This window comes from Streptococcus mitis SK564 (assembly GCF_000148525.1).
GTDB classification, from domain to species: domain Bacteria; phylum Bacillota; class Bacilli; order Lactobacillales; family Streptococcaceae; genus Streptococcus; species Streptococcus mitis_H.
Genome location: NZ_AEDU01000008.1, coordinates 1 through 57,671, shown reverse-complemented (window position 1 = coordinate 57,671; position 57,671 = coordinate 1). Strand labels below are relative to the sequence as shown.

The following is a 57,671-nucleotide window of genomic DNA, read 5'->3' as shown; positions in this document are numbered from 1 at the left end:
AAAAATGGCTCCAGTCTGAAACACGCTAGATGGGAGTTGTTGGAAAGCAGTCATCTAGTTTTTCTTTTCTGCTTTGGCTTTTTTCTCTTTGTCATCAGGGAAAGTGACTTGTTTCAAATCAGGGAGTTTAGCAAACTCTTCAAACATCTTGTCCAAGTCGTCTCGTTTTGTAAATTTTACAGCCATAGGTGTACCTCGATTCTAAATTCTACCTCTATTATACTATTATTTTGAGGAAAAGTGAAAAGTTAAAATTGAGTATCTAACGAATAATAGAGCTTTATAAATCCTGATTAAGTCTGGTAGATTGAGAAAGTTTGACAAAAAAAGTAGATGGTGCTAGAATAACATTAACGAAAGACATTTGAGGGTAGAAAGGTTCCCGCCGCACCTTGAAAAAGGTATCTGAGATGCTGGGTACACCGACCAGCCAAATGTCCGTTATTTCAAAGGAGGGGCTTAAATGCTCCTTTTTTATTTAAAAATTTCAAAATAGATTATCCCCACCGTAAGCTCAGGTTTGCGATTTTTTATTTGCTCTGAAAATTGATTCGTTAACTTCAACAAATAGCTTTATAAAGCGTTTTGTAAAAGATAAAAACAGTGCAATTAATCACTGATTCTTTTGTAAACTATTAGAATTAAATTGCAACCTTCTCAATGAATAGAATATTGAAATGAAGTAAATTTATTTCCCAACTTATGTTTTAAAATTGTAAGAGCTAATTTGAAACGTTTAGCTTGTGGTATAATAGATTCATGGATAAAAAATATGAAAAAATTTCCCAAGATTTGGGAGTGACGCTAAAGCAAATTGATACCGTTCTAAGTTTGACAGCTGAAGGGGCGACAATCCCCTTTATCGCGCGTTATCGCAAGGACATGACTGGTAGTTTGGATGAGGTGGCAATTAAGGCCATTATTGACCTGGATAAAAGTCTGACCAATCTCAACGACCGTAAGGAAGCTGTTTTAGCTAAGATTCAAGAACAAGGCAAGTTGACCAAGGAATTGGAAGAAGCTATCTTAGCTGCCGAAAAATTAGCAGACGTAGAAGAACTCTATCTTCCATACAAGGAAAAGCGTCGGACCAAGGCAACCATTGCCCGTGAAGCTGGACTCTTCCCTCTTGCTCGCTTGATTTTGCAGAATGTAGCGGACTTAGAGAAAGAGGCTGAAAAGTTTGTCTGTGAAGGATTTGCGACTGGTAAGGAAGCATTGTCTGGTGCAGTTGATATTTTGGTTGAAGCTTTATCGGAAGATGTGACCTTGCGTTCCATGACTTATCAGGAAGTGCTGAGACACTCTAAACTCACTTCTCAAGCCAAGGATGAAAGTCTTGATGAAAAGCAGGTTTTTCAGATTTACTATGATTTTTCAGAGACAGTTGGAAATATGCAAGGTTATCGTACCTTGGCGCTCAATCGTGGGGAGAAGCTAGGTGTCTTGAAGGTCGGTTTTGAACATGCGACAGACCGTATTCTTGCCTTCTTTGCTGCTCGTTTCAAGGTGAAAAATGCCTATATTGATGAAGTTGTTCAGCAATCGGTTAAGAAAAAAGTCTTGCCTGCTATCGAGCGCCGGATTCGGACAGAATTAACTGAGAAAGCGGAAGAAGGGGCTATCCAACTCTTTTCTGATAATTTGCGCAATCTTCTCTTGGTTGCTCCGCTGAAAGGGCGCGTGGTTCTTGGATTTGACCCTGCCTTTCGTACAGGTGCCAAGCTGGCTGTCGTTGATGCAACAGGAAAAATGCTGACAACTCAGGTTATTTATCCTGTCAAACCAGCCTCTGCTCGTCAAATCGAAGAAGCCAAGAAAGATTTGGCAGACTTGATTGGTCAATACAGTGTAGAAATTATTGCTATCGGAAATGGAACTGCCAGTCGTGAAAGTGAAGCCTTTGTGGCGGAAGTTCTTAAAGATTTTCCAGAAGTCAGCTATGTTATCGTCAATGAAAGTGGTGCTTCTGTCTATTCTGCTAGTGAACTAGCTCGTCAGGAGTTTCCAGACTTGACCGTTGAAAAACGCTCTGCTATTTCTATCGCCCGTCGTTTGCAAGATCCTCTTGCCGAATTGGTCAAAATTGATCCTAAGTCAATCGGTGTCGGTCAATACCAGCATGATGTCAGTCAGAAGAAACTGTCTGAAAGTCTGGACTTTGTCGTGGATACCGTGGTGAACCAAGTCGGTGTCAATATCAATACTGCCAGCCCAGCTCTGCTTTCCCATGTTGCTGGACTTAATAAAACCATTTCTGAAAATATTGTCAAATACCGTGAGGAAGAAGGAAAAATCACTTCACGCGCTCAAATCAAGAAGGTTCCTCGTCTGGGGGCTAAGGCTTTTGAACAGGCAGCTGGTTTCCTCCGTATTCCAGAAAGTAGCAATATCCTTGATAATACAGGGGTTCACCCAGAAAATTACGCTGCTGTCAAGGAACTTTTCAAACGCTTGGATATCAAAGACTTGAATGAAGAGGCACAAAATAAGCTTAAGTCCCTTTCTGTCAAGGAAATGGCGCAAGAGCTAGACCTTGGTCCAGAAACTCTTAAAGATATCATTGCAGATCTTCTCAAACCAGGTCGAGATTTCCGTGATTCCTTTGACGCACCTGTGCTTCGCCAAGATGTCCTAGATATCAAGGATTTAGTGGTTGGTCAGAAGCTAGAGGGTGTGGTGCGTAATGTAGTTGACTTTGGTGCCTTTATTGACATCGGTATTCACGAGGACGGCTTGATTCATATTTCCCACATGAGTTGTAAATTTATCAAACATCCTAGCCAAGTGGTATCCGTTGGTGATTTGGTGACCGTTTGGGTCAAGAAAATTGATACTGAACGTGAAAAAGTCAATCTGTCGCTCCTCGCTCCAAATGAAACTGACTGATTACGTTAAGCAGGTTTCACTAGAAGACTTCGGCAGACCTTTTATCCATCAAGCTCAGTGGAATAGGCGTCTACGTTCGACAGGTGGGCGATTTTTCCCAAAAGATGGGCATTTGGATTTCAACCCAAAGGTTTATCAGGAATTGGGTCTGGATGTTTTTAGGAAAATTGTCCGACATGAACTCTGTCATTATCACCTCTATTTTCAAGGGAAGGGCTATCAACACAAGGATCGGGATTTTAAGGAACTTTTGAAAGCAGTGGATGGATTACGCTTTGTGCCAACCTTGCCAAATAGAAACTCCAAGCCAATCAAGCTTTATCGTTGCCAATCCTGCCAGCAAAGGTATCAGCGCAAGCGAAGGATTGATACCAAACGCTATCGCTGTGGACTTTGTAGAGGTAAATTGCTACTAGTAAATCAGCCTGAGGACTGATGAAAGCTGAGCCTACCCGTGATATACTATGACTAACCTAGCAGAAAGAGGAAATATCATGAACAGTAAATTTTATAAAATAAGACGAAATCGCATGATTTCAGGAGTTCTGGCAGGTCTGTCAGACAAGTGGAACTTTGATGTTACCCTTGTTCGTTTTCTATTTGCTATTTTTACAGTCGCAAACTTTGGACTTGGCGTTATTATCTATATCATCCTAGCTTCTATCATGCCAACCAAGGAAGAAATCGAAGCAGAAATGTACGGAACAGGCCCACGCAAACGCAAAGAAGCTCAAGCTATTGACGATAATGAAGGCTGGTTTTGGTGAGGTAAATAAGAAAATAAGCTTTGTATTATAGACAAGGCTTTTTTTCATCTTGTCAGAATTCATGCCTAAATGGTATAATAAGCGTATAAAAATAATTTGACAGGAAATGGATTATGGCTAATGAAAATGAGTTACTCGCATTACGATCATCAGATATTGAGATTAAATACGACGAATTGCTTAATTTAGAAAATTCTCTAGAAAATAATCTCAAAGATCATATTAAAGATATAGAAAAAATTGATTTAGATAGGGAAAAATTACAAAATAATGAATACCTTCAAGAATCTATTGAGAATATAGTCTGGGAGCAAGTACAACTTCAACTTGCTGCCCAAATTGGTGATGAGTTTATTAAAGAGAACAACGGACAAACCCTAGATTTACGAAAAGAAGCACATATACAAACTGCTGAAAATTTTGAAAAAGGTAAATTTGCGACTCATAATAGAGATGTTAATTTTCAAGAAAGATACGACACTTGGCAAAATAATTTTGTTAAAGATGACTTAGGGAATATTCAAACACACTCAACTCGTTCAGGTAAAATTGTAAATACTTTAACCAAAGAAGCGAGAAAACCATTTGACACCGGAAGGCCAACAGGTTCAAAAGAAAAAGGAACCCAAATGGATCATACAGTTTCTGCTGGAGAGATTATACGTGATCCAAAAGCAAATGCTTTTTTGACAAAAGAAGAGCAGATTGCTTTTGCAAATAGTAAAGCTAATCTTAACGAAATTAGGAGTGAAGTTAATCAAGCGAAGGGAGATTTATCTACATCAGAATTATTCGATAATCCAAACTCTAAGGGACAATATGCTAGAGAAGTCCATAATATTAGTTCAAAAGAAGAGAAACAGTTAAGAGAGAAAGATAAAGAGGCACGCACGGAATACGACAGAGTGAGAGATGAGGCTGAGAAGCGAGCGATAAAATCAGGTAAAAAATCACGTCGTGATGAGACGTTAAAAATTTCCGGAAAAGCTTTGAAAGTAGCGCTTTTACAGTTATTATCAGAATTTTTGCGAGAATTGATTTCTAAATTTATCTCTTGGCTAAAAGATACAGAAAGAAACTTATCGACTTTTATTGATAAAATAAAAGAGGCTATCATATCTTTTGTAAATAACTTAGCAAATCATGTATTAAATGTCGGTAAATCTGTAGTTACAATGATTGCGTCTGCAATAGTTGGACCTGTAATTAATACAGTTCTTAAAGCCTGGACCTTTATACACCAAGGTTGGAAATCTTTGAAAGAAGCAATAGATTATGTAAATAATCCTGAAAATAAAGATAAAAGCCTTGATATTATGATGTTAGAGGTTGGAAAAATTATTGTTGCGGGTTTAACAGCTACAGGTGCAATTGTAGTTGGGGAAGTTTTAGGAGCATCCCTCACTGCAAGTTTTCCAGTTTTGGCTATTTCAATACCACTTTTGGGAACAATCGGTAGCGTCATTGGAACATTTATGGGAGCAACTTTATCAGGAATTATTGGCGCTTTCGTACTAAAAATGATTGATCAGCAAATTGTCAATAAACAAATTTCCGAGCTAAATTCTAAGAAAATTGATCAAAATAATGAAATGTTAGTAATCCAAGATCAATTATTAGATGTTAAGAGTATAAAGTTACAAGTTGAAAAAGATTCTGTTATCAATACTATTAAGGAAAGACATGATATGGCTGCTTCAATGATGAAAGAAAAGCTGTCAGATATTTTTGCAGAATCTACAAGAGACGATAAAAGTGACTTTGATGAGATTGATACTTTATTACAAGAATTATTAGATTAAGGAGCAAAATATGGAACAAGAAGTATTTGAGCAAGAACAAGAAACAATTGAAATAAACATTAGTAACCATGATTTCGATGAAGCGAAAGAGCATCTGAAAGAGTTTGCTGAACAAAGTCAAGATGAATTGTATTTTGATACAGTTAGAACTCATGAAGATTTCTTTGGTTTTGAATTTGCTGAACATGGGGTTACAGGTAAAGAGTTTAATACTTTAGTTGAACAAACTCAAAATTATATTTCAAAATTTTATGATAATCAACAAAAACTTATTGAAGAATTTGGTCAAGTTTATAAAGCTTTAGAGGCTCTGGATAAAGATTATATTCAAGCAATCCTCTCTTCTGTAGTTGCCATTGAACATACCAACAAGAAAATTCTGAAAGAACAATCTCGTATTGATAAAACCATTGAGAAACAAAAAGCAACTCTAGTAGCTCTTAAGCAATTTAAAGAGAAATTTAACGAAGAAAATAGCAAAAACTCTATCGAAAAACATGAGGTAATACTTTCTAAATTTAATGATAGACTTGTAAATCTAGAACAATTCGCAAGTACTCTTCCTTCAGAACCGGTTTCAAATACTGGTGAAATTGATCAACTTAGGAGAGAATTGAACGAAAGTAAACAACAAATTCAATTTATTTCAAATCGCCTTCTAACAGTCTTTATTGTTTCTGGAATTTCTATTGGTATGTTAGTGATTGCCTTGCTTTTCATGTTATTGAGGTAAGATATGTCAACTTCTCGAGATAAATTAATTTGTAGTGCAAAGAAATTAGACTTCTATTTTGGAAAAGAAAATAATTATCTTGATAAAGTGAATAATATTATAGTAAATCATACTGATACAAAATCAGTAGCAGAATTGTATAAATCTATTTTTTTATTACAACAAGCTAACAAACGAAACAAGCTTACACCTTTATTGAAAGATTTATCTGATAATCTAGCTAGCTTTCTTGGATATACTTACCTATTTGATACTTTGGAAAAAGAGTTAGGTCAACAAAAGAAATCATCTTTAAATGACCTTTTGGCGGAACTAAATCAGTTAGTAGGTTTAGAGAGGGTAAAAAAAGAAGTTAGTCGTTTAATTATTTATCAAAAAGTTCAGTCAAAAAGGAAAGAGTCTGGCTTAAATATTCCCAAAAGAACTTTACACATGGCTTTTATGGGAAATCCAGGAACAGGAAAAACAACTGTTGCTAGAATTATTGGAAGAATGTACTACCAATTGGGACTTTTATCCAAAGGACATTTTTTAGAAGTCTCCAGAACAGATTTAATTGCAGGTTACCAAGGACAAACGGCACTGAAAGTTAAAAATGTCATAGAAAAGGCGAAAGGTGGAGTTCTCTTTATTGATGAGGCGTATAGTATTACTGAAAATGAAAATACTGATTCATATGGGCGAGAATGTTTAACAGAACTTACAAAGGCTTTAGAAGATTCACGAGATGATTTAATTGTTATTGTGGCTGGTTATACCGAACCAATGAACCATTTCTTTGAATCAAATCCTGGTTTGAAATCTCGATTTAATTATTTTATTAATTTTGAAAATTATTCTTCTACAGAATTGTTAGATATTTTTGAAACATTAGCAAGAAAAGACGACTACCATATAGATGACAAGCTGAAAGAAGTATTATTAAATTATTTTAATGAAAAGTTAGAAAGTAATCTCACCAATTTTTCTAACGGTCGCTTTGTTCGAAATCTATATGAAGATTTAATAATGAATCAAGCTGTCCGACTTAACCAAAGTGAAGCTGTGAATTTAAAAGAATTAACTTTGTTGATTAAAGATGATTTTTGTTTAGGTGAAAATCGTTCTAGTGACATAGATTTATAATCAAACGAAAGAATGAATCTTCAAACTATTTATGAATGTATTATTGATCGTTGCAGTCAATTTACGAATCTGAACCCTTGTATCTGCAAGGGTTTTCTTCTTGCCTTCTTTTTATGGTAAAATATTTTTAATGAACTGGGTACATTCCCCCAATCTTACAAAAATGTAAGATTAAAGTCTTTTTTGTAAGGTTAGGTTATGGCAAGCGGTCTTTTTTTGATGTAAACTAGACTCATAAAGAAAAAAGGAGTAACATCATGAAACAAATCTTACAGAAGAAAACAAGAAAACCAAGCCACAAAGATATCGAGCGCGTTCAGCTGGGATGCGCTATGATGCAAGCAACATTTCATTTGATGGGATATTAAGAAAGGAGATTCTCATGACACTTTTAGATGTAAAACACGTTCAAAAAATTTATAAAACTCGTTTTCAGGGCAACCAAGTAGAAGCCCTCAAGGATATTCACTTTACCGTTGAAAAGGGTGACTACGTTGCCATCATGGGTGAGTCTGGTTCTGGTAAATCAACTCTTCTCAATATTCTAGCTATGCTGGATAAACCAAGTCGTGGACAGGTTTACTTGAATGGAACAGACACAGCAACTATTAAAAATTCACAGGCTTCTAGTTTCCGTCGTGAAAAATTAGGCTTTGTATTCCAGGACTTTAACTTGCTAGATACTCTGTCTGTTAAGGACAATATCTTACTTCCGCTTGTCTTGTCAAGAAGACCCATTACGGAAATGATGAAGAAATTGGTGGTGACAGCTGAGAATCTAGGCATCAACCAATTGCAAGAGAAGTATCCTTACGAGATTTCTGGTGGGCAGAAACAGCGTGTAGCAGTAGCCCGCGCCATCATCACAGAACCTGAAATTCTCCTTGCGGACGAGCCAACAGGAGCTCTTGACTCCAAATCATCTGCAGCCTTACTTGATGTTTTTGATGAAATCAATGAGCGTGGCCAAACCATTCTCATGGTAACCCACTCAACGGCAGCAGCTAGCAGAGCTAAACGTGTACTCTTTATCAAAGACGGCATTCTTTACAACCAAATCTACCGTGGAGAGAAGACAGAGCGTCAGATGTTCCAAGAGATCTCTGATACCTTGACTGTCATGGCAAGCGAGGTGAATTAGTATGTTTCGATTAACCAATAAGTTAGCGGTATCGAACTTGATTAAAAACCGCAAACTCTACTATCCTTTTGCGCTGGCTGTTCTCTTGGCAGTCACTGTCACCTATCTTTTTTACTCTCTAACCTTCAATCCCAAGATTGCGGAAATCCGTGGAGGAACAACCATTCAAGCTACTCTAGGATTTGGTATGTTTGTCGTCACCCTTGCGTCAGCCATTATCGTCCTCTATGCCAATAGTTTTGTCATGAAGAACCGTTCCAAGGAACTGGGAATTTATGGCATGCTGGGCTTGGAGAAACGCCACCTGATCAGTATGACCTTTAAGGAGTTAGTGGTGTTTGGGATTCTAACTGTTGGAGCAGGTATCGGTATTGGAGCCTTGTTTGACAAGTTGATTTTCGCTTTCTTGCTCAAACTGATGAAATTGAAGGTTGAGCTGGTCGCTACCTTCCAGATGAATGTTGTCATTGCAGTACTTGTTGTCTTCGGTTTGATTTTCCTAGGCCTCATGTTCCTGAATGCCCTTCGAATCGCCCGTATGAATGCCCTCCAGCTCTCGCGTGAGAAAGCTAGTGGTGAGAAAAAAGGTCGTTTCCTACCTCTCCAAACGATTCTTGGTTCGATTAGTTTAGGGATTGGCTATTATCTTGCCCTTACGGTAAAAGATCCTCTTACAGCCTTAACAACCTTCTTCCTAGCTGTTTTGCTGGTTATCTTTGGTACTTATCTCTTGTTTAATGCAGGAATTACAGTCTTCCTACAAATCTTAAAGAAAAATAAGAAATACTATTACCAACCTAATAACCTCATCTCTGTTTCCAACTTGATTTTCCGTATGAAGAAAAATGCGGTTGGACTAGCAACCATCGCTATCTTGTCAACAATGGTTTTGGTAACCATGTCAGCAGCGACAAGCATTTTCAATTCCGCAGAATCCTTTAAAAAAGTTCTAAATCCTCATGATTTTGGAGTTTCAGGGCAAAATGTTGAAAAAGAAGACTTGGACAAACTCTTGAGCCAGTTTGCAAGTGACAAAGGTTATAAGATTAAAGAGAAAGAAGTGTTTCGTTACACTTACTTTGGTGTTGCGAACCAAGAAGGAAATAAGTTAACACTTTTTGAAAAAGGACAAAACCGTGTCCAACCCACAACAGTTTTTATGGTATTTGACCAAAAAGATTATGAAAATATGACTGGTCAAAAATTGTCTCTATCAGGAAATGAGGTCGGACTCTTTGCAAAGAACGAGGGAGTTAAAGAACAAAAAACTCTAATTCTGAATGATCATCAATTTTCTGTCAAAGAAGAATTTACTAAAGATTTTATTGTCAACCATGTCCCAAATCAGTTTAATATTTTGACTGCTGATTACAATTATCTTGTTGTACCTGATTTACAAGCCTTTTTGGATCAATTCCCAGATTCGGCTATCTATAATCAGTTTTACGGTGGTATGAATGTAAATGCCAGTGAAGAAGAACAACTCAAGGTCGCTGACGAGTATGATAAATACCTCGATCAATTTAATGCTCAATTAAACACGGAAGGTAGCTATGTGTATGGTAGTAATTTATCAGATGCTAGTGCTCAGATGAGTGCCCTCTTTGGTGGTGTCTTCTTTATCGGTATTTTCCTATCCATTATCTTTATGGTCGGAACCGTTCTGGTCATCTACTACAAACAAATTTCTGAAGGATATGAAGACCGTGAGCGCTTTATTATCTTGCAGAAAGTTGGTTTAGATCAAAAGCAAATCAAGCAAACCATTAACAAACAGGTTTTAACTGTTTTCTTCCTTCCTTTGCTCTTTGCCTTCCTACATCTAGCCTTTGCCTACCATATGCTTAGTCTGATTTTAAAAGTGATTGGTGTACTGGATACGACTATGATGTTGATTGTGACCTTGTCTATCTGCGCTATCTTCCTCATCGCCTATGTGCTGATTTTCATGGTTACTTCAAGAAGTTATCGCAAGATTGTGCAAATGTAAAAAAAGATACCTCGACTTCAAAATCGAGGTATTTCTTGTATTCTAAATGCTGAAAAGTTGTCCGAGTAAGAAGGTAACTCCCATGGTCAAGAGACCAATAGCTAGGTTCCGAATCATAGCTGTTTTGGTTGGAGCTTTTCCAAGTTTGGCACTAGTGTAGCCAGTGAGAAGAAGGGCCACACCGACGATCAGGACAGTAACAGGGATGCGGTATTCACTTGGGAAAATGGTAATTGAAAGCATTGGTGGTAAGCTACCAAGGAAAAAGGAAATAAAGCTAGAGATGGCAGCGTGCCAAGGATTGGTAAACTCTTCGTACTCTATCCCGTATTTTTCCTCTACCAGAGCCTTGAGTGGATTTTTAAGAAAGGCCTTGTTGGTCAAGAGCTGGGCAGAGGTTTCGCATTCACCATTTTGAATATAGGCCGCATAGAGAGATTTTTTAGCTAACTCTATATCTTGGTCTAGCAAGACTTGCTCACGCGCAACGGCCGCTTCCTCGGTATCTTTTTGAGTTGAAACGGACACATATTCTCCACCTGCCATTGAAAAGGCACCAGCTAAGATAGCCGCAAAACCAGATAAAAAGATAATCCAGATATTGCTCGTAGCACTGGCAACCCCGATAACCACACCAGCAATGGAAATAATTCCATCATTGGCACCAAGAACACCCGCACGTAGGATATTTAAACGACCTGCAAAGTTTGAATCAATTTCGTGATTTATTTCTGACATATTATTCTCCTTTTTATCCAGTATAAAGGAAAAATATAAGGAAATCAATCTTTTAAAACTGTCTGAAAAAAGTTGCACGATTTTAATTTTACGAGCTTTTTTAAAAGTTAGAAACACGACTAGCTAGTAGAGAAGGATAAAAGAGAAGCAAAGCTGATAGACTAGTCCTTTTTCTACTTATCTATGGTATAATAGGAGGTAGATTTACTAATCGGAGTAAGAAATATTTTATGATTAAACTAGTAGCAACAGATATCGGTATAAGTAAATTGATACAATAGAATATAAAGAAAGCCTTGGAAAAAAGTTGTTTTAAGGATTTTTACTGTCTATAGATAGAAAGAAATGGGTATCAGAAATACTTTGATTCTATGGAGACACCCTTGATTTGTTAAACGTTAAATTGTATGTTTCCAAAGTCAATCATCTTGAGACAGTATAAACGTATGTTATAAAATGCTATAATCATTCATAATATTTAATTTTAAATTACTGTATGAGAGGAATGGAATATGCCAAAATCATTTGATGAATTTTACTTTTACACTGCGGATAAGAAAGAAGATATTCAGATTTTAAATGATTATTTTATAAAATATAAAAATCTAGGAATTTATCAAGATAATATGTTCTGCCCAGAGTGTAAACAAGCAGAGTTATCTTACATCCCTAAGACTTTACAAAGGAGAGCACATTTAAAAAGAAAGACTAGTTCTAAACACACTAATAGGTGCTCTTATCAATTTGATTATGCTAGCAAAAAGTATATTGAAGAATATTTTAAAAATCTTCGTGATGACCAAATTAAAGATAAGCTTGATGCCATGATGAGAAGTCTTTTTTTCAAAAAAGAATATTTGCCTCAAACACCAGTAGATCGAGGAGATTATTGTGATGAAAATCCTTTAGTTCTGACAAGAAAGACTGAAAGACAAGTACATCATAAGACTTTAAGAAGAAAAAGTATTGAAAAATGGCTATATAAAGAACTCGAAAATGAACTTCATCTTTTCTATGGTAAAGTACGATTAAGTATTTCAGAATGGTCTAATAGACAAGGATATACTCTTTATTTTTTGAATATTTTTTGTAAGGATTCGAATAGGAAATGGAAAAAGAAAGCAAGTATATATCTTGGTAATAAAGTTTTGCTTAAAGTTGAAGAAGATACAGATTATTATTTAGTTGCAATTGGTCATTTAGATTTTTCAAAAGGATTTCCTCCAAAACTGAAGTTGGCAAGTAGACAAGCTTTCTCCATTGAGAAAGTTTTATGATAAGCAGAGGTGTAAAATGGCTTGGGTTGAATATTTAATTGATAGTTTAAAGAGAATTTTCTTAAAAAAGTCTATATCTGATTTTGAAAACGAAACAGAGAATGGAGAGGAAGGATATGATTCTAGATTTAATGATTCTACTTCAGAAGAACGAGGGATTAAGATTAAAACGTATTATAAAAATTGGGAGAATCAGACATTTGAATCTCTATTAGAAGAGCATGGCTGTGTAGAATTAAAATTGCTGATTAATAATAATGAAATTTCTGAGAGTTTTAGTTTTTGTAATATTGGTATAAACTATAGTATTACCAAAACTGCAGATTTTAATTTCAGGTATAGAAGTATTAGTGTGCTACCTAAGTATAGAGAAAGAGGTGTATGTAGCTACTTGCTATTAAAATCAATTATTGTAGTTTTAGAAACACTAGAAAACAAAAATGTAGAATTTTCTTTAGTAAATACAGTAAAAATTGAAATTGAAGACAGATTTTCAATTTACGATTCTATTTTAACGGAAAAAATACCAAGTGAAAATATGCAATATAGAGTATTCTTAGCTGAAAATAGAGATACTAATTTAGCACAGTTAAGGGAAATGTATAATAGCAAACTAGAAAAAATGACTACTAATTTAAAATTTACTTAGTATGATAGCATAGATTTAGTCAACATTTAATCAATATTTCGTCTGGAAGAAATCATTTAGTTCACATAAAGTGTGTTATTCTACTTGAAAAATTGAGAGACTTTGAAACAATAAAACATGCTATAATAGTTGCAGAAAGGTTGGTGTTTATGGCTAGGATATTGGTTATTGAAGATAATAGTGACATTCAAGAGATTTTGCGAACACTTCTTACTGAGGAGCATGAGGTGATTCAAGCCTTTTCAGGAACTGAAGGAATCATGCTTTTTGACCAAGGTGGGATTGACCTCGTTTTGCTAGATATCATGCTTCCTGGGAAAAATGGGGATCAGGTTTTAAAAGCCATCAGGGAACAAAGTCAAACTCCAGTCATTATGCTAACAGCTTTGAGCGATAAGAAGTTAATCAGTCAATACCTCTTAGACGGTGCCAATGATTACATAGTCAAACCTTTTGATTTGGACGAAGTCTTTGCCAGAGTTACTGTTCAATTACGTCAAAGCGCAGAAAAACAGCCTATGGGAATAGGAAAAACTGAAAATCTGCCACAAAACTTGAAAAATATCCAGTTCGATGCAGAAAGTTTTGAAATTAAAAATAGTCAGGAAACGATTCGCCTTGCTAAGAAAGAATGCTTGATTCTCCAAACTCTCCTTAAACACCCTAAGAAAATTTTTACAAAAGAAGAACTTTATGAATTGGTCTGGGAGGAGAGCTATCTACCTGGAGATAATACCCTCAATACGCATTTGAGTAATCTTCGTAAAAAATTAAACCAGCTTGACCCACATCAAGAATATATTGAAACCATCTGGGGAGTTGGGGTAAGATTAAAAGGAGACAAGCAATGACCTACATGATAATCTTTGTTCTACTGGTACTCCTGATTATTTTATCGATTTCATTGATTCGCTACCATATAGCACTTAAAAACTTGAGTCAACAGATTGAAGACAAGATTCTCACAGGTAGTATGAAAAGAGTCGGAATCAGCATTTTTTCCAAACATTTTTTACATCTCTACCAGCAGATTGAGAATTTATTTCAGGAAGTAGAACAATCTCGGTTGGTTATGAAAAGAGAAAAGCAGACTCTGGATATGGCCATCAGCAATATCGCCCATGATATTCGGACGCCTTTGACTATCGCTTCAGGCTACACCCAACAATTGATAAAATCTCCTGAAGACAAAGCAGAAACCTTACAAAAAATAGCCCAGCATCTTGATTTAGTTTCCAAACGTTTGGAGGCTCTCCTAGAATACCGTCGTTTGATGGAAGGAGCTGTCAAACCGAAACTGGAAGAAGTGGATTTTTCAGCTTTTATCACCAAAAAGACTCTGGCTTATTATGATGTTTTTCAGGCGGCAAATATCACGCTTGATTTTGAGGTTGAAACTGGTCTGAAAATGAGGACTGATGAAGACTTACTGGATCGAATTTTACAAAATTTGCTTGGAAATGTCCTCAAGCATGGTAAGGAAGAAGCTCGTCTATCTTTGAGAAAGGAAAAGGAACAGCTTGTCTTAGAGATTGCAAACCTTGTCAAACAGCCCATTAAAAAAATAGAAAATCTCAGCAACTGTTTTTATTCTGAAAATCTATCTGATACGGAAGAATCCTCTGGTTTAGGCCTTTATATCACTGAGGAATTATGCCATCTTCTCGGTGCAGAGATGAAACTAAGCACAGATGGGCAGTGGTTGTCAGTTTTTATTTACTTTTAACAAAAAGAAACCTCCTCTGTAGGCTAGAGGAGGTCATTTTTTATAGACTTTTCTTTTTGAAAACTGTCAATCCACCTATATTAAAGATTACAATAACAGCTAAGCTAACTATAAGTGTGTAGAGAATTGACTCACTATTAGCAGTCATAGCATAGAAAAACTGCAATGATAAATATGGCAAAATTTTGATACTTGGGAAGATGATCATTGGCATAGAAAGTAAGATAGAGCTGACCAAATAACCAATAAATACAGCAAGATAAGAATGACTAACATAGAGAATGAAGGAAACAATGGAAAGCCAAGCAAGGAGGCAAAGGAATTGAAGGGAAATGGTTATCAGTAGATTGCCAATAAAGCCATCAGGCATAGTTCCAAATCCATTTAAGATAGTTGCTGGAATAAAGGCAATCACAAGGCTGATGATAAGTTGCAAGAGTGCAATACAAGCCACTACAAAGGCTTTGGCAAGGAAAAACTCTGTACGAGAAACCCCTACTGTCAAACTATTTTTATAGAGCTTTCCGATTAAATCAACACCGAGAACGAGACAAGTTAGAACAATACAGAGAAAAACGAGGTTTGAACCTTGACTAGATGCGTTAATCAGGGCTTGTACACCGTCCCAACCATGGGTTGGAATTTCTGGCTCTTCTGTATTGATTGCCATCAGATGGCCAGTAGCTCCAAAAACAGCCCCCATTAACATGAGTACAAAGAGAATGAACTCTGTAATCCAGAATCCTTTGGAACGGAAAAGACGGTAAAAGTCTGCTTGAATGGTATGTATCATGATTTTTCTCCTATTCGACCAATTGAGTGAAGTATTCTTCTAGGTTTTGACGGGCATAGTAAATCTCGTCAATGGCAACATCTGCCAAGGTTAATTCCTTGAGAATCTGTTTGACATCTTGTTCCTGACCAAAGATATGGATTTCATTTTCAGGATTAACAACCTTGAACTGGAGCTGGATTTGTTCTTTCAATACTTGACAAGCTTTCTCTTGATCAGCTGTCTTAAGAACAATATAATCCTCACTTAGTGTTTCAAATTCAGCTTTGCTGATTTCACGGATAACCTTGCCTTGATCTAAAATACCAAAACGATTAGCTACGAGGTAGAGTTCTGACAAGATATGGCTAGAGATGAGAATGGTGATCCCTTGTTCTTGATTGAGTCGTTGAATCATGAGTCGAAATTCTTTGATACCGATTGGGTCGAGACCATTGATAGGTTCATCTAAGATTAGGAAATCTGGTTTGGATAGGAGGGCAATGGCAATACCAAGTCTTTGTTTCATTCCAAGAGAGAAATCTCGAAAGACTTTTTTACCTGTATCTGTCAAACCTACATAGTCTAGGGTTTCTCGAATGACTTGATCAGCATTTGGAATATGACGAATCATACAGTAATATTTCAGATTTTGATAAGCTGTTAAGTGATTATGAGCTACAGGTGATTCAATCACTGAACCTACTCGAGATAGAGCTTTGGTCCACTCATTTTCCGTTTGGCTAGAGAAGAGGGAAATAGTTCCTTTATCCGCAAAGAGTAGTTGCGTAATAATTTTTATTAAGGTGGTTTTCCCAGCTCCATTCTTTCCGATAAGTCCATAGATATCTCCCTCTCTTATCGTTAGATGAAGATCCTGAAGGATAGCTTGTTTGTCAAAGTTTTTGGACAATCCATGAATGCCGAGTACTGTTTTCATGATTCTCTCCTTTTGATTTATTTTGATAACTCTAGTATAAAGCATAGAAATCAAAGAAAGCTCAAGGATTTCTAAAGAGTTTCTAAAGTTTTAGGAATTCTTAAATATCAAAACCCAGTTGATAAGAACTGGGCTTCTTAATTATAAAATATATTTCTCAATGGCACGCGCAACGCCGTCTTCTTCGTTGCTGGCTGTAACGTCATCAGCTAGGGATTTGACATAATCGCTGGCATTTCCCATTGCAATTCCAAGCCCTGCAAACTGGAGCATTTCTATATCGTTATTAGCATCACCCATGGCCATGATTTCTGAGGAATCAATCTTCAAAATATCTGCTAGTCGAGAAAGAGCGGTAGCCTTTGTCGTTCCAAGTGGCATAGCTTCATAAATGACAGGCTGCGAACGAACTCCACTAAATCGTTGACAGAGTTCCCCAGCAAAACGCTTCTCAAAATCGTCTGTTTGCTCTTTTGTCCCCAAAAACATACCTTGAAACATGCGATATTTGCCACTGATCGCTTCCTCAAGAGAAATTTCAGTCAGGTCTGAAAAGACTAGCTTGGCATCATTTTGGATGACTTGATTGGGCTTGCCACCGAGGACAAAATAATGCTCCTCATCAAAAAGAGTCAACTGAACATCACTTTTTTCAGCTAGGTCATAGAGGTATTCTATGTCTGCTGGACTAAGTTCTTGCCAGTCAACTAGTCCCCAGTCACTTGTCTGGTGAGTTGAACAACCGTTGTTAACAATGACATACTCATTCTGGAGGTCAAGTCCCAGTTTTTTATAGTAGGGGAGGACACCGAAAAGCGGGCGACCCGTACAGAGAACTAGTTTGACACCTTTTTCAATAGCTTGATGAATAGCAGTAATATGAGCTTGTGGGATTTCCTTGGCTTCATTGAGGAGGGTTCCATCCATATCCAAGGCTAATAGTTTAATCATAGGTTTTCCTTCTTTTTCTTTTGGTATTATTATAGCATATTTTGGAGAAGAAATTGATAGGAAGCTTGGGGCTAATTGATTTTACAGTTTAGGATGTTTGGAGAATGTTTATTAGAAAAGGTTACACGTTATTCAATTAAGTAGATAATTATATTTGGCAAGCTGGTCAAAAAAACAGAGGATTTAAGATGAATAACACATTTTCCATCTTAAATCCTCTGTTTTCCTTAATTTTTTACAAATCAACTTGATTAGACGTGGGGTATGATTTATCTTCTAAATTTTCGTTTGATAATAGAGCGTTGGACTTTTAAAACAAGTAAGCTAAATCCGATTGCTGCGACAAATGCAAGAGCAGTTGATAATTTTAATGCTAAAAAGATAAAACTAAAGATAGCAACACAGATACAAAAAACAGCAATATTAACAAAAAATAGGATTTCCTTGAGATTGGCATCAGATTGTGCTTCAGGTGTATAATCTTGATAGCGAGGAATCTGATGATTTAATTCTTCTTGATAGTCTACCTCATAGGATTGTAATTTTCTTACAGGCATTATTCTCTCCTTAACTGTACATACCTATTTTATCATTTTTTAATCGGATAATTATTACAGTAAGGTTACAAAAAGAATAAAGTCCCTTTTCATTTTCAAACTATTGTTCAGGACACGATAGTTTGAAAATAATAGTACGCATAATATTAAGGTTGTTAAACACCTATTGAAAATAGATTAGTAGAAATTGAAACAGTACATTAATATTCTTCAAAACAAGTTAGCGTCATCTTGTATTAGGTATATGTTACTAATTTAGTCAGTTTTATCTACAATCAAAAAGCTGTTCTTTGATTTTTATTGAGTATATAGACTGCAAATTGCGCTTAAAAATGGTATAATGGTAAAGTTATATAGTCCCGATAAGATGGTAGGTATTTATCACTAAGAGTTTTCCTATCAGTACTTTGTAACTCTATAACACTATTTTTAAGGGGGGACATTTTTATGTCAGAACGTAAATTATTCACGTCTGAATCTGTATCTGAGGGGCATCCAGATAAGATTGCAGACCAAATTTCAGATGCGATTTTGGATGCTATTCTAGCAAAGGATCCAGAGGCGCACGTTGCTGCTGAAACAGCTGTATATACTGGTTCTGTCCACGTTTTTGGTGAAATATCTACAAATGCTTATGTGGATATTAACCGTGTGGTTCGTGATACCATTGCAGAGATTGGCTATACCAATACAGAATATGGTTTTTCTGCTGAGACGGTGGGAGTCCATCCGTCACTTGTTGAGCAGTCACCGGATATCGCCCAAGGTGTTAATGAAGCCTTGGAGGTCCGTGGAAATGCTGATCAAGACCCACTTGACTTGATTGGTGCTGGTGACCAAGGGCTCATGTTTGGATTTGCAGTGGATGAAACAGAAGAGCTCATGCCATTGCCAATCTCACTCAGTCATAAATTGGTTCGTCGTCTGGCAGAACTTCGCAAGTCTGGGGAAATTAGCTATCTTCGCCCAGATGCTAAATCACAAGTTACGGTTGAGTACGATGAAAATGACCGTCCAGTACGTGTGGACACAGTTGTTATTTCAACTCAGCACGATCCAGAAGTCAGCAACGAACAAATTCACAATGATGTCATCAACAAGGTTATCAAAGAAGTTATTCCAGCCTCTTACTTGGATGAGCAAACAAAATTCTTCATCAATCCTACTGGTCGTTTTGTAATCGGTGGACCTCAAGGGGACTCAGGTCTGACTGGTCGTAAGATTATCGTAGATACTTATGGTGGCTACTCTCGTCATGGTGGTGGTGCCTTCTCTGGTAAAGATGCGACTAAGGTAGACCGTTCTGCGTCATATGCGGCTCGCTATATTGCAAAGAATATCGTTGCAGCCGGTCTTGCTAAGAAGGCAGAAGTGCAATTGGCCTACGCTATCGGTGTTGCCCAACCTGTTTCTGTTCGTATCGATACCTTTGGTACAGGAACAGTAGCTGAAAGTAAACTTGAAAAAGCGGCTCGTCAAATCTTTGACCTTCGTCCTGCAGGAATTATCCAAATGTTGGATCTTAAACGTCCAATCTACCGTCAAACAGCAGCTTATGGACACATGGGACGTACAGATATTGACCTTCCATGGGAACGCTTGGACAAGGTAGACGCTTTGAAAGAAGCAGTCAAATAAAATCTTGAGAGGGGGACTTCCCCTCTTTTTTACTGATAAAACATTTCACATACAAATAATTGATAAGACTATGATTAAGTTAGAAATAGTAAACCATAAAAGCTAGAAAGGAGTTTACTGTATCAAATCTGTACAGTAAGATTAAAATCATGAAAAAGAAAACAATAGCAATTATACAATGTATTTTGTATCTCATAGCTCCTTATATAGCTCTTCAGTTATGTAGAATGAACAGAAGTATCGTTACTGATAATCTCTTTTTTATTTTCCTTATTCTGCTGACTATTTCATTCTGGTTTGGTATTTGGAAACTAGAAAAAGCACTAGATAATGATTCACAATAATAACTCCAAAGATTTAGATTTGTCTTACACAGGTTTAAGTCTTTTTTATCACTTAAGAAACTCCCATAACATCTTTCCGAAAAACTATAATTTTCTTGAAAAATATATAAATCTATGATATACTACTTGTAGACTAATTTATGGAGAAAATACATGAAACGTGAGATTTTACTGGAACGAATCGACAAACTAAAACAAATCATGCCCTGGTATGTTCTTGAATACTACCAATCTAAGCTTGCTGTTCCTTACAGTTTTACAACCTTGTACGAATACCTCAAGGAATATGATCGATTTTTTAGCTGGGTTTTAGAGTCTGGTATCTCAAACGCTGATAAAATGTCCGATATCCCTTTATCGGTCTTAGAAAATATGTCAAAAAAAGATATGGAGGCTTTTATCCTTTATCTTCGAGAACGTCCTTTGCTGAATGCCAATACAACCAAGCAAGGCGTTTCCCAAACGACCATCAATCGGACCTTATCAGCTCTTTCCAGTCTTTACAAATATCTGACCGAGGAAGTTGAAAACGACCAGGGAGAACCTTATTTCTATCGAAATGTAATGAAGAAAGTTTCAACTAAGAAAAAGAAAGAAACACTTGCTGCTAGAGCTGAAAACATCAAGCAAAAGCTCTTTCTAGGTGATGAAACAGAAAGGTTTCTGACTTATATAGACCAAGATTACCCACAACAGCTCTCTAATCGGGCTCTCTCATCATTCAACAAAAATAAAGAACGTGATTTGGCCATTATTGCCCTTCTCTTGGCATCGGGTGTTCGCTTATCTGAAGCTGTTAATCTGGATCTAAGAGATCTCAATCTCAAGATGATGGTTATTGATGTCACTCGAAAAGGTGGCAAACGTGACTCGGTCAATGTCGCTGCCTTTGCTAAGCCTTATCTAGAGAATTATCTAGCCATTCGAAATCAACGCTATAAGACGGAAAAAACAGATACAGCCCTTTTTTTGACACTCTACAGAAGTGTTCCTAATCGTATCGATGCTTCCAGCGTTGAGAAAATGGTTGCTAAATACTCTGAGGACTTCAAAGTGCGTGTAACACCCCATAAACTGCGCCATACCCTAGCAACTAGGCTCTATGATGCTACTAAATCACAAGTTTTAGTCAGTCACCAGCTAGGTCACGCCAGTACACAAGTCACTGACCTCTATACCCATATCGTTAATGATGAACAAAAGAATGCTCTAGATAGTTTATAAAATACATAAAATAAATTATGTAAAAAACAGGAAAAGATTCAATAAACTATTAATCTTATTTGATCATATAAGATACAATTTGCTAACAGAGTAAACAGCTTTAAAAAATATGAAATAAAATTTATGTGGACACTAGCTTGCCTTTCTTTGTAATATCCTGGATATGCAAATCACTTATAATTGGTATTCATCTCAAAATAAGAGGATTCCACAAAAATAAATCAAATTGAGCACTTATAAAAACATGCTGCCTGCGATGTCCAATATTTTATCAGAAAATAAAAATCCGCTAAAAACAATCATGGATAGGGTTGGACATTCTGATTCTGATGTTACTAATTCCATCTATACCCACGTCACGAAGAACATGAAAGATGAAGCAATCAATGTGCTGGATAAAGTTATGAAAAAGATTTTTTAAAAAGTTTTGCCCCTTTTTTGCCCCCTAAATACAAAAAGGCTCTATAATATTTGTAGTGGGTAAATCCCATATGGAGCCTATTTTTGTGTAGAAAAAAAGCCCCATATGACCTATAATGAAAAGCGACTAAACAACTCATTAGAAAGAATCATATGGAACAATTACATTTTATCACAAAATTACTAGACATTAAAGAGCCTAATATCCAATTTATGGATGTCATTAATAGAGATACACACAAGGAAATCATCGCTAAACTGGATTATGAGGCTCCATCTTGTCCTGATTGCGGAAGTCAAATGAAAAAATATGACTTTCAAAAACCGTCTAAGGTTCCTTACTTTGAAACTACTGGTATGCCTACTAGAATCCTCCTTAGAAAACGTCGATTCAAGTGCTATCATTGCTCTAAAATGATGGTCGCTGAGACTTCTCTCGTCAAGAAGAATCACCAAATCCCTCGTATCATCAACCAAAAGATTGCCCAGAAGCTAATTGAAAAGACTTCTATGACCAATATTGCTCATCAGCTGGCCATTTCAACTTCAACTGTCATTCGCAAGCTCAATGACTTCCGTTTTAAGCATGATTTTTCTCGTCTGCCTAAGATTATGTCCTGGGACGAATATGCCTTTACAAAGGGAAAAATGAGTTTCATTGCGCAAGATTTTGACAATCTCAATATCATCACTGTTCTTGAAGGTAGAACACAGGCTATCATAAGAAATCATTTTCTGCGCTACAATCGCGCTGTTCGTTGTCAGGTAAAAATCATTACTATGGATATGTTTAGCCCTTACTATGACTTGGCTAAACAGCTTTTTCCGTGTGCTAAAATCGTTCTTGATCGCTTTCACATTGTTCAACACTTAAGTCGTGCTATGAGTCGTGTGCGTGTTCAAATCATAAATCAGTTTGAGCGAAAATCCCATGAATACAAGGCTATCAAGCGCTACTGGAAGCTCATTCAACAGGATAGTCGTAAACTCAGTGATAAGCGTTTTTATCGTCCTACTTTTCGTATGCACTTAACCAATAAAGAAATCCTAGACAAGCTTTTGAGCTATTCAGAAGACTTGAAACACCACTATCATCTCTATCAGCTCTTGCTTTTTCACTTTCAGAATAAGGAACCAGAGAAATTTTTCGGTCTCATTGAAGACAATCTAAAGAAGGTTCATCCTCTTTTTCAGACTGTCTTTAAAACCTTTCTAAAGAACAAAGAGAAAATCGTCAACGCTCTTCAATTCTCCTATTCAAACGCCAAACTGGAAGCAACTAATAATCTTATCAAACTTATCAAGCGCAATGCCTTTGGTTTTCGGAACTTCGAAAACTTCAAAAAACGAATTTTTATCGCTCTGAATATCAAAAAAGAAAGGACGAAATTTGTCCTTTCTAGAGCTTAGCTTTTCTTCAACCCACTACAGTTGACAAAGAACCTACAAAAATAGCCCTTCGGATAAAATCCGAGGGGCTAGAAACGTTGTTAAATCAACGGCCGAACTTTTGAATTTCAAGGTTCGGGATAAAATAGTTCACTGAACTATTTTATTTTTTCAAATTGTAGAATGATTTCAATCCACGGTATTCTGCTACTTCACCAAGTTGGTCTTCGATGCGAAGCAATTGGTTGTATTTAGCGATACGGTCTGTACGTGAAAGTGAACCAGTCTTGATTTGTCCTGCGTTAGTTGCAACTGCGATGTCAGCGATTGTTGAATCTTCTGTTTCACCTGAACGGTGTGATACAACGGCAGTGTAACCAGCTTCTTTCGCCATTTCGATAGCGTCGAATGTTTCAGTAAGAGTACCGATTTGGTTAACTTTGATAAGGATTGAGTTAGCAGCACCTTCTGCAATACCTTTTTCAAGGTAAGAAGTGTTTGTTACGAAGAAGTCGTCACCAACCAATTGAACTTTACCACCAAGACGTGCAGTAAGAGCTTTCCAACCGTCCCAGTCATTTTCATCCATACCATCTTCGATAGTGATGATTGGGTATTTGTTTACCAATTCTTCAAGGTAGTCGATTTGTTCTGCAGCAGTACGTACAGCTGCTCCTTCACCTTCGAATTTAGTGTAGTCGTAAACTTTACGTTCTTTATCGTAGAATTCTGATGAAGCACAGTCAAATCCGATAAATACGTCTTTACCAGGAACATATCCAGCAGCTTCGATAGCAGCAAGGATAGTTTCAACTCCGTCTTCAGTTCCTTCAAAACGAGGAGCGAATCCACCTTCGTCACCTACGGCTGTTTCCAAACCACGAGATTTAAGGATTTTCTTAAGAGCATGGAAGATTTCAGCACCCCAACGAAGAGCTTCTTTGAATGATGGCGCACCAGCAGGTACGATCATGAATTCTTGGAAAGCGATTGGAGCGTCAGAGTGAGAACCACCGTTGATGATGTTCATCATTGGAGTTGGAAGAACTTTAGTGTTGAATCCACCTAGGTAGCTGTAAAGTGGGATTTCAAGGTAGTCAGCAGCAGCACGAGCTACAGCGATAGACACACCAAGGATTGCATTTGCACCCAATTTACCTTTGTTAGGAGTACCGTCAAGAGCGATCATAGCACGGTCGATAGCTTGTTGATCACGTACATCGTAGCCAATGATAGCTTCAGCAATGATGTTGTTTACGTTGTCAACAGCTTTTTGTGTACCAAGACCACCGTAACGAGATTTGTCACCGTCGCGAAGTTCAACTGCTTCGTGTTCACCAGTAGAAGCTCCTGATGGAACCATACCACGTCCGAAAGCACCTGATTCAGTATAAACTTCTACTTCAAGTGTTGGGTTACCGCGTGAGTCTAGGACTTCGCGAGCGTAAACATCAGTAATAATTGACATTTTTTACTCTCCTTATGAGTTAAATTTTTTACACCTCTATAATACCTTAAAACCCCTCCTTTTTCAAGAAAAAACGTTATCTTTGTGCAAATTTTCCTTAACTTTATAAAGTAATCGCTTTCTTTTGTCTGTTTTATTCCAACTTTTATGATATACTGTTTTCATGACAGATTTATCAAAACAATTACTTGAAAAAGCTCATGGTGGAGCAAAATTAAATCCTGATGAGCAAAGACGCTATCTTGGTACCTTTGAGGAAAGAGTTCTTGGATATGCAGATATTGACACAGCAAATAGCCCGCAGTTAGAAAAAGGCTTTTTATCCATTTTAGAAAACCTTCAGGAAAAAGCAGAGCCACTATTTGTGAAGATTTCACCAACTATCGAATTTGACAAACAAGTTTTCTACTTAAAAGAAGCAAAAGAAACTGATAGTCAAGCTACCATTGTATCTGAAGAGCATACTTCTTCTCCTTTTGGCCTGATTATCCATAGTAATGCACCAGTACAAGTAGAAGAAAAGAATCTTCGACTTGCTTTTGCAAAACTTTGGGAAGTTAAAAAGGAAGAACCATCCAAAACATCCTTATGGAAAAAATGGTTTGGCTAAATCTTGCGCATAGTTAATAAGTGCCCGATATTGGCTGCCGTGCGCTCCAGATAGAGGCTGGCATTTTTCAAACTATCTTCTAAAGGTTCGCTTTTCTCTAAAATAGAAAAAGCTGCTTGGATATTTTCAAATGGTGGGGAAGGTAAATCTTCAGCAAGACTACCACAAATAGCAATGACAGGAACTCCGACAGGGGTTCTTTTTGCAACACCTATAGGGGCTTTACCTGCTAAACTTTGACGATCTAGCTTTCCTTCTCCTACAACAACCAAGTCAGCATGTAAAACTTTCTTATCAAAGTTGATTAAGTTCAAGCAGGTATCAATTCCATACACGATATTTGCCTGAGCAAAGGCACACAAACCGCCAGCAAGGCCTCCACCAGCTCCTGCTCCTTTAATTTCCAATGTTACAGGTGAGGCTTTTTCATAAAAATCTTGTATTGCCTGATCTAGGACTGGAAACATAGCAGGATGTAAACCTTTTTGCTTGCCAAAAGTGTAGGTCGCACCTTGATATCCACATAAGGGACTCACGACATCTGCTAAAATACGAATTTGAACATCTTCTGGAATTTCATAGCGATTTTCTATTGAAACAGAAGCTAAGTTCAATAAGGATTGACCGCAAGCGGGTAAGACATTTCCATTCTTATCATAAAATTGATAACCTAAACCAGCAGCAATCCCAATACCCCCATCATTACTGGCCGTGCCACCAACGCCGATATAGATTTCTTTAATCCCTTGAGCAATGAGATGACGAATCAACTCTCCAATACCACAAGTTTGGATTTGAAGTGGATTTCGTTTCTCTATCGGAATTTTTTCAAGGCCAATTAAATCAGCAACTTCAAATAGTGCCAGTTGACCTTTTTGAAAATAGCGCATTTCTTCTTTCTGTCCAAAAGGGCCTGTCACTTGTAACCAATTTTCTTCAAGATCAAGAGAATGTCGAATGGAATCTACTGTACCTTCGCCACCATCACCAACAGGGCAGAGGAGGCATTCTACATCTGCTATCGATTGTTGGAAGCCTCTTTTTATTGATTCAGCTACCTGTTGAGCTGTCAAGCTTTCCTTAAATGAATCTGGTGCAATTACAATCTTCATATTTTCCCTCATTCTAACCAGTCAATCAAAGGAAGAACTTCTAAAAAATCCCTCTTGTCAACATGATGTTGTATTTCTTTTTTGAGCACTTCTTTGGCACAAAAGGCGATTCCTAGCCCCGCCGACTTCAACATTAATAGGTCATTGGCCCCATCACCGATTGCAATCGTTCTTTCTTTAGAAAGTTTTAGTTCCTCTGTCCATTTTTCCAGAGTTGCTTTTTTGACTTCGGGATTAATAATTTGTCCAACTAACTTTCCTGTTAGAAAACCGTCTTTGACTTCAAGTTGGTTGGCAGAGAAATAGGCAATGTCGAGGGATTTTGCTAATCTCTCAACTATTGGAGTAAATCCACCGGACACCAGACCAACTAGGATTCCATTCTTTTGGAGAATGGAAATGAATTCCTGGGCATTTGGCGTTAGATGAATAGTGTTGAAGACTTTATCAAAAACCGAAACAGGAAGACCTTCCAACAAGGACACTCTTTTTCGTAAACTGCTTTCAAAGTCCAACTCTCCTTGCATTGCCCGACTTGTAATCAGCGAAATTTCCTCCTCACGACCTACCTCTCTTCCCAAAAGATCAATCACTTCTTCTAGGATTAGGGTTCCATCTACATCCATAACACACAAGCCTTTTACTTGAGACATCAGTTCTCCTCTCTAAACAGCCCAAAAATCGTATGAAGTCATCATACGATTTTATCTATTAATTAACTAAACTATGGTACAAGTCAAGGTATGACCTGCAGGCTGTATCCCATGAGAAATCACACTCCATAGCTTGTTTTTGTAAGTTTCTCCAAACGTCAGGATGGTTTCTATACAAGTTCAATGCTGTTTGGAAAGTCCAATTCAACCAGTAAGGGGATAGATTGTCAAAGCTAAAGCCAGTACCGCTTCCTTCGATTGGATTGAAAGCGCGAACGGTATCTCGCAAGCCACCAACTTCATGGACCAATGGCAAGGTTCCGTAACGCATAGCCATCATTTGAGACAAGCCACACGGTTCAAAACGACTCGGCATGAGGAAGAGGTCACAAGCAGCGTAGATTTCTTGAGCTAGTTTGACATCAAAAGTGATATTTGCTGATAACTTGTCAGGATAAACTTGAGCAAACCATGAGAAAGCTCCTTCAAAGGCTGGATCTCCAGTTCCCAAAAGAACAATCTGAACGTCATTTTGCAAGATATGGTGCAGACTTTCCACCACCACATCAAAACCTTTTTGACGTGTCAAACGAGAAACAATTCCCACCAGTGGAACGTCAGCTCTAACTGGCAAGCCAACTCTCTCTTGTAATTTTGCCTTATTCTGGGCTTTTCCAGACAAATCTTCCTGATTAAAATGATAGTCTAAAAGAGCATCCGTCTGAGGATTATACAGGTCAGCATCAATCCCATTCACGATACCAGATACTTTACCAGATTCCATTCGAAGAATTTGATCCAAGTTACATCCGAACTGACTGGTCATAATTTCATGAGCATAACTAGGTGAAACGGTTGAAACACGGTCAGCATAAAGAATTCCAGCCTTCATCCAGTTCAGACAGTTATTCCAGCGAAGGGTACCATCAGCATAACGTTCAAAACCGACTCCAAACAAATCCCATAACATTCCTTCTGAAAATTGTCCTTGGAATTCCAAATTATGAATAGTTAAAACAGTTTTAATTCCTTGATAAGCTTGAATCCAACGGTATTTTTCCTTTAACAAGAATGGTATCATGGCTGTATGGTAATCATGAACATGGAGAAGGTCAGGGATAAAGTCAATTCTTTCCATAGCCTCAATAGCAGAGAGTTGGAAAAAGGCAAAGCGTTCTCCGTCGTCAAAATCACCGTAAACATGGCCACGGAAGAAATAATATTGGTTGTCAATAAAGTAGAAGGTCACACCATTTAGTACTGTTTTCTTAATTCCACAGTACTGTCTGCGCCAACCAACATTTACCTCAAAATGAAGAACATCTTCAATCTGATTTCCAAATTTAGCCTCTACCATGTCATAGTAGGGTAAAACAACTGCCACTTCATGTCCCGCTTTTACTAGTGATTTGGGAAGAGCGCCAATGACGTCTCCCAAACCACCTGTTTTTGAAAAGGGGGCACCCTCTGCTGCTACAAATAAAATTTTCATGAATGAATATCCTCTGTTACTTTAGCACCTTTCTTGACGACAACTGGATGTTCTGCAGTGCCTCGAATTACAACACCATCCGCAACTTCAACACCCTTATCCAAGATAGCGTATTCTACCTGAGCTCCTTCTCCAATAACAACACGAGGGAAAAGTAAGCTATCTTTAACCAAGCTATCCTTATGTACATGAATATTACGTGATAGAACGGAATTAGCCACTTGACCTTCAATGATACTACCAGAGGCAAACTGTGAAGTACTTACCTTAGATGTGTTAGCATAGTAAGTTGGTTCTTCATTTTTGACCTTTGTATAAATTTTTTGGTTTGGTGAGAAGAGAGAATAGAATTTTTGCGATTCAAGCATATCTTTATTAGCTTGGTAATAAGACTCTACAGAGTGAATATTTGCAAGGTAGCCTGTATACTCGTAGGCAAAAGCTCCTTCTTTGGCAGCTAAATCCCGTAAAACATAGCGCAATTTCTCTGGATGTTCTTTCTTAGCTTCTTCTTCTAAGCGTTCAATCAACCAAGGTGTATCAACAACAAAAATATCTGTAGACATATTGAATATTTCTTCTGTTGATTTTCTATCAAATAGCGTGTGAGAACGAACATGGTCTGTTTCATCTACTTCCAAGATTGCGTTGACTTCTGAAATATCTTTCTTAGGAAGTTTCTTATAAACAACTGTAATAGGCCCCTTCGTTGTGTTATGAAGGTGGAACACTTGGTTCAAATCAATATTAATCAAAACATCACAGTTGAGTGATACTGTTTGGTTTGACCCAGAGCGTTTTAAATAGGTGAGCAGCTGTTGGTAATATTCTTTTCCTACTGTGCTACTCTCAACGCGTGTATTATAAATTCCTAGATAATAGTGACTAAGAAGAGTTGACAAGCCCCACTCACGCCCTGAACGGATATGGTCAAAAACAGAACTAATATTATCCTGCTGAAAAATACCAAAAACACTGCGAACACCAGCATTGGCAAGACTTGAGAGCGGGAAGTCAATCAAACGATATTTACCGCCAAATGGCAAACTAGCTACTGGACGGTGGTCTGTCAATGTTGACATATCATGAAAACCAACTGTGTTTCCTAAAATGGCAGAATATTTATCAATCTTCATCTGTTGCTACCCCCACTACTTCATTATATCCTACAACTTGTACTTCTTCTGTTCCATCAATTTCGACTCCATCAGAAATAACTGCACCTTCACCAATAATAGCACGTTTGATTTTAGCTCCGTGTCCAATAATGGCTCCACTCATGATAACTGAATCTACTACTTCTGCTCCTTCGCGAACTTGCGCACCTGTTGAAAGAATAGAGTGTTTAACAGTTCCATCAACGAAACAGCCATCAACAACCAAAGAATCTTCCACGTGAGCATTGGCACCAAGGAAGTTTGGTGGTGAAATCAAGTTTCTTGAGTAAATCTTCCATTGACGGTTACGGCTATCCAAGGCATTTTCTGGAGAAATGTACTCCATGTTGGCTTCCCAGAGCGACTCGATAGTACCAACATCTTTCCAGTAACCATTAAATTCGTAAGCGTAGACACTTTCACCTGACTCAAGGTAATTTGGAATGACATTTTTACCGAAGTCTGACATATCCACATTGCTCTTTTCAGCAGCTACTAACATATTGCGGAGACGTTGCCAATCAAAAATGTAAATCCCCATAGAAGCCTTTGTAGATTTAGGTTGGGCTGGTTTCTCTTCAAATTCAACAATGCGGTTATTGGCATCGGTGTTCATAATACCAAAACGACTTGCTTCTTTAAGAGGAACATCAAGAACTGCTACTGTCAAACTGGCATTATTATCCTTATGAGACTGGAGCATGGCATCATAGTCCATCTTATAGATATGGTCACCCGAAAGAATCAAAACATACTCTGGATTGACACTATCGATATAGTCGATATTTTGATAAATAGCGTGACTAGTTCCTTCAAACCAACGATTTCCTTCACTTGCAGAATAAGGTTGAAGAATAGAGACACCAGAATTGATACCATCTAGTCCCCAACTTGAACCATTCCCGATATGGTTGTTGAGAGCAAGTGGTTGGTACTGTGTAATGACTCCAACATTGTGAATACCTGAGTTGGCACAGTTTGAGAGAGCAAAGTCAATGATACGGTAGCGCCCACCAAATTGTACAGCTGGTTTTGCGATGCTTTGAGTGAGTTTACCGAGACGAGTTCCTTGCCCACCAGCAAGAATCAAAGCTAACATTTCATTCTTCATTTTCTACTCCTTTTTTGTTTTTACTTGTGACAGTTTTAGTAGATTTCAAGCGACGCTTGATTTTCCATACACTAGCTCCCATAGCAGGTAGGGTAAAGGTCAAGGTCTGCTCATAATCCTTCCATAGTCCTTCTTGCGTTTGAACAGTTTGATTATGCTCTTTCCAGACACCTCCCCACTCTTCTAACTCAGTATTCCAGACTTCTTCGTAAATCCCTGCGACAGGCAGTCCAATTGTAAAATCTTTTCGTTCAACAGGTGCCATGTTAAAGACACAGACTAGCAGGTCGTCCTTCTTATCCTTACGGATGAAGGAAAGAACGCTCTGATCTCGATTATCCGCATCAATGATTTCAATACCATCATAACTGGTATCGATTTCCCACAGACAGCGATGGTCTTTGTAAAACTGGTTTAGCTGAGAAGTGAAATACTTCATCTTAGCATTCATTGAGTCTTCAAGGTTAGACCATTCCAATTGTTCCTCAGATTTCCATTCTAGGAATTGCCCATATTCACTACCCATGAAGAGTAATTTCTTACCAGGGTGACAAATTTGATAAGTGTAGAGATTGCGCAAACCTGCGAATTGATTATAACGATCTCCCCACATTTTGTGCATCATACTCTTCTTGCCATGAACCACTTCATCGTGTGAGAATGGTAGGAGATAATTCTCCTTGAAGACATACATAAAGCTGAAGGTCACCAAATTAAAGTCGTATTTACGATAAATCGGATCTTCTTCGTAGAAACGGAGGATATCATTCATCCAGCCCATATTCCATTTGTAGTCAAAGCCAAGACCATCTGAATCCTTGGTGTCAGTAATCTGAGTAGCTGATGAACTTTCCTCAGCTACCATCATCACATCTGGATGAGCTTGTTTAATGACATCATTCAAGCGTTGAAGGAAATAATAGCCCTCGTAGTTGAGATTACCACCATCCTTGTTTGGCGTCCATGGGGCATCATCATAGTCAAGATAGAGCATGTTACTAACCGCATCCACGCGAATACCGTCCAAATGGTAAAAGTCAATCCAAAACTTAATACTAGAAATCAAGAAGGACTGGACTTCATTCTTTCCAAGGTCAAAATTGAGCGCACCCCAACCATAGTTATGAGCCTTATTATGGTCTTGGTACTCAAAAGTCGGTGTTCCATCATAATAGGCCAAGGCATCATCATTGATAGTAAAGTGACCAGGTACCCAGTCTACAATGACTCCAATATTGTTTAAGTGACATTCCTCAACAAAATCTTGAAACTCTTCAGGACGACCATAAGCATGCTCTAAAGCAAAGTATCCCATAAGCTGATAACCCCAACTCAGACCGAGAGGGTGGGACATTAAAGGCATAAACTCAATATGAGTATAGTTCATCTCAACTAGGTAAGGAATGAGCTCATCTTTCAGTTGACCAAAACTATAGGGACTGCCATCAGGGTTTCTCTTCCACGATCCAGCATGAACTTCGTAAATATTGACCGGACGCTCTTCAAAACTCAATCGTTTTCTACGCGCTAACCAGAGTCCATCCTTCCATTTTTTCTCTGGAATCTCTGTTAAAATCGCTCCAATACCAGGTCGTGCCTCATACCGTACAGCCAAAGGGTCAATCTTCATCAGCTGATGACCATTTGCACGTGTAATATTGTACTTATAAATTTGGCCTTCTTGAGCAAGACTGGTAAAAACTTCCCAGACTCCAAATTCATTCCGTTCCATTGGGATTTGACTCTCTACCCAATTGGTGAAATCCCCTACCAAGTGAACAGCCTGAGCATTAGGTGCCCACACACGGAAAGTATAGCCAGACTCACCATCTTTTTCTTCCCTATGCGCTCCCAGATAATGCTGGAGGTGAAAATTCTCACCTGTCATAAAAGTTTCTAAAGCTTTTTTCTTATCCATACACCCTCCCATTTTTTGTAAGCGTTTTCTATAGTTTTATTATACTATCTTTTTAGATAAGATTCAAGTAAATTACTATATTTGCTAAAAATTCTTTTGAAAGTCTTCAACAAATTCACTGATGTGTTCACTTGTAAATCAAGAAATTTTCAGAAACGCTTTGAAAACGAATTGTTTTTTAACAATACTATCATAAAGTTCGTTATTTTACTAACAAAAAAATAATTTTAAGTAAAAAAATAAATCAGGAAACGAATCTCCTGATTTTATTAACAGATAAAGCACCACAAATGAAATTAAATTGCAAATTTATTCTACAAGACTTTATAGACGCTGGCACTAACACCGCCAACCGTGTCTTTAGCAGCTAAGTGGCTATTGCTTACCAAGAGTTCCAGATTTCCTGCATTTTCAAACTTGAAGTCTTGTCCTTTAGCATTAAAGACAACCAATAGGTGTTCTGCCCCATGAATTTCATAGACAATCCAACCACTGTGTTCATTTGCTGAATGAACAAAGACATGATGGTAAATTTCCTCATAAGTAGGGTAAGAAAAGGCACTGGTTTCTGTCTTCAAACGAATCATCTGACAAATAAATTCGATGCTATCTTGACGCTCATTGATCAAGTCCCAGTTTACTTGGTTTACACTGTCCGGAGCATTATAGCTATTCATAGCACGCTCTCTATCATCATGGGTCAACTCACCATTTTCACCAGTTGCAACCAGTTTGGTACGACCAAATTCTTGACCGATTTCCATAAAGGCCATCCCTTGCATGAGCAGATTCATGGCTGTGGCTGTCTCAACCTTGCGCATGATTTGTTCTGAACTTTGGTCTGGATGAAGAGTTGCCAATAAATCGTGAAGATTGTAATTGTCATGGGCTTCTACATAATTAAGCACTTGATTTGGATGTGTATAGGTCCCTAATTCACGACTGCCAAGGATTGCTTTGGCTAGAATTGGTTCTGTTGCAGCACCACTGACAAAGCCTGACTTGATAGCACCGTAGACTTCTCCCCCTTTAACAGCATCGCGCTGATTGTCATTAAAGAAACCAATATTTGGCATCTGATAGGCATTGTCTTTCTTAGCCTTATCATAAGGGGCAAGACCTGTTCCCATATCCCATCCTTCTCCATAAAGGATAATGTTAGGGTCAATTTCATCCAAGCTTTGGCGAATCATCTGCATGGTCTTGACATCATGAATCCCCATCAAGTCAAAACGGAAGCCGTCAATATTGTATTCCTGCACCCAGTATAGAAGAGAATCAATCATATACTTGCGGAACATTTCGTGTTCACTGGCAGTTTCATTTCCAACACCCGTTCCATTCTGGAAGGTACCATCTGGATTCATACGGTAATAGTAATCAGGGACAGTTGTTTGGAAAGGTGCATCAACAACTGAGAAGGTATGGTTATAGACCACATCCATAATGACACCAATACCCGCATCGTGATAAGCTTGAACCATGGTCTTCAAATCACGAATGACCTGAGCTGGATCATCTGGATTTGTTGAAAGGCTCGTTTCTGGTGCGTTATAGTTTTGTGGGTCATAACCCCAGTTGTAGGTTGCATTCCCATCCTCATCGTATTCTTTGTGACGGTCTGCAATTGGTTGCAATTGAACATAATTGTAACCTATCTTCTTGATATAATCAAAAGCAGTCGACTGACCATACTGGTTAACCGTTCCAGTCTGAGCCGCACCCAAGAACGTTCCTCTAAGATGTTCATCCACACCTGAGGTCGGTGATTTGGTCAAATCACGAATGTGCATTTCACAAATAACTGCCTTACATGGATTTTTCAAACGCCAAGTAGCCTCAGAACCGTGCTTAACCTCAAAGTTTTCAACTTGCTTTTCTTCATGACTCAGAATAGCTGAACGTTTGCCATCAGGACTGGTCGCGATTGTATAAGGATCACGTGTCAGTGTTTGGTGATGAGGGAATTGGACTTGATATTGATAAGCCTTACCAGTCAAATCTTCCTCAACATCCAAACTCCAGACACCAATAGTATTGTCCTTATGGTTATAAGAGTAGCTATTGCCTCTCTCCATCTCAAAAGTTTTCCAAACAGGTGCATCATTAGTAGCCGATTCATAAACAACAACCTGCACTTCTGTCGCTGTTGGAGCCCAAAGGGCAAAGTGAGCCTGATTGTCCTCTACACGGCAACCTAATTCCCCTTGATAACCCCAATGGTGATCAAAACTAGCACTGTTAATGGCCTTATCAAAGGCAAAAGGGTTTTGATTTTTATAGAAAGGACTGGCAATAGCAGGATTTTCAGAATAATAAATTCTATCATCGCCTTCCAAAATCCAGACCTCCGTTAAGAGAGGATAGTGATTAAAACGGATAGCATATTCTTTACTGGTTTGACCTGTATGAACCACAAAATTCAAGCTTTCTAAGGCATGAGAACTTGGATGTTCAAAGTTAAATAAGGCACCAAAATAATCCTCTTTATAAGTCAGTAGATCAATTCGTTGATCCTGACTTTTTACAAAAGAGCAAGTGTCGTATTCTCCATTCTTGCGATGGTAATGAATACGCATAGGGTAGTTATACATTTTTTATTTTTCCTTTTTTATTTGTTTCTGTTTTACTAATAAATTCTTGACCGATTTTGTCACGGCTAACAAACATAGTTATATCATCTAAACTCTGATTTTAAACGATTATTACAAACTTTCTAGCCAAGCTTCATCTCGAACTTCAATACCAAGTTCTTGTGCCTTTTGAAGTTTACTTCCAGCATCTGCTCCTGCCACGACGAGGTCGGTCTTTTTAGAAACACTGCCTGTTACCTTGGCACCAAGACTTTCTAGTTTGCTTTTAGCTTCTGAGCGTTTGAGACGTTCTAATTTTCCAGTCAATACAACGGTCAAACCTGACAAGGCTGCATTTGCTACTACAGTCTGACCTTTATAGTCTAGATTGACCCCAGCTTCTTTCAATTCTCTTAGGAGAATTTCAGAGCCTTCTGTCGCAAAGTAAGTTTGAAGACTCTTGGCAATCACACCACCCAGACTTTCAATACTAGCCACTTCCTCTGGATCTGCCTGAGCCAGATTTTCAATTGAATGGAAATGTTGAAGTAAGAGCTGGCTGGCCTTGTTTCCGACATGGCGAATTCCCAAACCAAACAAGAGTTTTTCAGCCGAATTTTCCTTTGATGCTTGGATAGCCTGATACAGTTTAGCAGCGGACTTTTCCTTAACCCCCTCTAAAAGGAGGAAATCTTCTTCTTGCAAACGATAAATATCCGCCACATCCTTGACTAAATTAGCAGCAAAGAGCTTCTCAACAATAGATGGACCAAGGCCTGTAATATTCATAGCATCACGAGAAGCAAAGTGAATCAAGCCTTCCATGATTTGAGCAGGACAACGCGGATTGATACAACGAAGGGCCACTTCATCTTCAAAGTGCAACAAGCCAGAGTCACAGCTTGGACAGTTTGTAGGGATATCTAGTTTTTCTTCAGAAACCCGTTTGGACTCTACCACTCGTAAAACAGCAGGGATGATGTCCCCGGCCTTATAGACGATGACCGTGTCGTCTTTGCGAATATCTTTTTCAGCAATATAATCCACATTGTGCAGGGTCGCACGGCTAACAGTTGTACCAGCTAGTTGTACTGGTGTTAGATTTGCAGTTGGGGTTACAACACCGGTACGGCCAACTGTCCAATCAACTGACAAGAGTTGAGCTTCTTTTTCCTCAGCAGGGAACTTGTAAGCTACTGCCCACTTTGGAGCCTTAACGGTAAAGCCAAGTTCTTCTTGACCTGCTAGGTCGTTTACCTTGATCACCACCCCATCGATATCATAGGGAAGACTGTCTCGTTCCTCTCCTACTTCTTGGATAAAATGCCAGATTTCATCTATATTTTCAGCCAAAATCCGCTTAGGATTGACTACAAAACCAAGTTGTTCTAGGTGCTTCAAAACCTTTTCTTGGCTGTCACGAGTTGAAGGGCTGGCTTCTTGATAGAGAAACGTTGCAAGATTGCGCTTGGCAACTACTGCTGTATCCAACTGTCGCAGGGTGCCTGCCGCTGCATTACGAGGATTGGCAAATTCAGGCTCTCCATTTTCTTGGCGAGCTTGGTTAACCTGGTCAAAAGAAGCGCGTGGCATGTAACATTCCCCACGAACTGTAATATCAAGTTCTTCTGGCAAGGTCAAAGGAATGTCCTTAACACGTTTGAGATTTTCTGTTATATTTTCACCAATAGAACCATCTCCACGCGTTGCCCCAGCAACTAAAATCCCCTTTTCATAAGTCAGCGAGATAGACAAGCCATCGATTTTCAGCTCACAAATATAGGTTGGATGGGCCACTTCCTTACGAACACGCGCGTCAAAAGCTTCAAGCTCCTCACGTGAAAAAGCATCCTGCAAACTATAAAGAGGATACTGATGACTGTATTTTTCAAAACCATCTAAGACTTTGCCACCAACACGATGGGTCGGACTGTCTGCTAACACTTGATCTGGATAGGCAGACTCCAACTCGACCAACTCACGGTAAAGACGGTCATACTCACTGTCTGAAACCGATGGATTATCGCTAGTATAGTACTCAGTCGCATAGCGATTGAGCAAGGCGACTAACTCATTCATTCTTTTATTCATAAGACCATTTTACCATAAACTAAGCCCTCCTCACAAACGAGAAGGGCGGAAAAAACACTTAGTTTGAAATTATTTTTGAAGTCCAAGCAAACTTATATCTCTTTTTCAAAACGGGTTCGAACATATCCGAGAGCTAAGAAAGATAAGGCTACAACTCCAAGTCCAATAATCAAGAAAGAATAAAGATGGACACTTGGAAGAAAGGTCATCAAACCTGTTGCAATTGGCATAAAAAGTATAGCTAAGGTATAAATCGAACTGAGAACTCTTCCCAGATATTCACCTTCAACCTTGGTTTGTACCTGAGTAAAAAAGTGAATATTGAACATCGTCATAAAGAGTTCACAAACGAAATTTCCTGAAAAAGTAAGATAGGATGGGAGAGAAAATCCCATTATCATCACTCCAAGTCCAGTCAGAGCCAACAAAAACAGAAGCATTTCCATACTGGCTTTAATCTTACTAGCTAACAGCGCCCCAACAATAGAACCGATAGCCCCCATAGTTAAAATAGTGGCATAGGCACCTTGAACTCCATAGAGCTGATTTGAAAAGGGGAGGAGGTAATTAAAAGCTGCAAAGAAAAAATTGACACTTGAAGCCATGACTAACAAAAAGAAGATTTCCTTTTGCTTCACAATATAGTGAACTCCCTCCTTGATATCAGAAAAAATAACTCTGAATGTGAGTTTCTTCTCACCCGTAGTCTTCTCTTCTTTCTTTGGAAGCAAGGCTACTAAGCCAAAAGCGAGGAAAAAACTAAGGGCATCTAATACCAAGGTAATACGAAGACTTGCAAATTGTAAAACCAGAAAAGAAAGTACAGGAGAACTCACACTGACAACCTGCAAGACCAACTCCAAACGAGAATTGTAGAGGACCAGTTCATCCTTCTCTACCAATTCTGTGATAATGGCCTTATTTGCTGGTCTAGAAAAGGCAAAGGCAATCGCCTGCACAATATTAGCCCCAATCAAAGCTCCAATCATCCAGCTGTCATTTCTTATAAAAGAAATAGCCAGACAAAGAATCCCACAAACAAGGTCCGTCGTCATTAAAATCTTGCGACGAGAAAAACGGTCTGAAATGACTCCGCCAAAGGGGTTGACGAGAATAGATGTGACGAGTTCAGAAATCTGATACATTCCTAAAACTGTCTGTCCGATAGTCCCCATGGAAGCCAACCAGACACTATTTCCATAATCATAGAGCATATTCCCTATCTTGTTAACAGCTCCACGGCTAATCAACTGTACTGCATAGCGGTTCATATAAAAACTCCTCTCAAATTTTGAAACTATTGTATCAAAACTGAAAGGAGCTTTTTATTTTTTCCCTTATTTGGGAAAATTAATCTTTGACAAATTTTTCATAGTGTTCCTGATAATAGGCTACTTGCTCTGGAAGACCTAGCACGTCAAAAATATGCATGGCCTCTTGCATTTGGCTACAACCTTCTTTACACTGTCCTCTTTGGTAGAAGGCAAAGCCTTTTAAATAATGAAAAATATTACGCTCATAAAGCTTAATACCTTTACCAATAATCTTCTCTGTATAAGCCTCGAAATAACTAGCATTATCAAAAGAAAGATGCTCTAAACAATGTTGATAACAATTGAGGGCCAAAATCAACACTAATCTCTTATGGCGACCGATCTCTAGGTAAAATTCCTCCCTCTCCATAACTTCTCTACCAATCCGAGTGACATAGTCTACATCGTAGAAACTATAGAGGTTACCGAAAAGAATCAACTCATACATGGTCCATTCTTCCGTTTTGAAGAGATAATCTGCTACCTTATCCAAATCATCCTGCTTCATCTCATAACTCGAATCTCTTTGACAAATCAGACCTTGCATCAAAATCCAGTTCAGCTCAAAATAAAGGGGATTCGTCGAACTCTTAGCCTTTTCAAGTTGTTCCCTTTGAAGCTTTTGAAAACCTGCAATATCATTTGAATAGTAAAGAGGCACAATTTGTCCCATCATGGCAACATGTTCATGATTATGAAAATTCCTTGCCTTGTCCATGAAATTTTCGATTGTTACATGAATGTTATCCAAAAGCTCAAAAAAACGTGAGACTGCTAGGTCAGACTCCCCAAGCTCAAAGCGAGATAACTGAGATGTTGAACAGGATTCCCCTGCCGCCTCCTTTAAAGAATAATTTCCACTTGTTCGAAATTCACGAAATACTTTTCCAAGATGTTCCATCTTTACACCTGCTCTGACAATTCTTCCCATTCAAGCATAGCTTCTTCCTGACGATGGCAGATTTTATCCAGTTCAGCCTGCAATTCCATGAGTTTACCTGCATCGTTGGTTTCCAACATTTGTTCAGAAATGGCTTGGCTTTGACTTTCTAACTCTTCGATTTCAGCTTCTAGACTTTCGATTTGTCGCATGAGTTTACGAACTTCTTTTTGACTTTCTTTCTGAGCTTGATAGTCATTAACTGGGCTTGCTTCTTTTGCTTGATTGCTAGTTGAAGCTTTCTCAGCCTGAGTCATTTCTACTTCTGCTTTCTTCTCAACATAATAGTCGTAATCTCCCAGGTAAAGAGTCGAGCCATTCTCAGACAATTCCAGTACATGAGTTGCCACACGATTGATAAAGTAACGGTCGTGACTGACGAAGAGAAGAGTTCCATCAAAGTCAATCAAAGCATTTTCCAACACTTCCTTGCTATCAATATCCAAGTGGTTGGTTGGCTCGTCCAGAATCAAAAAGTTGTTGTTCTCCATAGACAATTTGGCCAAAAGCAAACGAGCTTTCTCTCCACCTGACAACATGCCGACTGATTTTTTGACATCATCTCCTGAGAAAAGAAAGGCACCTAGACGGTTACGGATTTCAACTTCTGGTGTCAGTTTAAAATCATTCCAGAGTTCATCCAGCACCGTATTACTTGGTGTCAACTTACTTTGGGTTTGGTCATAGTAACCCACCTCAACATTAGCCCCAAAGCGTTTTTCACCCTTGATAAAAGGAATCTGGTCCACAATAGACTTGATAAAGGTTGACTTTCCAATACCATTTGGACCGACGATAGCGACAGCATTCATCTTACGAAGGTCTAAGTTGATAGGCTCGGACAATATTTCTCCATCATAGCCAATAGCCGCATTTTCAACAGTCAGGACAACATTACCCGACGTTTTTTCCGACCGGAAGGTCATGTTGGCTGATTTCTTGCCCGCTTCAGGCTTGTCCAAACGCTCCATTTTTTCCAGTTGTTTACGGCGAGATTGGGCACGTTTGGTCGTTGAAGCACGGACTAGATTGCGATTGACAAAGTCTTCCAGAGCAGCGATTTCCTTCTGTTGCTTTTCATAGTTTTTTGCCTCAGTAGCTAGCTTTTGCTCTTTCAACTCGACAAAACGAGAATAATTGCCCACATAGCGATCCAAGGAATGCTTGGTCAAATCTAGCGTAATTGTCGCAACCTTGTCCAAGAAATAACGGTCGTGGCTGACAATAATGAGGGCACCGCTATAGTTTACCAAGTAATTCTCTAGCCAGGCAATAGTTTCGATATCCAAGTGGTTGGTTGGCTCGTCCAATACCAAGAGATTGGGCTTTTCAAGGAGCATTTTGGCTAGAGCCAAGCGAGTATTTTGACCGCCAGAAAGCTCGGCAATTTTCATCTGCCACATAGATTCGTCAAACTTGAATCCATTTAAAATCGCTCGTATATCAGCTTCATAGGTAAAGCCACCTGCTTGGCGAAAATTCTCAGATAAGCGGTCGTAATCTGACATCAGTTTATCCAAATCCTCACCAGACTTTTCACCCATCTCTAGCTCCATCTGACGCAGTTGTTTTTCCGTCCGACGCAAATCATCAAAGACATGAAGCATTTCATCGTAGATGGTATTTTCAGACTCAAAACGGCTATCTTGGGCTAGGTAAGACAGAGAAATATCTTTTTTCTTATTGATTTCTCCACTAGTTGGTTCCTCTTCTCCAACCAAAATCTTCAAAAGAGTAGACTTACCTGCACCATTTTTCCCAACAAGAGCAATCCGGTCTCGTTCATCAACCTGCAGGTTGATATTATCAAAAAGAACCTCTCCTGCAAAAGAACGTTCAATTTTATTAGCTTGTAAAATAATCATACAAGTAGTATAGCATGTTTCCCTAAGGCATTCAAGACTTGATAAACAGGCATATGTCACTACTTTTCTGAAAATTATGCTACCGTTTTACTAAAACGCTAAAAAGTGCTATAATGTGAACGGTTAAAACAATTTACAAAAAGGAGAATTTTAATGTCTTACCAAGAAAATTACCAGAAATGGGTTGATTTTGCGGAGCTTCCTGACTACCTTCGTCAAGATTTGGAAAATATGGACGAAAAAACAAAGGAAGATGCCTTCTATACAAATCTTGAATTTGGTACTGCAGGTATGCGTGGCTTGATTGGTGCTGGTACAAACCGCATCAACATCTACGTTGTTCGTCAAGCTACTGAAGGATTGGCTCGTTTGATTGAGTCAAAAGGTGGAAACGAAAAAGAACGTGGTGTGGCAATCGCCTACGATAGCCGTCACTTCTCACCTGAGTTTGCCTTTGAATCTGCGGCAGTTCTTGCTAAACACGGCATCAAATCTTACGTATTTGAAAGTCTGCGTCCAACTCCAGAACTATCATTTGCAGTTCGTCACCTCAACTGTTTCGCAGGTATCATGGTCACAGCTAGCCATAACCCTGCACCATTTAACGGTTACAAGGTTTACGGTGAAGACGGTGGACAAATGCCTCCACACGATGCAGACGCTTTGACTACTTATATCCGTGCAATCGAAAATCCATTTGCAGTTGAAGTTGCTGATGTGGAAGCTGAAAAAGCTTCTGGCTTGATCGAAGTTATCGGCGAAGCTGTTGACGTAGAATACCTTAAAGAAGTTAAGGACGTAAACATCAACCCAGACTTGATTGAAGAATTCGGTAAAGACATGAAGATTGTCTACACACCACTGCATGGTACTGGTGAAATGTTAGCTCGTCGTGCTCTTGCCCAAGCAGGATTTGACTCTGTTCAAGTTGTTGAAGCGCAAGCAACTGCCGATCCTGACTTCTCAACTGTAAAATCTCCAAATCCAGAGAGCCAAGCAGCTTTTGCTCTTGCTGAAGAACTTGGTCGTCAAGTTGGTGCAGATGTTCTTGTGGCAACTGACCCTGATGCTGACCGTGTTGGTGTTGAAGTTCTTCAAAAAGATGGTAACTACCTCAACCTTTCAGGTAACCAAATCGGTGCTATCATGGCCAAATACATCTTGGAAGCCCACAAAAATGCTGGAACTCTTCCTGAAAATGCAGCCCTCTGCAAATCTATCGTATCAACTGACTTGGTAACAAAGATTGCTGAAAGCTACGGCGCAACTATGTTCAACGTTTTGACAGGTTTCAAATTTATCGCTGAAAAAATCCAAGAATTCGAAGAAAAACACAATCACACTTACATGATGGGATTTGAAGAAAGCTTCGGTTACTTGATTAAACCATTCGTACGTGATAAAGATGCTATCCAAGCCGTTCTAGTCGTTGCTGAACTTGCTGCCTACTACCGTTCACGTGGTTTGACCCTTGCTGACGGTATCGAAGAAATCTATAAAGAATATGGCTACTACGCAGAAAAGACTATCTCTGTTACCCTTTCAGGTGTCGATGGTGCTGAACAAATCAAAGCAATTATGGCAAAATTCCGTAACAATGCTCCAAAAGAATGGAACGCAACAGCTATCACTATCGTAGAAGACTTCAAAGCTCAAACAGCTACTGCTGCTGACGGAACTGTTACAAACTTAACAACTCCTCCAAGTGATGTGTTGAAATACACACTTGCTGACGGTTCATGGATTGCTGTTCGCCCTTCAGGTACAGAACCAAAAATCAAGTTCTACATTGCAGTTGTAGGTGAAACCAACGAAGAATCACAAGCTAAGATTGCTAATATCGAAGCAGAAATCAATGCTTTTGTAAAATAAAATCCTATAAAAGATGAGACAAACCAATCTCATCTTTTTTTCGTATCAAATCTAAGCAATTTTAGAAACTTTATGGCATACTAGACTTATCAATGAAAGCGAGGTAATCTCATGGAACAATTTTTAGATAACATCAAAGACCTTGAAGTCACTACAGTTGCGCGTGCGCAAGAAGCTCTTGATAAAAAAGAAACTGCAACCTTCTTTATCGGTCGCAAAACTTGCCCTTACTGCCGTAAATTTGCAGGTACTTTGGCAGGTGTCGTAGCTGAAACCAAAGCTCACATCTACTTCATCAACAGTGAAGAAGCAAGCCAACTCAATGAGTTACAAGAATTCCGCTCACGCTATGGAATTCCAACTGTACCAGGCTTCGTTCACATTGCAAATGGACAAATCAATGTCCGTTGCGACTCTTCAATGTCAGCACAAGAAATCAAAGAATTTGCAGGATTGTAAAAAATCAGCTAACAAGTTTTAAAATCACAAAAATGCATAATGGAGCCGAAGAACGCTTTGTGAAGTACATAGATTTTTAGGATACGACAAAAATGTTGTATCCTTTTTTGTATCCCCTTTTTTAAAAATAGAGTCTGTTTGTAACTCCTTTGTTGTATCCTTTTTTCGCAAAAGAATACCAAGGAATACCAAAGACAAAAACAAAAAACGTTGATTTAACAACGTTTTACCAAGGAATGCAAAGGAATAATGGAGCCGGTGGGAGTCGAACCCACGTCCAAACACCTGCCAACATATTTGTCTACAACCATAGGTTATGTATTATTTTAACAGTCCCTCGACACATAACTCAAGCCTAGAAACTGCGAGTCTATCAATCTCTTATCAAGCCACTAGACAAGACTCAATCGTATCTCGCTAATAATAAGACCTGTCATTGAACACGAGCAATCCAAATCGGGTCACGCCTGCTGGTTTTTAGGCAGCTAGAGCGTAAGAAGTGTTATTTTTTGCAGTTATATTTAACTGAGCGTTTACGTCGCCACACGAGTCGCAAAATATGTCTCATAATGCCTGTCGAATCCGTAACGACCCCAAAAGACAATAAAATCATTATACCTTATCTAACTCAAAAATGCAAAAAGAAAATCAATTAACTAAAAAAGATAGTCTTTCAAAGCTTTAGTCAAAACCTGATAACCAGCAACACTGAGGTGCAGCCCATCAGTTGTAAATTCTTTTTTGAGTTGGCCTGCCTGGTCTGTCAAACTATCAAAAACTGGCACAAATTCTACCTGCATATAGGCAGAAGCAAGCTCTTGATAGGCTTGATTCCATTTCTGAATTTTTTCATTCGAGCGGATATAGACTGTCTGCTTGTACTCCTCTCCCTCATTGACTGGCAAAATAGAAAGCAATTTAATCTCTGCCAGTGGGTAATCGCGAACAATGTATTGAATGGTAGCTTCGAGATTATTGAGAGCATCATTCAAAGGCACATCTTTTCCAATATCGTTCGTCCCAATTAAAAGGACAATTTTATCTACCGCCCCACCGTACAGATGCACATCTAGATTTTCTAATAACAGCCCTGTCTGATAACCTCGAATGCCTCGATTGACAATGGTCTTTGAAGTCCCAAATAGTTCCTGCAAAGGGTAATACTCAACAATGGAATCCCCAATAAAAAGAATGTCTGGTTCAACAACAGAAACTTGATTTAAGTGACGGTATTTGGTTTGGATTTTGCCTTGTTCCTTTAGTAACCAATTTTCTAATAACTGTACTGCCACTTCATTCTCCTTTTTCTAACCAGTTTTCCAAGACTTGATAAACTCCTCCTTGGCTGTTAGCTGGCGCTAGAGCAGTCGCCACAGCTTTGGCTTTCTCATCAGCATTTTCCATCGCATAGGCAATCCCAGCCATTTCAAGCATTTCAACATCATTTTCACTATCGCCAAAAGCCATGATTTGTTGGGGGTTCAAGTCCCAGCGCTTGAGTAATTCTTCCAAGCCCCATGCTTTATGAATTCCAGCTTGAAGGATATCAATGCAACCATAGCCACTCGATACAGCCCGAACACGGCCATCAAAGAGGTTATTAATCTCTTCCAAGACCGAACTCAAACGTTCCTCACCAACTACCATACTCATCTTGAGTACACCACCAAAGAGGTCAGAAGTTAATTCATCCACAAACTGCATCCGTTGGTAGAATTTTTCAATCATTTCTGGAGTCATAAAACTTTCAAGGTCTGTAAAAATCGTACCTTCCTTGACGAAACCACCCTTCATAGCCGTCACAACAAACTGATCCTGACACGCTCGACCCTTGAAATGAGCCAAAGCCTTATCGACAATGGCATCATCCCAAGTCTGTGCCTGAATCAATTCATTGTTTTCAAAAATACGAGCACCGTTTGCAACAACCAGAACCACTCGATCGACCAAGTGCCCCAGTAGTTGCCTCATGCGGTGAATTTCATTACCCGTCGCGATGACAAAACGAATATCCCTTTGATCCAACTGATCTAAAATCTTTTCCAAGCGTGGGAGATCCAGCTGGCCTCTAGCATCCAGCAAGGTTCCATCCATATCTGTCGCAATTACTTTAATAGTCATTTACTTCCCTCTGGATTCAAACTAATCCCACTTCAATCCCACATGTTCGTTCATTTCTTTATAGGCTGTATCAATTCGTTCCTTAGTTGCTTCATCTAATTGATCACGATGACTGCCACCCTCTATGAAATCTTCCAAGATATAGGTTTGATAATGATATAAAGGATAGCCTTCTGGTGAAAAGGTTCCCTTTGGTGTTCGATTGACCCAAGTAGGATGAGCTTTAGCTGTTCCGATAGTTGTTTTTCCATCCTTCTTCTTAATGGTCACGTCCATGAGAACGCCACGTTCAGTCCACTTAGCATTTTCTTCATCTCCCATAGATTCAATCCGTTGATTGGAAATGAAGTTCCCCATTGAATAGATAATGAGTTTCTTTTCTCCATCTTTTTCAACCGTTTCAGATGGTTCCACAACGTGAGGATGCCCTCCAAAGATAATATCCGCTCCCCAATCAATCATCTTGTGATAAAGAGCTTTTTGTTCTTCAGTTGGTTCCAATCGATACTCAACACCCATCTGAGGCATGATAATGGTGATATCCGCTTCCTTTTCCGCCCGTTCAATTTCAGCCTTCATCTTATCTTCGTTTAAATCTGAAAGATAACGATTATAGTCTTCCTGAGAAATATACTGCTCAATTCCATTGAATCCATAGGAATAGGCCAAAAGAGCAACCTTGATACCATTCACTTCCTTAATGACCAGCGGAGCCTGATCACGTGGTTCATGCGTATAAACTCCGATTGGAGTGATTCCAGCTTTCTCAATAATATCGGCCGTGGAAATAACTCCCTCAATTTGCGAATCCAAAATATGATTATGAGCTAAATCCAGCACATGATAACCTGCATCCTTAATGGCATCCATAACTTCAGCAGGAGCATTAAAGAGAGGATAACCCGCTAAATAATGATCCTTATTAATGGTTCCTTCAAAGTCACCAATAGCTAAATCTGCTTGCTTAAGCCAAGGTGTCACATACTCAAAATTCTCATGAAAGTCATAGGTACCGTCTTCTTTTTTAGCTGAAAAGAAAAGTCCATCGTGGTAGAGCAAATCCCCGTGGGCCATAATTCTGGCAGTTTTTTCCTCTTCCTGCTCCTGAGACTTTTGCTTAGTCCCCTCTTGAGAAATAGTATCTCGTTTTTGACTGATCATAGGCATGCCTTGGAAACTTTCAAACAACAAGACCAAGCCCATTGATAAAGCAACTGCTAGTAAGAGTACCGCCACAAATCCTTTATTGCTCCACTTGCGATAACTCCTAAAAAAGTTTACCAAGCCCTTCATAAAACGAAAAGCTAAACCACTCTGATTTCTATCTTGTCTTCTTTGCATCTTCATTCTCCCTACTTTCTTATGCAAGCCTTTTCTTTTTATTATAACACAGATAAGTATTTCTTTCACAATTGAATTGAACCTACTAGGCATTTTCTATAAAAGCTCTATGCCGTAATGCTTTCAATCCTTGTCATTTTGTGATATCATGTAGAAGTAATGAAAGGAGAGAAAATGTCTGCTATAGAACGTATTACAAAAGCTGCTCACTTAATTGATATGAACGATATTATCCGCGAGGGGAATCCTACTCTACGCGCAGTTGCTGAGGAAGTCACTTTTCCCTTGTCTGACCAAGAAATCATCCTTGGCGAAAAGATGATGCAATTCCTCAAACATTCCCAAGATCCTGTCATGGCTGAAAAAATGGGGCTACGAGGTGGGGTAGGACTGGCTGCTCCTCAGTTGGATATCTCAAAACGCATTATCGCTGTTTTGGTGCCAAATATTGTTGAAGAAGGCGAAACGCCACAGGAAGCCTACGACTTACAAGCCATTATGTACAATCCAAAAATCGTCTCTCACTCTGTTCAAGACGCTGCTCTTGGTGAAGGAGAAGGTTGCCTATCTGTTGACCGCAACGTGCCTGGCTATGTTATTCGCCATGCCCGCGTTACTGTTGACTACTTTGACAAGGATGGAGAAAAACACCGCATCAAGCTCAAAGGCTACAACTCCATTGTTGTTCAGCATGAAATTGACCACATCAACGGAATCATGTTTTACGATCGTATCAATGAAAAAGACCCATTTGCAGTTAAAGATGGTTTACTAATTCTAGAATAAAGAAAATCCCGTTGCAAGACGGGGTTTTGTGTTATAATAGAGGCATGAAAACAAATGATATTGTCTATGGCGTCCACGCCGTTACCGAAGCCCTCCTTGCAAACACTGGAAACAAACTCTACCTCCAAGAAGATCTCCGAGGTAAGAATGTTGAGAAAGTCAAGAAACTAGCTACAGAAAAGAAGGTCTCCATTTCTTGGACCTCAAAAAAATCCCTCTCTGAAATGACTGAAGGTGCTGTCCACCAAGGTTTTGTTCTACGAGTGTCCGAATTTGCCTATAGTGAGCTGGACCAAATCCTTGTCAAAACACGCCAAGAAGAAAATCCTTTGCTATTAATTCTGGACGGGTTAACCGACCCCCATAATCTGGGTTCTATCTTGCGAACAGCCGATGCGACCAACGTTTCAGGTGTCATCATTCCCAAACACCGTGCTGTCGGTGTTACTCCTGTCGTTGCCAAAACGGCCACAGGTGCTATTGAGCACGTTCCAATTGCCCGAGTAACCAACCTCAGTCAAACTCTAGACAAACTCAAGGATGAAGGCTTCTGGACCTTTGGAACAGATATGAATGGGACTCCTTGCCATAAGTGGAATACAAAAGGGAAAATCGCCCTCATCATCGGAAATGAAGGAAAAGGCATCTCTAGCAACATCAAAAAACAGGTTGATGAAATGATTACCATTCCCATGGATGGACATGTTCAAAGTCTCAATGCCAGTGTTGCTGCAGCCATTCTCATGTACGAAGTTTTCCGAAATCGCCTATAAAAGAGGCTGGACAAAAACCAGATTCTAAATAAAACCGCTCAGTGATTTCAGTTTTACTCACAATCAAGCTGAAAACAACTGTGTGGTTTTTGAATAGCTGATTTGTAAAATCCATGCTCGTGAAAATGAATTCAAGCTCTACTATGCTGGTCTAGTTGTCTCTAACACACACTCTGAGCACGCCAAAAATATTCTCTAATTTTCGAAAAACGAGATCAGTTGCCATCTTACATTTTGCATAGATGCTAGATTCTTCTTCGATATATCATGTGTTCTGAACGAAGTTTCCTAAAGAAATTCTAATACTCAATGAAAATCAAAGAGCAAACTAGGAAGCTAGCCGTAGGCTGGGCTTAAGTACGGCAAGGTGAAGCTGATGCGGTTTGAAGAGATTTTCGAAGAATATAAGTTGTATCATAACAAATTGATTTCTGAGTTCCTTATATAAGAAAATGAGCATCTCCAACTACGAAAATGCTCATTTTTTAGGATTGTATAGGCACATTTTACATATGTTCTAAACGTTCAATCCGTTCTGAAATCGGTGGGTGGGTATAAAAGAGTTTTTGGAACCCTCCCCCTTTCTTGGGATCATTGATATAAAGTGCACTGCTGGCATCATCGACAGGACGACTCATCGGTTTACTGTTGTCCAACTTACGTAGAGCATTAATCATCCCTTGAGGATTGCGCGTCAACTCGACACTGGAAGCATCAGCTAGGAATTCCCTCTGACGAGAAATAGCTAGTTGTACCAAGGTGGCAGCAAGAGGGGCCAGCACAATAGCCAGTAGAGAAACTACGAGCATAATGATTTCTAAGCCATTTCCATCTCGGTCATCATCACTTCGTCTGCGACCTGCTCCACCCCACCACATCATACGACCTGCCATACTAGAAAGCATAGTGATAGCACTGGCAAGGGCAACGGCAATAGTCGAAATTCTAATATCGTAGTTACGAATATGACTGACTTCATGTCCCATAACAGCTTCTAGTTCTTCACGATTCATAATAGCTAGGAGACCTGAAGTCGCAGCAACCGCCGCATTTTGAGGATTAGAACCTGTCGCAAAGGCATTTAAGGCTGGATCATCAATGATGAAAACACGGGGCATAGGAATCTGAGCCACCATAGCCATATCTTCCACTACATGGTAGAGGTCTGGTGCCATTTGCTCATCAACCTCACGCGCCCCATTCATAGACATGACAATCTCAGTCGATTGAAAAATCATGGACAAGGCATAGATAAAGCCAATAATCAGTGCGATAACCAAACCACCAAGTCCAGATTGCATAAAGAGGTAACCAACCGCATAGCCAACCAGAGCTAAGAGTAGGAAAAATACCAGCAACAAAATCCAGGTTTTTCGTTTATTGCTTGCAATTTGATCAAACAACATCTTAGTCACCTAAACCGCTAAAATCAACTTTAGGAACTACCTTTTCCTCTTCTGGTGTTTGAAGGAAATCTGCTGCTTTAAATCCAAACATTCCAGCGATAATATTGCTTGGGAAAGTTTCTAATTTTACATTGTAGTTGCTGACAACACTGTTATAAAGTTGACGAGAGTAAGAAATTTTATTTTCTGTGTTTGTCAACTCCTCTTGCAATTTAACAAAGTTTGCACTGGCTTTCAAATCTGGATAGCTTTCTGCAACTGCAAAAATACCTGAAACCTGACGAGTAAGGGCATCACTAGCTTTCATAGCTTCTGCTGGTGAAGTCGCTGCCGCCACTTGGTTACGTAGTTCTGCCACCTTTTCAAGGGTAGAACCTTCATATTTGGCATATCCCTTTACAGTCTCAATCAAGTTTGGCAAGAGATCATTTCGACGTTTCAACTGAACATCAATCTGACTCCAAGCCTCCTTTGTTTGCATACGATTCTTAACCAAACCGTTATAGCTAACAATCACAAAAATAACAATAAGAGCTAAAACTCCAAGAATAATCCAAGTCATGATATAAGTCCTTTCTACTTTTAGATTAGTACCAGTATATCAAATTTTTAATGATTGTGGTAAAATAAGATCATACTAAAGAAGGAAATAACTATGAAACCAGAAACATTTTACAACCTGCTTGCCGAGCATAACCTTCCACTTTCGGACCAGCAAAAAAAACAATTTGAACGTTATTTTGAGCTCTTGGTCGAGTGGAATGGAAAGATTAATTTAACAGCTATTACAGACAAGGAAGAAGTTTATCTCAAACATTTTTATGATTCGATTGCACCTATTCTGCAAGGCTTGATTTCCAATGAAACTATCAAACTTCTTGATATTGGAGCCGGGGCAGGATTTCCTAGTCTACCAATGAAAATCCTCTATCCTCAGCTAGATGTAACTATCATTGATTCTCTCAACAAGCGCATCAACTTCCTACAACTCTTGGCTCAAGAGCTTGATTTGGACGGTGTTCATTTCTACCATGGACGTGCAGAAGATTTTGCCCAAGACAAGAACTTCCGTGCTCAATATGATTTTGTAACGGCTCGTGCGGTTGCCCGTATGCAAGTCCTATCTGAATTGACAATTCCTTACCTTAAAGTTGGTGGCAAACTATTGGCACTCAAGGCCAGCAATGCGCCTGAGGAGTTATTTGAAGCTAAGAATGCCCTCAACCTCCTTTTTAGTAAGGTCGAAGACAATCTCAGCTACGCCCTACCAAATGGAGATCCGCGCTACATCACAGTGGTAGAAAAGAAAAAAGAAACGCCAAATAAATATCCACGTAAGGCTGGCATGCCCAATAAACGCCCGCTTTAAATTTTTAAGTAAAAAAATATTTACAAAGTTTGTAATTTTTGCTATACTATCACAAGCAAAGGTTTTTAATGTCATCCCGTGAGGTGACGAAGACACAGAAATATTTGAAACTCTTTAAAGTCTAGATTTTAAAGAAGTCTTACTCTGAGGGCCTATTGCTGTAAAATAATGGGCTCTTTTTTGATGCCCAAAAGTGAGGTTTATATGAAACAAGAATCAACTGTTGATTTGTTACTAGACGTTGACCAACGTCCTTCGGCTGGAAAAGGAATTCTCCTTAGTTTCCAACACGTTTTCGCTATGTTTGGTGCGACCATCTTGGTACCATTGATTTTGGGAATGCCTGTATCTGTTGCCCTTTTTGCTTCAGGTGTTGGAACACTCATCTACATGATTTCAACTGGATTTAAAGTTCCAGTTTATCTAGGTTCTTCATTTGCCTTTATCACAGCTATGTCCCTAGCTATGAAAGAAATGGGTGGTGATGTATCTGCTGCCCAAACAGGGGTTATCTTGACTGGTTTGGTCTATGTCCTTGTGGCTGCTGGTGTTCGTTTTGCAGGTACAAAATGGATTGATAAACTCTTGCCACCAATCATCATCGGACCTATGATCATCGTTATCGGTCTTGGACTTGCAGGTTCAGCTGTTACCAACGCTGGTCTTGTAGCTGATGGAAACTGGAAAAATGCTCTTGTAGCGGTTGTTACTTTCTTGATTGCTGCCTTTATCAATACTAAAGGAAAGGGCTTCCTACGAATCATTCCTTTCCTCTTTGCCATTATCGGTGGTTACCTCTTCGCACTAACTCTTGGCTTGGTGGATTTTACACCAGTTCTGAAAGCTAACTGGTTTGAAATTCCTGGTTTCTACTTGCCATTTAGCACTGGTGGTGCCTTTAAAGAATACAATCTTTACTTTGGTCCAGAAACCATCGCCATCTTGCCAATCGCTATCGTAACAATTTCTGAACATATCGGAGACCATACTGTTTTGGGTCAAATCTGTGGCCGTCAATTCTTGAAAGAACCAGGTCTTCACCGTACTCTTCTTGGTGACGGTATCGCAACTTCAGTATCTGCCTTCCTTGGTGGACCAGCCAATACAACTTATGGAGAAAACACAGGGGTTATCGGTATGACTCGTATCGCTTCTGTCTCAGTTATCCGTAACGCTGCCTTTATCGCAATTGCCCTCAGCTTCCTTGGTAAATTCACTGCCTTGATTTCAACCATTCCAAACTCTGTTCTTGGTGGTATGTCAATCCTTCTCTATGGAGTTATCGCCAGCAACGGTTTGAAAGTCTTGATTAAAGAACGTGTTGATTTCGCTCAAATGCGTAACCTAATCATCGCAAGTGCTATGTTAGTCCTTGGACTTGGAGGAGCTATCCTTAAACTTGGTCCAGTTACACTTTCAGGTACTGCCCTATCAGCCATGACAGGAATCATCTTGAACTTGATCTTGCCATACGAAAATAAAGACTAAGAGTCTAAATACACCTAATCCACTCAGACAACTGAGTGGATTTTTCGTGTAGCATAATATAGTCAATGGAAACAGGAATAAGACAAAAGAGCCTCAAAAAAAGAGTCTGGGACAAAAAGATTTTGATTTTAGGAATTTTTTATTATAAATTTAAAAAATCGATAGATTATACAAAAAAAGCGAACAAGACAGAATTCTGAGTGTCAGATAACTCGTTTTGTTCGCTTTTTATATTTAAGGTTAGACTTTTGTCCCAGACTCCTTTTTGAGGTGCTTTTTGAAAGCCATCAAATGATGATTTTTCAGAGAGAGCAAAAAACTGTCCTCTTTATATTTTAAACGTTTAAATGTCTTCTTTAAACAGTTTATTAAAGAAACCGTCTGTGTTTTTAAGAAGGGCTTTGAATACTTTAGATTTCAAGTCCACTGTATTTTTGAAATGATCTTTAATTTTCGGATCTGACATACCATCAAGATCTTTTTGAACAGCTCTAGCAAATAAAGGCCTTAACTCATCATAGTTACTGATATGGACGCCATCAATATCGATACCTTCAAAGCCTTTCTTAGCTTTAGCAAGAACCTCCTCGTACCAATGTCTCTTCCATTCCTCAAGAGTATTAAAGTTTCCTTTCGATACTTTATTAATTATTAGCTTATCGCTTAGTAAACCGTGATTGTTTTTATCTGCTTCTGCTTTGTATTTATTTGATACATAACTGATAAAGCCATTTTCATAACCATAATATCCCCACATACGGAAAGCATTGTGCTTAAACGATAATGAACCAGGTGCACCATCACTCGTATTCCCACCGTAAATTCCTGCCATCATATTGACATTTACGTAAGCTGAATTTGGTGTAAAATCCTCTGGTCTATAACGTCCGTTACCTGGATTTCCGTGAATGGTCATGAAATTATTATTTACTAAGTCATCAATGGTGTTCAGTGGTGTTATTCTCTCAGCGTCTGTCAAGTCACGCACTTTGTCCCATTGGTGAGGACCACTTAGTTTATTTCTATCCATTGGTCGACGTATTTCACGGTCAATTTTCTTGAACCATTTACTATTGTCACCTTTAACCTTAGGAAGAACAGCTTCAGCTTCAGCATAATCAAGCATCATCATAGCTTCATTGTAGTTCTTCATGTAGTGGTCGATTTGGTCACGTGTTTGAAGTTTGTCAGGGTCGGGATTATACCATTGATTTCCATCATTTGGACGATGGTAGGCCATGTTAATACCCAATGCACCATACTCACCATTTGTTGTTGACTTATCAGGAGTTTGTAACATGCCTTGAGCAAAGGCTTCTAAATCCGTACCTTGACGATGCCAATATCCACCATAGTAAACCATACGATCATTAACGTGAGTAGTTTCATGTGTAAATGCGGATGTTCCAAAATCACTAATTAAATCTGTCATAACGAAATAAACTGCATCCATCGGTTGCGGTGCTGCAAAAATATATGCATATGCTCCGTATCCATATTGGTAAGGATGATACTTCCCAATACGACCAAAGAATTCCCTGACTGGAGTATAGTCTGGTTTTCCATTTCTATGTCCGAATCTATCAGGCCAACCATCTGGAGCGTTATGATTATCCCATACAGGAGTTGGAACTCCATTTTGACTCTTAAGAAGTTTATCGCGGACATTATCAGTAGCAAGACGTGACCAAAAATCTAAGTAATTAACTTGCTCTTTAGCACGTTTATTGATTTCACTCTTGAACGCTTCACGTTTTTCTGCTGTATCTTTACCATACTTTTCAAACGAACTAAATGAAATAGTGTTGTATGTTGAAATCATAAATAAATGTGCATTTTTCAAGTTAAGAAGAGGTAAAATCATGCGCCCATGCTGCCCATTATTAATTCCTTCGTATAGACGATATTTTTTGTTGGCAAATGCAGGGTTCGTTGATGGTTGTTCAACTACATACGCGTTCTTTTCAATAGCTTTCTTAAACCAGTCATTTATATCTGTATGGTTAGTGAATAGCTTCATATTGTAATGTAAGAATCCATTTAATTCATTTATTCCAATTGTTCCACCTATAGTTTCACGATAAGCTTCTAAAGTTCTATCACCTTTAATGTTATTTTCTTTCGAACCAACTTTAATCAAGAAGTCTAACACATTAACATTCTTACCGTAAAAATCAGGTTTAAACATCATAATATCTTTAATTGATAACTCACCATATTTAAAACCATAGTATTGATTTAAGTAAGCTAGTCCCATCATGATTTTAGCTTTGTTGTCTTCAACTTTCTTCAGTAAAGCACGTTCAGCTAATTCGTTATCGTTTAGTTGATGATCTTCATTTTCAAGTATGTGTTTTACCAATGTGCCAAGATTTGCTTTAACTTCAGCAAAACTTTCTTCAAGGAATAGATCTTTAATATAACCATTCTTACGTTCATCCGAATTAGCATTAGGATCTCTAGATGTATCTCGTTTATCCATCAAAGCACGGACTTCCTGTGAAATCAATTTTACACTTGATAATTGAGCTTTAACATCAGCAATCAATTTATCACGATTTTTAACAACCATATTTGGTGTGTAAACAACATCATCTAAACCATCAACACTATACTCACGAACTTGTTTCACCTTAGAATCAGCAACTGATGTCACGTTCATTTCTTCTTTGGTGCCATCCGCATAGTGAATCATAATTTTATCAATATCTGACAAATCAGTTACGAATCGACCGTTCTTTATACCTGTAACAGATAATACTTCTTTTGTCAACAAGTTTGAACCTTCTAAAAGTTTGTTACCTTGGTTAACAATCCATTCCTTGTTGTAGAATGGTTGAAGTTTTTCGATGTTACGGTATGCCTGCTCACGCGTTGAGTCATAATCTTGAGTTTTATTATACTCATTATCACGTGTTGTGAGAGCGTTGAGTTTATTTACAATTGGCTCTGTAATTGCATATTTATCTGCTGTGATAGACAATTCTTTAATTTTCTTATCAGCTTCCTCTTGTGTTATAGGCTTAATACGCCCCAATTCTTTAGAATGTTTGTATGATGAAGTACCTTTACTTACATCTTTTACAACATAGTTTCTATTGACATTGTTACCAGTCCAATAAGGATCGTCACTGATATCATGTGAACCATAAAATATCTCACCATTTTCAACTTTCATCATTGAAACAGAATCTTCAATCGAACCATGCATATTAAGACTTCCAACAGCACCACCAACTTCAATTGGTTCCTCCACATCTATTGTACCTTTAACAACAGATTTTTTAATAGCTCCCTCTCTACCTACAGTATGGTTATTACCACTATTTTGCGACCAGTAGGCTATACCAGCAGCTTTTGCTTTCTTACCTCGAATATTGGCATCTACATAAGCCTGTTCTACCAGCCCCTTCCAGTTTTCACCAACAATACCAGTCAAGAACGAACTACCTGTACCAATAGAGGTCACATTCCCAATAAAAGCTACATTTCTCAATGTACCGCCACTATCTATTTTATCTATAAATCCAGATACCCAGTTTCTACCTAATACGTTACCAGTCACTTTGACATCTTCGATTTTAGCGCCACCTTTAATAGTATCGGCAATCGGTGCAACGCGGTCTGCCCAAGGCATATTGATATTTACATTCCCAAGATTTACTTTGGTTACTGTACCACCGATAACATTGCCAAATAACGGACGTGACAAGTTATGAATGGTATAATGATTATCACCATCACTCAAGAGCTTACCTTTGAAATCTTTTGTAACATATGATTTACCAAATGCTGATACATTTGTAGCATTAAGGTCAGCACCCAATTTAAACTCACCATCAGGTTTTTTCTGCATATCTTCAATGAGTTCTTTGAAGTTGTAATATACATTTCCAACCTTTGGTCGTGGTTTTTCCATGTAATAAACGTACTCATTACGTATCTTGCTTGGGTCAGTATGCTGAATAAGGTCAACAGCTCTTGCGGTTACTTTGTAGAGAACTTGGCCAGCCTGATTAATCTCTTCGATTGTATCAACTGCTAAACGTGTTACTTTATTATCACGACTAGTGATTTTTAAGTACATTTTCTTCACATCTTCATCAGAAGGTTTTTCGCTCATGAAATCACTAGGTGTTTCAGTACCATCATCATTTACCTTCACTAAATTAGTAGATGAAATATTTTTAATTTCGACCTTTTTCAACTCCAAACGCAAAGGTTTTTCATCTAATTTAGATGTTTCATCACCTTCACCACGGTTGTAAGTCATTGTTGTTACAATTTTATAATCTTTGAATAAATCCAAACCTTGAATAGCGTCTGTCAATTTTTCTTTAGATAAATTAACTCGCTTAACAACAGTGTCCCCATCTTTAATCTCAGCTAAAATGCTCTTGATTTCAGCATTACCTGTATTTTCAAGAGTGTAATCCAATTTAGCTGAACGATCCATCGCATCTTCTGTAACCTTATCTAAAGTCAAAGTTGGAGCAACTTTTGACGTATATTCTGGCAACTCAGCTTGAACTTCTGGTTCTCCCTTTTCTGTGACTACTGCTTCGGGTAAGGCTGGTTGTACTGCGGGTTCTCCCTTTTCTGTGACTACTGCTTCGGGTAACACTGGTTGAACTTCTGGTTCCCCTTTGTCAGTCACAACAGCTTCTGGTAAGGCCGGTTG

The 57,671-nt window shown here is 38.6% G+C and carries 48 protein-coding genes, 1 other RNA gene and 1 pseudogene (1 of these 50 running past the window's edge); 24 read left to right on the top strand and 26 right to left on the bottom strand.

Going from position 1 to position 57,671, the window contains the following annotated elements; genetic code table 11:
- Nucleotides 1-54, bottom strand: partial view of a permease gene (locus SMSK564_RS05810; protein WP_000123605.1) — the start only. 852 nt of this gene lie to the left of the window's left edge; 54 of the gene's 906 nt are visible here — the first part of the coding sequence; the start codon lies at nucleotides 52-54; its stop codon lies off the left edge, out of view.
- Nucleotides 55-186, bottom strand: coding sequence for an SPJ_0845 family protein (locus SMSK564_RS13605; RefSeq protein WP_000268685.1), 132 nt, complete (start codon nucleotides 184-186; stop codon nucleotides 55-57).
- A gap of 573 nt (nucleotides 187-759) precedes the next feature.
- Between SMSK564_RS13605 and SMSK564_RS05800 the strand changes: the two genes are divergently transcribed.
- The 8 genes from SMSK564_RS05800 to SMSK564_RS05770 all read left to right on the top strand — a co-directional run bounded on the left by SMSK564_RS05800 (nucleotide 760) and on the right by SMSK564_RS05770 (nucleotide 10,447).
- Nucleotides 760-2,889, top strand: a complete 2,130-nt coding sequence (locus SMSK564_RS05800) for a Tex family protein (RefSeq protein ID WP_000359118.1) — start codon at nucleotides 760-762, stop codon at nucleotides 2,887-2,889.
- The gene (locus SMSK564_RS0102120; protein ID WP_000778600.1) at nucleotides 2,876-3,325 is read left to right on the top strand and encodes a SprT family protein; all 450 of its coding nucleotides are present in this window, start codon (nucleotides 2,876-2,878) and stop codon (nucleotides 3,323-3,325) included. The genes SMSK564_RS05800 and SMSK564_RS0102120 overlap by 14 nt, the downstream gene beginning before the upstream one ends.
- Before the next feature lie 58 nt (nucleotides 3,326-3,383).
- Nucleotides 3,384-3,656 (top strand): PspC domain-containing protein, encoded by a 273-nt coding sequence (locus SMSK564_RS05795; protein ID WP_001085040.1) that lies wholly within the window; start codon nucleotides 3,384-3,386, stop codon nucleotides 3,654-3,656.
- A 113-nt stretch (nucleotides 3,657-3,769) separates the two neighbouring features.
- Nucleotides 3,770-5,458 (top strand): AI-2E family transporter, encoded by a 1,689-nt coding sequence (locus tag SMSK564_RS05790; protein WP_001262751.1) that lies wholly within the window; start codon nucleotides 3,770-3,772, stop codon nucleotides 5,456-5,458.
- Nucleotides 5,459-5,468: 10 nt separating this feature from the next.
- Nucleotides 5,469-6,191, top strand: a complete 723-nt coding sequence (locus SMSK564_RS05785; protein WP_000434512.1) for a hypothetical protein — start codon at nucleotides 5,469-5,471, stop codon at nucleotides 6,189-6,191.
- Nucleotides 6,192-6,194: 3 nt separating this feature from the next.
- Nucleotides 6,195-7,316: an AAA family ATPase gene (locus SMSK564_RS05780; RefSeq protein ID WP_000108002.1), complete on the top strand. Its 1,122-nt coding sequence runs from the start codon at nucleotides 6,195-6,197 to the stop codon at nucleotides 7,314-7,316.
- A gap of 382 nt (nucleotides 7,317-7,698) precedes the next feature.
- On the top strand, nucleotides 7,699-8,457 hold the full coding sequence (locus tag SMSK564_RS05775; RefSeq protein WP_000173358.1) for an ABC transporter ATP-binding protein: 759 nt from the start codon (nucleotides 7,699-7,701) through the stop codon (nucleotides 8,455-8,457).
- 1 nt (nucleotide 8,458) lies between these two features.
- Nucleotides 8,459-10,447 carry an ABC transporter permease gene (locus SMSK564_RS05770; RefSeq protein ID WP_000489394.1) on the top strand — a complete coding sequence of 663 codons (1,989 nt, stop codon included), beginning with the start codon at nucleotides 8,459-8,461 and terminating at the stop codon, nucleotides 10,445-10,447.
- Between the two features lie 42 nt (nucleotides 10,448-10,489).
- Here the strand turns inward: SMSK564_RS05770 and SMSK564_RS05765 are convergent, their stop codons facing one another.
- Entirely contained in the window at nucleotides 10,490-11,185 is a 696-nt protein-coding gene (locus SMSK564_RS05765; RefSeq protein WP_001289838.1) for a VIT1/CCC1 transporter family protein, read from the bottom strand.
- A 512-nt stretch (nucleotides 11,186-11,697) separates the two neighbouring features.
- On the opposite strand from SMSK564_RS05765, the gene SMSK564_RS05760 reads away from it, so the two are divergent.
- The 4 genes from SMSK564_RS05760 (at nucleotide 11,698) to SMSK564_RS05745 (ending at nucleotide 14,837) form a co-directional block, all read left to right on the top strand.
- Nucleotides 11,698-12,462 carry a hypothetical protein gene (locus tag SMSK564_RS05760; RefSeq protein WP_001126652.1) on the top strand — a complete coding sequence of 255 codons (765 nt, stop codon included), beginning with the start codon at nucleotides 11,698-11,700 and terminating at the stop codon, nucleotides 12,460-12,462.
- Between the two features lie 16 nt (nucleotides 12,463-12,478).
- Nucleotides 12,479-13,111: a hypothetical protein gene (locus tag SMSK564_RS05755; RefSeq protein WP_000312619.1), complete on the top strand. Its 633-nt coding sequence runs from the start codon at nucleotides 12,479-12,481 to the stop codon at nucleotides 13,109-13,111.
- A 149-nt stretch (nucleotides 13,112-13,260) separates the two neighbouring features.
- Nucleotides 13,261-13,962: a response regulator transcription factor gene (locus tag SMSK564_RS05750; protein ID WP_000101111.1), complete on the top strand. Its 702-nt coding sequence runs from the start codon at nucleotides 13,261-13,263 to the stop codon at nucleotides 13,960-13,962.
- Nucleotides 13,959-14,837 carry a sensor histidine kinase gene (locus tag SMSK564_RS05745; RefSeq protein ID WP_000221844.1) on the top strand — a complete coding sequence of 293 codons (879 nt, stop codon included), beginning with the start codon at nucleotides 13,959-13,961 and terminating at the stop codon, nucleotides 14,835-14,837. The genes SMSK564_RS05750 and SMSK564_RS05745 overlap by 4 nt, the downstream gene beginning before the upstream one ends.
- Before the next feature lie 40 nt (nucleotides 14,838-14,877).
- Here the strand turns inward: SMSK564_RS05745 and SMSK564_RS05740 are convergent, their stop codons facing one another.
- The 4 genes from SMSK564_RS05740 to SMSK564_RS05725 all read right to left on the bottom strand — a co-directional run bounded on the left by SMSK564_RS05740 (nucleotide 14,878) and on the right by SMSK564_RS05725 (nucleotide 18,057).
- The gene (locus SMSK564_RS05740; RefSeq protein ID WP_000581977.1) at nucleotides 14,878-15,630 is read right to left on the bottom strand and encodes an ABC transporter permease; all 753 of its coding nucleotides are present in this window, start codon (nucleotides 15,628-15,630) and stop codon (nucleotides 14,878-14,880) included.
- Between the two features lie 10 nt (nucleotides 15,631-15,640).
- Nucleotides 15,641-16,549 (bottom strand): ATP-binding cassette domain-containing protein, encoded by a 909-nt coding sequence (locus SMSK564_RS05735; protein WP_000859689.1) that lies wholly within the window; start codon nucleotides 16,547-16,549, stop codon nucleotides 15,641-15,643.
- Between the two features lie 141 nt (nucleotides 16,550-16,690).
- Entirely contained in the window at nucleotides 16,691-17,500 is an 810-nt protein-coding gene (locus SMSK564_RS05730) for a Cof-type HAD-IIB family hydrolase (protein ID WP_000593589.1), read from the bottom strand.
- A gap of 269 nt (nucleotides 17,501-17,769) precedes the next feature.
- Entirely contained in the window at nucleotides 17,770-18,057 is a 288-nt protein-coding gene (locus tag SMSK564_RS05725) for a DUF3270 domain-containing protein (protein ID WP_001145223.1), read from the bottom strand.
- A 447-nt stretch (nucleotides 18,058-18,504) separates the two neighbouring features.
- Between SMSK564_RS05725 and metK the strand changes: the two genes are divergently transcribed.
- The 5 genes and pseudogenes from metK (at nucleotide 18,505) to SMSK564_RS05700 (ending at nucleotide 23,093) form a co-directional block, all read left to right on the top strand.
- On the top strand, nucleotides 18,505-19,695 hold the full coding sequence (gene metK, locus SMSK564_RS05720) for a methionine adenosyltransferase (RefSeq protein WP_000003942.1): 1,191 nt from the start codon (nucleotides 18,505-18,507) through the stop codon (nucleotides 19,693-19,695).
- A gap of 149 nt (nucleotides 19,696-19,844) precedes the next feature.
- Entirely contained in the window at nucleotides 19,845-20,039 is a 195-nt protein-coding gene (locus SMSK564_RS05715; protein WP_033630764.1) for a hypothetical protein, read from the top strand.
- A 153-nt stretch (nucleotides 20,040-20,192) separates the two neighbouring features.
- Nucleotides 20,193-21,263, top strand: coding sequence for a tyrosine recombinase XerS (xerS, locus tag SMSK564_RS05710; protein ID WP_000817857.1), 1,071 nt, complete (start codon nucleotides 20,193-20,195; stop codon nucleotides 21,261-21,263).
- Nucleotides 21,264-21,525: 262 nt separating this feature from the next.
- Nucleotides 21,526-21,684, top strand: a pseudogene (locus SMSK564_RS05705) (integrase); the annotation flags it as partial.
- Nucleotides 21,685-21,836: 152 nt separating this feature from the next.
- Nucleotides 21,837-23,093 (top strand): ISL3 family transposase, encoded by a 1,257-nt coding sequence (locus SMSK564_RS05700; protein ID WP_000436648.1) that lies wholly within the window; start codon nucleotides 21,837-21,839, stop codon nucleotides 23,091-23,093.
- A 142-nt stretch (nucleotides 23,094-23,235) separates the two neighbouring features.
- On the opposite strand, the gene eno is transcribed toward SMSK564_RS05700, so the two are convergent.
- Complete coding sequence (gene eno, locus SMSK564_RS05695) at nucleotides 23,236-24,540, bottom strand: surface-displayed alpha-enolase (RefSeq protein WP_000022819.1); 1,305 nt, start codon at nucleotides 24,538-24,540, stop codon at nucleotides 23,236-23,238.
- Between the two features lie 163 nt (nucleotides 24,541-24,703).
- Here eno and SMSK564_RS05690 point away from each other — a divergent pair, with 163 nt between their 5' ends.
- Nucleotides 24,704-25,150: a DUF1694 domain-containing protein gene (locus tag SMSK564_RS05690; protein ID WP_000131074.1), complete on the top strand. Its 447-nt coding sequence runs from the start codon at nucleotides 24,704-24,706 to the stop codon at nucleotides 25,148-25,150.
- On the opposite strand, the gene SMSK564_RS05685 is transcribed toward SMSK564_RS05690, so the two are convergent.
- From SMSK564_RS05685 to SMSK564_RS05635, 11 genes are all read right to left on the bottom strand, one after another.
- Nucleotides 25,147-26,262, bottom strand: a complete 1,116-nt coding sequence (locus SMSK564_RS05685) for a glycerate kinase (RefSeq protein WP_000706445.1) — start codon at nucleotides 26,260-26,262, stop codon at nucleotides 25,147-25,149. The two genes, SMSK564_RS05690 and SMSK564_RS05685, sit on opposite strands and share 4 nt — an antisense overlap.
- An 8-nt stretch (nucleotides 26,263-26,270) precedes the next feature.
- Nucleotides 26,271-26,915: a phosphoserine phosphatase SerB gene (gene serB, locus SMSK564_RS05680; RefSeq protein WP_000084501.1), complete on the bottom strand. Its 645-nt coding sequence runs from the start codon at nucleotides 26,913-26,915 to the stop codon at nucleotides 26,271-26,273.
- Nucleotides 26,916-26,973: 58 nt separating this feature from the next.
- Nucleotides 26,974-28,407 (bottom strand): glycogen synthase GlgA, encoded by a 1,434-nt coding sequence (gene glgA / locus SMSK564_RS05675; RefSeq protein ID WP_000697320.1) that lies wholly within the window; start codon nucleotides 28,405-28,407, stop codon nucleotides 26,974-26,976.
- A complete protein-coding gene (glgD, locus tag SMSK564_RS05670) occupies nucleotides 28,404-29,543 on the bottom strand; it encodes a glucose-1-phosphate adenylyltransferase subunit GlgD (RefSeq protein WP_000687038.1) in 1,140 nt (379 codons plus the stop codon). Before glgD ends, glgA begins: the two co-directional genes overlap by 4 nt.
- Nucleotides 29,533-30,675: a glucose-1-phosphate adenylyltransferase gene (locus tag SMSK564_RS05665; protein WP_000787249.1), complete on the bottom strand. Its 1,143-nt coding sequence runs from the start codon at nucleotides 30,673-30,675 to the stop codon at nucleotides 29,533-29,535. Before SMSK564_RS05665 ends, glgD begins: the two co-directional genes overlap by 11 nt.
- Nucleotides 30,665-32,593, bottom strand: coding sequence for a 1,4-alpha-glucan branching protein GlgB (glgB, locus tag SMSK564_RS05660; RefSeq protein WP_000358394.1), 1,929 nt, complete (start codon nucleotides 32,591-32,593; stop codon nucleotides 30,665-30,667). Before glgB ends, SMSK564_RS05665 begins: the two co-directional genes overlap by 11 nt.
- A 314-nt stretch (nucleotides 32,594-32,907) precedes the next feature.
- Nucleotides 32,908-35,187, bottom strand: coding sequence for a type I pullulanase (pulA, locus tag SMSK564_RS05655; protein ID WP_000283054.1), 2,280 nt, complete (start codon nucleotides 35,185-35,187; stop codon nucleotides 32,908-32,910).
- A gap of 111 nt (nucleotides 35,188-35,298) precedes the next feature.
- Nucleotides 35,299-37,257: an NAD-dependent DNA ligase LigA gene (ligA, locus tag SMSK564_RS05650; protein ID WP_001042576.1), complete on the bottom strand. Its 1,959-nt coding sequence runs from the start codon at nucleotides 37,255-37,257 to the stop codon at nucleotides 35,299-35,301.
- Between the two features lie 92 nt (nucleotides 37,258-37,349).
- Nucleotides 37,350-38,528, bottom strand: a complete 1,179-nt coding sequence (locus SMSK564_RS05645; protein ID WP_001083043.1) for an MFS transporter — start codon at nucleotides 38,526-38,528, stop codon at nucleotides 37,350-37,352.
- A 79-nt stretch (nucleotides 38,529-38,607) separates the two neighbouring features.
- A complete protein-coding gene (locus SMSK564_RS05640) occupies nucleotides 38,608-39,471 on the bottom strand; it encodes an Rgg family transcriptional regulator (RefSeq protein WP_004236278.1) in 864 nt (287 codons plus the stop codon).
- Nucleotides 39,472-39,473: 2 nt separating this feature from the next.
- On the bottom strand, nucleotides 39,474-41,375 hold the full coding sequence (locus SMSK564_RS05635) for an ABC transporter ATP-binding protein (RefSeq protein ID WP_000584865.1): 1,902 nt from the start codon (nucleotides 41,373-41,375) through the stop codon (nucleotides 39,474-39,476).
- Nucleotides 41,376-41,528: 153 nt separating this feature from the next.
- Here SMSK564_RS05635 and SMSK564_RS05630 point away from each other — a divergent pair, with 153 nt between their 5' ends.
- Together SMSK564_RS05630 and SMSK564_RS05625 are read left to right on the top strand one after the other, a co-directional pair.
- On the top strand, nucleotides 41,529-43,247 hold the full coding sequence (locus tag SMSK564_RS05630) for a phospho-sugar mutase (protein ID WP_000121689.1): 1,719 nt from the start codon (nucleotides 41,529-41,531) through the stop codon (nucleotides 43,245-43,247).
- Nucleotides 43,248-43,358: 111 nt separating this feature from the next.
- The gene (locus SMSK564_RS05625; protein WP_000434634.1) at nucleotides 43,359-43,706 is read left to right on the top strand and encodes a DUF6568 family protein; all 348 of its coding nucleotides are present in this window, start codon (nucleotides 43,359-43,361) and stop codon (nucleotides 43,704-43,706) included.
- 247 nt (nucleotides 43,707-43,953) lie between these two features.
- Here SMSK564_RS05625 and ssrA read toward each other — a convergent pair.
- The 4 genes from ssrA to SMSK564_RS12620 form a co-directional block, all read right to left on the bottom strand.
- Nucleotides 43,954-44,301: a transfer-messenger RNA gene (gene ssrA / locus SMSK564_RS12625) on the bottom strand.
- Nucleotides 44,302-44,362: 61 nt separating this feature from the next.
- Nucleotides 44,363-44,998, bottom strand: coding sequence for an SGNH/GDSL hydrolase family protein (locus SMSK564_RS05620; RefSeq protein ID WP_000290669.1), 636 nt, complete (start codon nucleotides 44,996-44,998; stop codon nucleotides 44,363-44,365).
- Between the two features lies 1 nt (nucleotide 44,999).
- On the bottom strand, nucleotides 45,000-45,827 hold the full coding sequence (locus SMSK564_RS05615) for an HAD family hydrolase (protein ID WP_000153518.1): 828 nt from the start codon (nucleotides 45,825-45,827) through the stop codon (nucleotides 45,000-45,002).
- A gap of 21 nt (nucleotides 45,828-45,848) precedes the next feature.
- Nucleotides 45,849-47,168 carry a CapA family protein gene (locus tag SMSK564_RS12620; protein ID WP_001189737.1) on the bottom strand — a complete coding sequence of 440 codons (1,320 nt, stop codon included), beginning with the start codon at nucleotides 47,166-47,168 and terminating at the stop codon, nucleotides 45,849-45,851.
- Nucleotides 47,169-47,342: 174 nt separating this feature from the next.
- On the opposite strand from SMSK564_RS12620, the gene def reads away from it, so the two are divergent.
- Nucleotides 47,343-47,954, top strand: coding sequence for a peptide deformylase (def, locus tag SMSK564_RS05595; protein WP_001272954.1), 612 nt, complete (start codon nucleotides 47,343-47,345; stop codon nucleotides 47,952-47,954).
- Between the two features lie 44 nt (nucleotides 47,955-47,998).
- Nucleotides 47,999-48,727, top strand: a complete 729-nt coding sequence (rlmB, locus tag SMSK564_RS05590) for a 23S rRNA (guanosine(2251)-2'-O)-methyltransferase RlmB (protein WP_000855763.1) — start codon at nucleotides 47,999-48,001, stop codon at nucleotides 48,725-48,727.
- 506 nt (nucleotides 48,728-49,233) lie between these two features.
- On the opposite strand, the gene htpX is transcribed toward rlmB, so the two are convergent.
- Together htpX and SMSK564_RS05580 are read right to left on the bottom strand one after the other, a co-directional pair.
- Nucleotides 49,234-50,133, bottom strand: a complete 900-nt coding sequence (gene htpX / locus SMSK564_RS05585) for a zinc metalloprotease HtpX (RefSeq protein WP_000895737.1) — start codon at nucleotides 50,131-50,133, stop codon at nucleotides 49,234-49,236.
- 1 nt (nucleotide 50,134) lies between these two features.
- Nucleotides 50,135-50,695: a LemA family protein gene (locus SMSK564_RS05580; protein WP_000219834.1), complete on the bottom strand. Its 561-nt coding sequence runs from the start codon at nucleotides 50,693-50,695 to the stop codon at nucleotides 50,135-50,137.
- A 93-nt stretch (nucleotides 50,696-50,788) separates the two neighbouring features.
- On the opposite strand from SMSK564_RS05580, the gene rsmG reads away from it, so the two are divergent.
- On the top strand, nucleotides 50,789-51,502 hold the full coding sequence (rsmG, locus tag SMSK564_RS05575; RefSeq protein WP_000801926.1) for a 16S rRNA (guanine(527)-N(7))-methyltransferase RsmG: 714 nt from the start codon (nucleotides 50,789-50,791) through the stop codon (nucleotides 51,500-51,502).
- A 204-nt stretch (nucleotides 51,503-51,706) separates the two neighbouring features.
- Nucleotides 51,707-52,990, top strand: a complete 1,284-nt coding sequence (locus SMSK564_RS05570; protein WP_004236272.1) for a uracil-xanthine permease family protein — start codon at nucleotides 51,707-51,709, stop codon at nucleotides 52,988-52,990.
- Between the two features lie 343 nt (nucleotides 52,991-53,333).
- On the opposite strand, the gene SMSK564_RS0102105 is transcribed toward SMSK564_RS05570, so the two are convergent.
- A partial coding sequence (locus SMSK564_RS0102105) for a ZmpA/ZmpB/ZmpC family metallo-endopeptidase (RefSeq protein ID WP_000302956.1) occupies nucleotides 53,334-57,671 on the bottom strand: 4,338 nt, incomplete at its 5' end.

Bases quoted from the DNA above. Each gene is read 5' to 3' on its own strand.
- SMSK564_RS13605 (WP_000268685.1), bottom strand. From the start codon at position 186: ATGGCTGTAAAATTTACAAAACGAGACGACTTGGACAAGATGTTTGAA.
- SMSK564_RS05800 (WP_000359118.1), top strand. From the start codon at position 760: ATGGATAAAAAATATGAAAAAATTTCCCAAGATTTGGGAGTGACGCTA.
- SMSK564_RS0102120 (WP_000778600.1), top strand. From the start codon at position 2,876: ATGAAACTGACTGATTACGTTAAGCAGGTTTCACTAGAAGACTTCGGC.
- SMSK564_RS05795 (WP_001085040.1), top strand. From the start codon at position 3,384: ATGAACAGTAAATTTTATAAAATAAGACGAAATCGCATGATTTCAGGA.
- SMSK564_RS05790 (WP_001262751.1), top strand. From the start codon at position 3,770: ATGGCTAATGAAAATGAGTTACTCGCATTACGATCATCAGATATTGAG.
- SMSK564_RS05785 (WP_000434512.1), top strand. From the start codon at position 5,469: ATGGAACAAGAAGTATTTGAGCAAGAACAAGAAACAATTGAAATAAAC.
- SMSK564_RS05780 (WP_000108002.1), top strand. From the start codon at position 6,195: ATGTCAACTTCTCGAGATAAATTAATTTGTAGTGCAAAGAAATTAGAC.
- SMSK564_RS05775 (WP_000173358.1), top strand. From the start codon at position 7,699: ATGACACTTTTAGATGTAAAACACGTTCAAAAAATTTATAAAACTCGT.
- SMSK564_RS05770 (WP_000489394.1), top strand. From the start codon at position 8,459: ATGTTTCGATTAACCAATAAGTTAGCGGTATCGAACTTGATTAAAAAC.
- SMSK564_RS05765 (WP_001289838.1), bottom strand. From the start codon at position 11,185: ATGTCAGAAATAAATCACGAAATTGATTCAAACTTTGCAGGTCGTTTA.
- SMSK564_RS05760 (WP_001126652.1), top strand. From the start codon at position 11,698: ATGCCAAAATCATTTGATGAATTTTACTTTTACACTGCGGATAAGAAA.
- SMSK564_RS05755 (WP_000312619.1), top strand. From the start codon at position 12,479: ATGGCTTGGGTTGAATATTTAATTGATAGTTTAAAGAGAATTTTCTTA.
- SMSK564_RS05750 (WP_000101111.1), top strand. From the start codon at position 13,261: ATGGCTAGGATATTGGTTATTGAAGATAATAGTGACATTCAAGAGATT.
- SMSK564_RS05745 (WP_000221844.1), top strand. From the start codon at position 13,959: ATGACCTACATGATAATCTTTGTTCTACTGGTACTCCTGATTATTTTA.
- SMSK564_RS05740 (WP_000581977.1), bottom strand. From the start codon at position 15,630: ATGATACATACCATTCAAGCAGACTTTTACCGTCTTTTCCGTTCCAAA.
- SMSK564_RS05735 (WP_000859689.1), bottom strand. From the start codon at position 16,549: ATGAAAACAGTACTCGGCATTCATGGATTGTCCAAAAACTTTGACAAA.
- SMSK564_RS05730 (WP_000593589.1), bottom strand. From the start codon at position 17,500: ATGATTAAACTATTAGCCTTGGATATGGATGGAACCCTCCTCAATGAA.
- SMSK564_RS05725 (WP_001145223.1), bottom strand. From the start codon at position 18,057: ATGCCTGTAAGAAAATTACAATCCTATGAGGTAGACTATCAAGAAGAA.
- metK (WP_000003942.1), top strand. From the start codon at position 18,505: ATGTCAGAACGTAAATTATTCACGTCTGAATCTGTATCTGAGGGGCAT.
- SMSK564_RS05715 (WP_033630764.1), top strand. From the start codon at position 19,845: ATGAAAAAGAAAACAATAGCAATTATACAATGTATTTTGTATCTCATA.
- xerS (WP_000817857.1), top strand. From the start codon at position 20,193: ATGAAACGTGAGATTTTACTGGAACGAATCGACAAACTAAAACAAATC.
- SMSK564_RS05700 (WP_000436648.1), top strand. From the start codon at position 21,837: ATGGAACAATTACATTTTATCACAAAATTACTAGACATTAAAGAGCCT.
- eno (WP_000022819.1), bottom strand. From the start codon at position 24,540: ATGTCAATTATTACTGATGTTTACGCTCGCGAAGTCCTAGACTCACGC.
- SMSK564_RS05690 (WP_000131074.1), top strand. From the start codon at position 24,704: ATGACAGATTTATCAAAACAATTACTTGAAAAAGCTCATGGTGGAGCA.
- SMSK564_RS05685 (WP_000706445.1), bottom strand. From the start codon at position 26,262: ATGAAGATTGTAATTGCACCAGATTCATTTAAGGAAAGCTTGACAGCT.
- serB (WP_000084501.1), bottom strand. From the start codon at position 26,915: ATGTCTCAAGTAAAAGGCTTGTGTGTTATGGATGTAGATGGAACCCTA.
- glgA (WP_000697320.1), bottom strand. From the start codon at position 28,407: ATGAAAATTTTATTTGTAGCAGCAGAGGGTGCCCCCTTTTCAAAAACA.
- glgD (WP_000687038.1), bottom strand. From the start codon at position 29,543: ATGAAGATTGATAAATATTCTGCCATTTTAGGAAACACAGTTGGTTTT.
- SMSK564_RS05665 (WP_000787249.1), bottom strand. From the start codon at position 30,675: ATGAAGAATGAAATGTTAGCTTTGATTCTTGCTGGTGGGCAAGGAACT.
- glgB (WP_000358394.1), bottom strand. From the start codon at position 32,593: ATGGATAAGAAAAAAGCTTTAGAAACTTTTATGACAGGTGAGAATTTT.
- pulA (WP_000283054.1), bottom strand. From the start codon at position 35,187: ATGTATAACTACCCTATGCGTATTCATTACCATCGCAAGAATGGAGAA.
- ligA (WP_001042576.1), bottom strand. From the start codon at position 37,257: ATGAATAAAAGAATGAATGAGTTAGTCGCCTTGCTCAATCGCTATGCG.
- SMSK564_RS05645 (WP_001083043.1), bottom strand. From the start codon at position 38,528: ATGAACCGCTATGCAGTACAGTTGATTAGCCGTGGAGCTGTTAACAAG.
- SMSK564_RS05640 (WP_004236278.1), bottom strand. From the start codon at position 39,471: ATGGAACATCTTGGAAAAGTATTTCGTGAATTTCGAACAAGTGGAAAT.
- SMSK564_RS05635 (WP_000584865.1), bottom strand. From the start codon at position 41,375: ATGATTATTTTACAAGCTAATAAAATTGAACGTTCTTTTGCAGGAGAG.
- SMSK564_RS05630 (WP_000121689.1), top strand. From the start codon at position 41,529: ATGTCTTACCAAGAAAATTACCAGAAATGGGTTGATTTTGCGGAGCTT.
- SMSK564_RS05625 (WP_000434634.1), top strand. From the start codon at position 43,359: ATGGAACAATTTTTAGATAACATCAAAGACCTTGAAGTCACTACAGTT.
- SMSK564_RS05615 (WP_000153518.1), bottom strand. From the start codon at position 45,827: ATGACTATTAAAGTAATTGCGACAGATATGGATGGAACCTTGCTGGAT.
- SMSK564_RS12620 (WP_001189737.1), bottom strand. From the start codon at position 47,168: ATGCAAAGAAGACAAGATAGAAATCAGAGTGGTTTAGCTTTTCGTTTT.
- def (WP_001272954.1), top strand. From the start codon at position 47,343: ATGTCTGCTATAGAACGTATTACAAAAGCTGCTCACTTAATTGATATG.
- rlmB (WP_000855763.1), top strand. From the start codon at position 47,999: ATGAAAACAAATGATATTGTCTATGGCGTCCACGCCGTTACCGAAGCC.
- htpX (WP_000895737.1), bottom strand. From the start codon at position 50,133: ATGTTGTTTGATCAAATTGCAAGCAATAAACGAAAAACCTGGATTTTG.
- SMSK564_RS05580 (WP_000219834.1), bottom strand. From the start codon at position 50,695: ATGACTTGGATTATTCTTGGAGTTTTAGCTCTTATTGTTATTTTTGTG.
- rsmG (WP_000801926.1), top strand. From the start codon at position 50,789: ATGAAACCAGAAACATTTTACAACCTGCTTGCCGAGCATAACCTTCCA.
- SMSK564_RS05570 (WP_004236272.1), top strand. From the start codon at position 51,707: ATGAAACAAGAATCAACTGTTGATTTGTTACTAGACGTTGACCAACGT.